This window comes from Sediminibacterium sp. FW305-C-61, assembly GCF_058231065.1.
On sequence record NZ_JBIQXR010000004.1, the window covers coordinates 403,700 to 461,370 of the forward strand.

45 protein-coding genes and 3 tRNA genes (2 of these 48 running past the window's edge) are annotated in these 57,671 nt (G+C 40.4%); 21 read left to right on the top strand and 27 right to left on the bottom strand.

Going from position 1 to position 57,671, the window contains the following annotated elements; genetic code table 11:
• The 4 genes from ACH30E_RS12900 to ACH30E_RS12915 all read right to left on the bottom strand — a co-directional run.
• Positions 1–446, bottom strand: partial view of a GNAT family N-acetyltransferase gene (locus tag ACH30E_RS12900; RefSeq protein ID WP_490825141.1) — the 5' portion only. Its footprint begins 58 nt before the window's first position; 446 of the gene's 504 nt are visible here — the first part of the coding sequence; its start codon is at positions 444–446; its stop codon lies off the left edge, out of view.
• A gap of 2 nt (positions 447–448) precedes the next feature.
• The gene (locus ACH30E_RS12905) at positions 449–1,069 is read right to left on the bottom strand and encodes a phosphatase PAP2 family protein (protein ID WP_294992162.1); all 621 of its coding nucleotides are present in this window, start codon (positions 1,067–1,069) and stop codon (positions 449–451) included.
• 142 nt (positions 1,070–1,211) lie between these two features.
• The gene (locus ACH30E_RS12910) at positions 1,212–3,827 is read right to left on the bottom strand and encodes a valine--tRNA ligase (RefSeq protein ID WP_490825142.1); all 2,616 of its coding nucleotides are present in this window, start codon (positions 3,825–3,827) and stop codon (positions 1,212–1,214) included.
• A gap of 139 nt (positions 3,828–3,966) precedes the next feature.
• A complete protein-coding gene (locus ACH30E_RS12915; RefSeq protein WP_294992156.1) occupies positions 3,967–4,215 on the bottom strand; it encodes a hypothetical protein in 249 nt (82 codons plus the stop codon).
• A 648-nt stretch (positions 4,216–4,863) separates the two neighbouring features.
• Here ACH30E_RS12915 and ACH30E_RS12920 point away from each other — a divergent pair.
• From ACH30E_RS12920 to ACH30E_RS12935, 4 genes are all read left to right on the top strand, one after another.
• A complete protein-coding gene (locus ACH30E_RS12920; protein ID WP_490825143.1) occupies positions 4,864–6,177 on the top strand; it encodes an exonuclease domain-containing protein in 1,314 nt (437 codons plus the stop codon).
• Positions 6,178–6,412: 235 nt separating this feature from the next.
• On the top strand, positions 6,413–8,662 hold the full coding sequence (locus ACH30E_RS12925) for a Tex family protein (RefSeq protein ID WP_490825144.1): 2,250 nt from the start codon (positions 6,413–6,415) through the stop codon (positions 8,660–8,662).
• An 81-nt stretch (positions 8,663–8,743) separates the two neighbouring features.
• Positions 8,744–9,280, top strand: coding sequence for a DsrE family protein (locus tag ACH30E_RS12930; RefSeq protein ID WP_294992149.1), 537 nt, complete (start codon positions 8,744–8,746; stop codon positions 9,278–9,280).
• A gap of 93 nt (positions 9,281–9,373) precedes the next feature.
• Entirely contained in the window at positions 9,374–12,982 is a 3,609-nt protein-coding gene (locus ACH30E_RS12935; protein ID WP_490825145.1) for an amidohydrolase family protein, read from the top strand.
• A 172-nt stretch (positions 12,983–13,154) separates the two neighbouring features.
• On the opposite strand, the gene ACH30E_RS12940 is transcribed toward ACH30E_RS12935, so the two are convergent.
• Together ACH30E_RS12940 and purB are read right to left on the bottom strand one after the other, a co-directional pair.
• Positions 13,155–14,150, bottom strand: a complete 996-nt coding sequence (locus ACH30E_RS12940) for a bestrophin family protein (RefSeq protein ID WP_490825146.1) — start codon at positions 14,148–14,150, stop codon at positions 13,155–13,157.
• A 108-nt stretch (positions 14,151–14,258) separates the two neighbouring features.
• On the bottom strand, positions 14,259–15,605 hold the full coding sequence (gene purB, locus ACH30E_RS12945; RefSeq protein WP_490825147.1) for an adenylosuccinate lyase: 1,347 nt from the start codon (positions 15,603–15,605) through the stop codon (positions 14,259–14,261).
• Positions 15,606–15,664: 59 nt separating this feature from the next.
• Here purB and ACH30E_RS12950 point away from each other — a divergent pair, with 59 nt between their 5' ends.
• Positions 15,665–16,408: a menaquinone biosynthetic enzyme MqnA/MqnD family protein gene (locus ACH30E_RS12950; protein ID WP_490825148.1), complete on the top strand. Its 744-nt coding sequence runs from the start codon at positions 15,665–15,667 to the stop codon at positions 16,406–16,408.
• A 7-nt stretch (positions 16,409–16,415) separates the two neighbouring features.
• Positions 16,416–17,198: a glycosyltransferase gene (locus tag ACH30E_RS12955; protein ID WP_490825149.1), complete on the top strand. Its 783-nt coding sequence runs from the start codon at positions 16,416–16,418 to the stop codon at positions 17,196–17,198.
• 2 nt (positions 17,199–17,200) lie between these two features.
• On the opposite strand, the gene ACH30E_RS12960 is transcribed toward ACH30E_RS12955, so the two are convergent.
• A complete protein-coding gene (locus tag ACH30E_RS12960; protein WP_490825150.1) occupies positions 17,201–18,328 on the bottom strand; it encodes a glycosyltransferase family 9 protein in 1,128 nt (375 codons plus the stop codon).
• A gap of 55 nt (positions 18,329–18,383) precedes the next feature.
• On the opposite strand from ACH30E_RS12960, the gene ACH30E_RS12965 reads away from it, so the two are divergent.
• Complete coding sequence (locus tag ACH30E_RS12965) at positions 18,384–19,292, top strand: hypothetical protein (RefSeq protein WP_490847348.1); 909 nt, start codon at positions 18,384–18,386, stop codon at positions 19,290–19,292.
• Positions 19,293–19,300: 8 nt separating this feature from the next.
• On the opposite strand, the gene ACH30E_RS12970 is transcribed toward ACH30E_RS12965, so the two are convergent.
• The 7 genes from ACH30E_RS12970 to ACH30E_RS13000 are packed head-to-tail and all read right to left on the bottom strand — an operon-like array spanning position 19,301 to position 27,089.
• Entirely contained in the window at positions 19,301–20,113 is an 813-nt protein-coding gene (locus ACH30E_RS12970) for a TylF/MycF/NovP-related O-methyltransferase (protein ID WP_294992130.1), read from the bottom strand.
• A gap of 11 nt (positions 20,114–20,124) precedes the next feature.
• A complete protein-coding gene (locus tag ACH30E_RS12975) occupies positions 20,125–21,033 on the bottom strand; it encodes an FkbM family methyltransferase (protein WP_490825152.1) in 909 nt (302 codons plus the stop codon).
• Positions 21,034–21,071: 38 nt separating this feature from the next.
• Positions 21,072–21,965, bottom strand: coding sequence for a hypothetical protein (locus ACH30E_RS12980; protein ID WP_490825153.1), 894 nt, complete (start codon positions 21,963–21,965; stop codon positions 21,072–21,074).
• Positions 21,965–22,564 carry a class I SAM-dependent methyltransferase gene (locus ACH30E_RS12985; RefSeq protein WP_490825154.1) on the bottom strand — a complete coding sequence of 200 codons (600 nt, stop codon included), beginning with the start codon at positions 22,562–22,564 and terminating at the stop codon, positions 21,965–21,967. The genes ACH30E_RS12980 and ACH30E_RS12985 overlap by 1 nt, the downstream gene beginning before the upstream one ends.
• Positions 22,565–22,573: 9 nt before the next feature.
• Positions 22,574–23,491, bottom strand: coding sequence for a glycosyltransferase family 2 protein (locus ACH30E_RS12990; RefSeq protein WP_490825155.1), 918 nt, complete (start codon positions 23,489–23,491; stop codon positions 22,574–22,576).
• Positions 23,488–24,612: a glycosyltransferase gene (locus ACH30E_RS12995; RefSeq protein ID WP_490825156.1), complete on the bottom strand. Its 1,125-nt coding sequence runs from the start codon at positions 24,610–24,612 to the stop codon at positions 23,488–23,490. The genes ACH30E_RS12990 and ACH30E_RS12995 overlap by 4 nt, the downstream gene beginning before the upstream one ends.
• Complete coding sequence (locus tag ACH30E_RS13000) at positions 24,612–27,089, bottom strand: YfhO family protein (protein WP_490825157.1); 2,478 nt, start codon at positions 27,087–27,089, stop codon at positions 24,612–24,614. Before ACH30E_RS13000 ends, ACH30E_RS12995 begins: the two co-directional genes overlap by 1 nt.
• A gap of 226 nt (positions 27,090–27,315) precedes the next feature.
• On the opposite strand from ACH30E_RS13000, the gene ACH30E_RS13005 reads away from it, so the two are divergent.
• Positions 27,316–27,612 (top strand): hypothetical protein, encoded by a 297-nt coding sequence (locus ACH30E_RS13005; RefSeq protein ID WP_294992110.1) that lies wholly within the window; start codon positions 27,316–27,318, stop codon positions 27,610–27,612.
• Positions 27,609–28,391 carry a queuosine precursor transporter gene (locus ACH30E_RS13010; protein WP_490825158.1) on the top strand — a complete coding sequence of 261 codons (783 nt, stop codon included), beginning with the start codon at positions 27,609–27,611 and terminating at the stop codon, positions 28,389–28,391. Before ACH30E_RS13005 ends, ACH30E_RS13010 begins: the two co-directional genes overlap by 4 nt.
• Before the next feature lie 165 nt (positions 28,392–28,556).
• Here the strand turns inward: ACH30E_RS13010 and ACH30E_RS13015 are convergent, their stop codons facing one another.
• The 4 genes from ACH30E_RS13015 to ACH30E_RS13030 all read right to left on the bottom strand — a co-directional run bounded on the left by ACH30E_RS13015 (position 28,557) and on the right by ACH30E_RS13030 (position 31,770).
• On the bottom strand, positions 28,557–29,021 hold the full coding sequence (locus ACH30E_RS13015; protein ID WP_294992104.1) for an NUDIX domain-containing protein: 465 nt from the start codon (positions 29,019–29,021) through the stop codon (positions 28,557–28,559).
• Position 29,022: 1 nt separating this feature from the next.
• Positions 29,023–29,964, bottom strand: coding sequence for a magnesium transporter CorA family protein (locus tag ACH30E_RS13020; protein WP_490825159.1), 942 nt, complete (start codon positions 29,962–29,964; stop codon positions 29,023–29,025).
• 144 nt (positions 29,965–30,108) lie between these two features.
• The gene (gene dapF, locus ACH30E_RS13025; protein WP_490825160.1) at positions 30,109–30,885 is read right to left on the bottom strand and encodes a diaminopimelate epimerase; all 777 of its coding nucleotides are present in this window, start codon (positions 30,883–30,885) and stop codon (positions 30,109–30,111) included.
• Between the two features lie 6 nt (positions 30,886–30,891).
• A complete protein-coding gene (locus tag ACH30E_RS13030) occupies positions 30,892–31,770 on the bottom strand; it encodes a nucleoside phosphorylase (protein WP_490825161.1) in 879 nt (292 codons plus the stop codon).
• A gap of 95 nt (positions 31,771–31,865) precedes the next feature.
• Here ACH30E_RS13030 and ACH30E_RS13035 point away from each other — a divergent pair.
• The 4 genes from ACH30E_RS13035 to ACH30E_RS13050 all read left to right on the top strand — a co-directional run bounded on the left by ACH30E_RS13035 (position 31,866) and on the right by ACH30E_RS13050 (position 43,429).
• Positions 31,866–31,936 (top strand) — tRNA-Cys (locus ACH30E_RS13035).
• Positions 31,937–32,560: 624 nt separating this feature from the next.
• A complete protein-coding gene (locus tag ACH30E_RS13040; RefSeq protein WP_490825162.1) occupies positions 32,561–39,781 on the top strand; it encodes a LamG-like jellyroll fold domain-containing protein in 7,221 nt (2,406 codons plus the stop codon).
• A 422-nt stretch (positions 39,782–40,203) separates the two neighbouring features.
• On the top strand, positions 40,204–42,759 hold the full coding sequence (locus ACH30E_RS13045) for an NHL repeat-containing protein (RefSeq protein ID WP_490825163.1): 2,556 nt from the start codon (positions 40,204–40,206) through the stop codon (positions 42,757–42,759).
• 268 nt (positions 42,760–43,027) lie between these two features.
• A complete protein-coding gene (locus tag ACH30E_RS13050) occupies positions 43,028–43,429 on the top strand; it encodes a hypothetical protein (RefSeq protein WP_294992089.1) in 402 nt (133 codons plus the stop codon).
• A gap of 108 nt (positions 43,430–43,537) precedes the next feature.
• Here the strand turns inward: ACH30E_RS13050 and rocD are convergent, their stop codons facing one another.
• Positions 43,538–44,764: an ornithine--oxo-acid transaminase gene (rocD, locus tag ACH30E_RS13055; RefSeq protein WP_490825164.1), complete on the bottom strand. Its 1,227-nt coding sequence runs from the start codon at positions 44,762–44,764 to the stop codon at positions 43,538–43,540.
• A 309-nt stretch (positions 44,765–45,073) separates the two neighbouring features.
• On the opposite strand from rocD, the gene ACH30E_RS13060 reads away from it, so the two are divergent.
• The 7 genes from ACH30E_RS13060 to tpiA all read left to right on the top strand — a co-directional run bounded on the left by ACH30E_RS13060 (position 45,074) and on the right by tpiA (position 49,388).
• On the top strand, positions 45,074–46,105 hold the full coding sequence (locus ACH30E_RS13060) for a glycosyltransferase family 2 protein (RefSeq protein WP_490825165.1): 1,032 nt from the start codon (positions 45,074–45,076) through the stop codon (positions 46,103–46,105).
• A 40-nt stretch (positions 46,106–46,145) separates the two neighbouring features.
• On the top strand, positions 46,146–46,349 hold the full coding sequence (locus tag ACH30E_RS13065) for a hypothetical protein (protein WP_294992082.1): 204 nt from the start codon (positions 46,146–46,148) through the stop codon (positions 46,347–46,349).
• Between the two features lie 74 nt (positions 46,350–46,423).
• Positions 46,424–46,496 (top strand) — tRNA-Gly (locus ACH30E_RS13070).
• 46 nt (positions 46,497–46,542) lie between these two features.
• Positions 46,543–46,629: transfer RNA gene (locus tag ACH30E_RS13075), tRNA-Leu, on the top strand.
• 115 nt (positions 46,630–46,744) lie between these two features.
• The gene (locus ACH30E_RS13080; protein ID WP_490825167.1) at positions 46,745–47,332 is read left to right on the top strand and encodes a DUF1287 domain-containing protein; all 588 of its coding nucleotides are present in this window, start codon (positions 46,745–46,747) and stop codon (positions 47,330–47,332) included.
• 31 nt (positions 47,333–47,363) lie between these two features.
• On the top strand, positions 47,364–48,521 hold the full coding sequence (locus ACH30E_RS13085) for a putative sugar nucleotidyl transferase (protein WP_490825168.1): 1,158 nt from the start codon (positions 47,364–47,366) through the stop codon (positions 48,519–48,521).
• A gap of 105 nt (positions 48,522–48,626) precedes the next feature.
• On the top strand, positions 48,627–49,388 hold the full coding sequence (gene tpiA / locus ACH30E_RS13090; protein WP_490825170.1) for a triose-phosphate isomerase: 762 nt from the start codon (positions 48,627–48,629) through the stop codon (positions 49,386–49,388).
• A gap of 72 nt (positions 49,389–49,460) precedes the next feature.
• On the opposite strand, the gene ACH30E_RS13095 is transcribed toward tpiA, so the two are convergent.
• The gene (locus tag ACH30E_RS13095) at positions 49,461–50,420 is read right to left on the bottom strand and encodes an ion channel (protein ID WP_294992071.1); all 960 of its coding nucleotides are present in this window, start codon (positions 50,418–50,420) and stop codon (positions 49,461–49,463) included.
• 166 nt (positions 50,421–50,586) lie between these two features.
• On the opposite strand from ACH30E_RS13095, the gene lepA reads away from it, so the two are divergent.
• Complete coding sequence (gene lepA / locus ACH30E_RS13100) at positions 50,587–52,371, top strand: translation elongation factor 4 (RefSeq protein ID WP_490825172.1); 1,785 nt, start codon at positions 50,587–50,589, stop codon at positions 52,369–52,371.
• Positions 52,372–52,447: 76 nt separating this feature from the next.
• Here lepA and ACH30E_RS13105 read toward each other — a convergent pair whose 3' ends face one another.
• The 7 genes in view from ACH30E_RS13105 to ACH30E_RS13135 are tightly spaced (at most 51 nt apart) and all read right to left on the bottom strand, a layout consistent with a single transcriptional unit that may run on beyond the window.
• Positions 52,448–53,338 (bottom strand): hypothetical protein, encoded by an 891-nt coding sequence (locus tag ACH30E_RS13105; RefSeq protein WP_490825173.1) that lies wholly within the window; start codon positions 53,336–53,338, stop codon positions 52,448–52,450.
• A gap of 51 nt (positions 53,339–53,389) precedes the next feature.
• Positions 53,390–53,947, bottom strand: a complete 558-nt coding sequence (locus ACH30E_RS13110; RefSeq protein ID WP_490825174.1) for a D-glycero-alpha-D-manno-heptose-1,7-bisphosphate 7-phosphatase — start codon at positions 53,945–53,947, stop codon at positions 53,390–53,392.
• A gap of 9 nt (positions 53,948–53,956) precedes the next feature.
• Positions 53,957–54,535 carry a D-sedoheptulose-7-phosphate isomerase gene (locus ACH30E_RS13115; protein WP_294992059.1) on the bottom strand — a complete coding sequence of 193 codons (579 nt, stop codon included), beginning with the start codon at positions 54,533–54,535 and terminating at the stop codon, positions 53,957–53,959.
• A gap of 13 nt (positions 54,536–54,548) precedes the next feature.
• Entirely contained in the window at positions 54,549–55,685 is a 1,137-nt protein-coding gene (locus ACH30E_RS13120; RefSeq protein WP_490825175.1) for a glycosyltransferase, read from the bottom strand.
• A gap of 11 nt (positions 55,686–55,696) precedes the next feature.
• Positions 55,697–56,641 carry a glycosyltransferase family 2 protein gene (locus tag ACH30E_RS13125; protein WP_490825177.1) on the bottom strand — a complete coding sequence of 315 codons (945 nt, stop codon included), beginning with the start codon at positions 56,639–56,641 and terminating at the stop codon, positions 55,697–55,699.
• Between the two features lie 7 nt (positions 56,642–56,648).
• Positions 56,649–57,191 (bottom strand): DUF4199 domain-containing protein, encoded by a 543-nt coding sequence (locus ACH30E_RS13130; RefSeq protein ID WP_294992052.1) that lies wholly within the window; start codon positions 57,189–57,191, stop codon positions 56,649–56,651.
• 12 nt (positions 57,192–57,203) lie between these two features.
• Positions 57,204–57,671, bottom strand: the final stretch of a protein-coding gene (locus ACH30E_RS13135) for a dihydroorotase (RefSeq protein ID WP_490825179.1). 795 nt of this gene lie beyond the right edge of the window; only the last 468 of its 1,263 coding nucleotides appear in the window; the start codon falls outside the window, past its right edge — the gene reads right to left on this strand; its stop codon occupies positions 57,204–57,206.

Genomic DNA, 57,671 nt, shown 5'->3' on the forward strand with positions numbered 1-57,671 from the left:
TCAAGTATATATTCCTTCTCTATCGTAAATCCCATTTTGGTATAAAAATCTTTTGCCTTGTTGGCTTTATTAACCTGCAGAAATAAGCGGTTATGTTTTTTTAACCTGGTATAGTTGATGGCTTGTTCAAGTAAGGCCTTACCTGCCCCCGTTTTTTGAATAGCAGGCAGTACATATAGTTTGTTGAGTTTACAGCCTTCACTGCCTTCCTCTGAAACAGAAGCGAAACCGACGGCTGTTCCATTAAACTCAGCAATGTAAAATGCATGTCCCTTTTCCATTTGATCCAGTAATGCCTCATCATTATAAATTAAGTTTAGCATATAGCTGATTTGCTCATTGGAAATTATTTCACCATAAGCTTCAGGCCAGGTTGCTTCGGCTAATTGTCTGATTAATCCAATATCAGCTATTGTAGCAGCTCTGATAAATAAGGGTTGAGACATGCTTATTTAGTTTGTTTTTTTCGGGGGAATATTTTTTTGTTGAGCCAATGGGCAAGGTAAGCACTCCCGATGCCTGTAGCCGCACCCATCAAAACATCAGTGGGATAGTGTTGACCGAGGTATAATCTCGAATAAGCAACACCAGTGCTCCATAAATAAGCAGGTACGGTAATATACCATTTTTTATATTGAATAGATAAAGAAGCGGCAGCCGCAAAACTCACTGAAACATGACCAGAAGGGAAGGAGTACCCCTGATCTGGTTTATCTGGGTAAATATCATTGTACTTAACAGCAGGTCGTTCTCTTTTTACCAGTTGTTTAAAGATAGTAGCAGAAGCCGCACTAATAAAAATACTTCCACCTATTTCAATGGCTTTTTGTTTAGTATCTGTATCCTTGTTTAAAAGTGCCGCTGTCATTAAACCAACAGGGATCGCCACACTCAAAGGTTTGGCGGTTGTAGAAAATGCTTTCCAGGTGCCACTATTGGGTTGTTGTGGGTTGATGTTCCGTAGCAGGTTTAATTCCCAACCTGATTGCGCAATGCAAAATTGAAATGGTATAACCATTATGCTTATCCAGCGTATTGTGCAAAAGATGGTTTTTGATCTACTTTTCATCAATTTTTCAATTTCATAAATTGAATATAGTGTAATGATGTAGCCACAGATTCACAGATTATTTGTTTAAAAAATCTGTGAATCTGTGGCTACATCACGTTGTTTGAAAGGTTCTGTCAATTGTTCAATATAACTAACTAGCTTAAAGCGTTTTCAAACTTTCTTCGATATTATTGATCCTTGCTTCCGCATCTGCGAGTTTTTTACGCTCCAATTCAACAACTTCAGTTTTTGCATTTTGTACAAAACGCTCATTGCTTAATTTTTTCAGCACACTATCACGGAAGTTTTTTTGGTAATCAAGGTCCTTTAATAATTCTGCTTTTAAAGCAGTTGTATCCAATTGCTTTTCTGTTTCGATAAAGAATTTGTCTTTTTCTACAGCTACCACAATCATATTTGAAGTGGCTGCTGTTTCGAAATCTATCAGCTCGGTATTGGCTTGCTTGGATAAAATGCTGATGATATTTCTATAAGGAACTTGATCCGCTGTTTCAATATGAAGCTTGATAGGATCCTTTGGTTTAATCTGGTTTTTGTTTCTGGCATCACGTAATGCGGAAATCACTTTTTTCAATAATTCACCAGCTTCAAGAATGTCGGAATTAATAGTGCCAACAGCAGACTGCTGTTTTACACAGAGGTTTATATCCTGTTCTTTTAAAAGCTGATAAATTTCTTCGCTTATGAACGGCATGAAAGGATGCAGTAATTGCATCATTTCTTCAAAATATGCAACGGTTTTCTTGTATACTGTGGCATCAACAGGCTGTTCAAAACCAGGTTTTGCCCATTCCAGGTACCAGCTACAGAAATCATCCCATATAAGAGAGTAAAGGGTTTTTAATGCCTCACTTAATCTGAACTGCTGCATTAGAACTTCTATTTCCTGCTTAGCCTGGTTCAGGCGCGACTCAAACCAACTCGTTGCAAATGTTTCCTGTGCTTCTTGCGAATCAGTAGCCACACGAGACTCCCAGCTTTTTACAAGCTTAAGTGCGTTCCAAAGTTTGTTATTGAAATTTCTTCCTTGTTCTAATGAGCTTTCATCAAAGAGAATATCGTTACCAGCGGGAGAGGAGATCATGATGCCAAAGCGAACAGCATCAGCGCCATACTGGTCAATCAGTGCAAGCAAATCTGGGGAGTTGCCCAGACTTTTGCTCATCTTTCTTCCCTGCTTATCCCTTACAATACCTGTAAAGTATACATTTTTGAAAGGAATATCTTTCATGTATTGCTCACCTGCCATAATCATTCGGGCAACCCAGAAAAAGATGATTTCCGGAGCAGTTACCAATGTGTTGGTAGGGTAATAATATTTCACTTCAACATTTCCCGGATCAGACAATCCTTTAAACACTTCAAAAGGCCATAACCAACTGGAGAACCAGGTATCCAGGCAATCATCATCCTGACGGAGATCGTCAATAGTGAGTTGTGGATGTTGAGTAGTGAGTTGAGCCAACGCTTCTTCCTTTGTAGCGGCAACGGCAAAACTTCCATCTGGTGCATACCAGGCTGGAATCCGATGTCCCCACCACAACTGACGACTTATGCACCAATCCTTGATATTCTCCATCCAGTGCCTGTAGAGGTTTTTGAACTTTGCAGGATGGAACTGAATATCATCATCCATAACCACTTTGAGGGCTGGTTCAGCAAGTTCTTTCATACTAACCCACCATTGAAGGCTTAACCTTGGTTCTACAACGGCATCTGTTCTTTCACTGAAACCTACCTGATTGGTATAGTCTTCTATTTTAACAATATGTCCTTTTGTTTCAAGTTCAGGAACTATTTTTTTACGAACCTCAAAGCGATCTTCTCCAATATATAATTGGGCGGCTTCACTTAATGTTCCGTCATCATTCATTGTGTCGATTACTTCAAGCTGGTATTTTTGTCCCAACTGGTAATCGTTCATATCATGCGCGGGGGTAACTTTTAATGCGCCCGTTCCAAAATCTGTAGTAACATAATCATCGGCGATAATTGGTATGCGACGACCTATTAAAGGAACAATGGCTTCTTTGCCATGTAAATGTTTATATCGCTCATCATCCGGATTTACACATATGGCAGTATCACCTAAAATAGTTTCCGGGCGAACAGTTGCGATAGTGATAAATTCATCTGTATCTGCAATTTGGTAGCGTATATAGTAAAGCTTGCTTTGTACTTCTTTATAAATTACCTCCTCATCACTCAAAGCTGTTTTGGCTTTTACATCCCAGTTAATCATGCGCTTACCGCGATAGATCAACCCTTTATTGTAGAGATCTATAAAAACGGAAATAACTGAGCGGTAATAGTCTTCATCCATGGTGAAGGAAGTACGGTTCCAATCAAGACTGCACCCCATTTTCTTCAATTGCTGTAAGATGATTCCACCATATTTTTCTTTCCATTCCCATGCGTAGGAAAGAAATTCATCTCTGCCTAATGAAGATTTAGCAATTCCTCTTTCACGGAGCATGGCTACCACTTTAGCTTCAGTTGCAATGGAAGCATGATCGGTTCCGGGAACCCAACATGCATTTTTACCTTGCATACGGGCACGGCGTACAAGAATATCCTGAATGGTATTGTTCAGGCAATGGCCCATGTGTAATACTCCGGTTACATTGGGAGGAGGTATCACAACAGTAAATGATTCGCGATGGTCGGGGGTACTGTTAAAATAACCTTTATCTAACCAATGCTGGTACCATTTGGCTTCAATATCACCTGGTGTATAGTTTTTGCTCAATTCCATTCCTGATCTTGTTTTAAAATCTGTTGCTTTTCGTTAGGGTTTTACGGGTTGCAAACTTACGAAAAACCGGGGGCAGATCGGATTGGATATAAAAAAACCACGTTATACGTGGTTGGAAATCATTTATATGAGTGCGGTTTTACCAAATATGCACTATTTCACTCCATTCAAGTAATGAAACAGCACTGGGTATTGAGGTATTCTTGTAGGCTTTTTCTTCCATATCTTCTTGCCCAACCACTAATGCAGTGGCCAATGCCTCTTTTTTCTGAATACTCATAGAAGTGCAACAACTGGCTATTTTTTTTGTCTTACTTAAAACACGGATCTGGTTACTTGTACAACTGGTAAAAGCAATTAGCAGGCAGATCAGCATAATGTTTTTCATATCAGTTATTTTCTGGTGCAAAACTAATCCCGGATTTAATAATGTCAGGTTAATCTCTGTTAATTATACCTAACGATCATTAAGGTTTTAGGTTACAACAATTCTCCTCTTTTTTTTATTAGTCATCTATAAATGTGAATTATTACACCGGAAAATGGAATATTTAGTTTTTTTCTATTCAGACAACATGATATACCCGGTTAAAACTTTTGGTAATTAATACGAATCAAGGGTTGAAGGGGCCTGGTATATGGCTTATAGCAATGTACTATTGACTATGGTCTATGGACTATACGCCAAATCCCTCAACCCTTGATTAATATTTATAACTAATTAATAGTCAGTTCTTTAAGTAATTGGGTAAAGGGGCCTTAGGATCTTCCTTTCCATTCCAGGTATGAAATAACGACTACAACAATAAGTACAAGTGCTACAATAGTAGCATTACGGGCGTTTTCACTCAGGTGAAAATGAGGTTTTGTGTTAGACATGGCAAGCAGTTTAGGTACGTAAAATGGTTTTACGGTCTTTCAACGGATATCTTACATCGGGAAAGCGAAACCTGTCTGACTTTTATTTCCGGGGCTGGGGGTAAAAATTCTTTGTTTGTAAGATATGCGATTATTCCCGAATTTACAAGCCTTATTTATGCAATTTGCGATAGTAGACATAGAAACTACGGGAGGGTTCCCGGAACAACATGGCATGACAGAAATTGCCATTGTATTGCATAATGGAACGGAGGTTGAGGGGCGATATGAGACGCTGGTTAACCCACATCAGCCTATTCCTCCTTATATAGCCAATATGACCGGTATTTCGGATAAAATGGTTGCTGCTGCACCATCTTTTGAAGAAGTGGCACCGCATATTTTTAACTTGCTTAAAGACAGGATATTTGTTGCACATAATGTCAATTTCGACTATTCTTTTGTTAAGTATCATTTGCAGAAAGCTGGTTATCAATTAAATACATCTAAGCTATGCACCATTCGGCTGGCCAGAAAGGTATTTCCAGGTTTTAGAAAATACGGACTTGGACATCTATGCCGTGAGTTGAATATTACCATTACCAACCGCCACCGAGCAGGTGGCGACGCAATTGCTACGGCTCAAATCCTGGATCTTGTTTTGCAGAATAATGGCTTGCGTTTGATTAAAGAGTTATTGAAAAGAGATAACCATAACCAAACCCTGCCTGCTCATTTACCAGAAACTCAGGTTAAGGATCTGCCACAGTTACCCGGCGTTTATTACTTCCACGACCAGAAAGACAAAGTGATTTATGTGGGGAAAGCAAAAAACCTTAAAAAAAGGGTACTGAGTCATTTTACAGGACTTGACACAAGCAAAAAAAGACAGGAATTATTACGTACGGTCTACCGGATCTCGCATGTGGAATGTCCAACGGAGTTCATTGCCTCACTCTTTGAAAGCGTGGAAATAAAAAGACTCTGGCCGGCACATAATAAAAGTCAAAAACGTTTTGAGCAGGTATGGGGAATTTATGTATTCGAAGATAACAGGGGATACCAGCGTTTGGCCATCGACAAAAAAAGAAAATACCTGAAGCCTATTTTATCATTTGCACTGTTGGCTGATGCTCATCGAATGTTATGGAAACTGGTTAAGACATTTGAATTGAATCCTGCGCTTTGTTTTCTTGACCTTACCCCACAAAATGAATGGCCTGAAGTAGCTGAATATAATGATAAAGTTGCTGAAGCAATTCAATGGACCACCGAACAAAAAGAAACTTTTATCATTCGCGATAAATCTGCCTGTGTACTGGTTGAAAATGGAGTATTCTATGGAATGGGTACCCCTGAAAGTGCTATTCAAATAGAAGCCATTGACTTATTAAAAGAACAGCTCACCACTTACCCTGAAAATGAAGCTATTCGTTCCATGATACGCAATTTTACAGAGAGGTATCCGGCGAAAGTGATTAGGATTGCGTAGGGAGACCGAAAGTCCGGAGTCGGAAAGTCCGGGAGTCCACAAGACTCATTTTTTACAAACAGAATACTATTTATCGCAAAACTCTCATTCTTCCGGACTTTCGGACTTCCGGACTTCGGACTCATCTCCCGGACTCATCTCTCGAACTTCAAGACTCTTATCCACATCTTTTTTTTAACCCCTTTTTTCCCCCTACATTCGCTCCCCTTTAAAACTTATAAAACGGTTATTGTTCATGTCGAATTTTGCACCATTGGTTGCTGCCAAATTAAACCTGAGGGTTGTACAGGTAGAGGCAGTATTGGAATTATTTAGTGAAGGCGCTACTATTCCTTTTATAGCGCGATATAGAAAAGATAAAACAGGCGGACTGGATGAAGTTCAGATTCAGCAAATACAGGATGAAGCAAAGTTTTTGAAAGAATTTACCGAGCGTAAAACTTTTATTGAAAAAACAATCAGCGAACAGGGTAAAATGACTGATGCATTGCAGCAGAAAATTGATGCAGCATCTACACTTGCCGCACTTGAAGATATTTACCTTCCCTATAAACCCAAACGTAAAACCAAAGCACAAACGGCAAGAGAAAATGGCTTGGAACCACTCGCAGAAACCATGCTGGCTCAACAACAGGATGATGTGAATGCCGTGGCTGAAAAATACATCAACGATAAAATAAGTTCGGTTGAAGAAGCATTGCAGGGAGCAAGGGATATCATCGCAGAAATGGTTAACGAAAATGCTGAAATGCGCGCTAAAATGCGTAAGCTTTTTGAAGACACTGCAACCATGCAAAGTAAAGTGCTGACCGATAAAGAAACGGAAGGTGTTAAGTACAAGGATTATTTTGATTTTTCAGAACCCATTCATAAAATACCCTCACATAGAATACTCGCCATTTTGCGAGGATTTCTGGAAGGCGTTTTACGTATGAACATTGCACCCGTAGAAGAGGATGCTTTGTACCTGCTTGAACAACAATATGTGAAAGGCATGAGTACATGGTCTGAACACCTTAAGAAAGCCATCAGAGACGCCTATCGGAGATTGATGCAGCCTAGCCTTGAATCAGAATTCAGAACAGCGCTAAAACAAAAAGCCGATGAGGAAGCTATAACAGTATTTGCGGAAAACCTCCGCCAATTATTGCTTAGTGCTCCACTTGGCAGAAAAAATATTCTTGCCATCGACCCTGGTTATCGTACAGGCTGTAAAGTTGTTTGTCTGGATAACAAAGGTGACCTGCAGACTACCGATTTGATTTATGTGCACGAGAACAACCGCATTTATGAGAGTGAGCACAAAATAAAAAAACTGGTAGAGCAATTCAAGGTAGAAGCAATAGCAATAGGTGATGGTACAGCAGGAAGAGAAACCGAACAGTTTATTAAAAAACTCAATCTTGGACTTCCTGTATTTCTGGTGAATGAAGATGGTGCTTCTGTTTATTCTGCCTCTGAAACAGCCCGTGAAGAATTTCCTGATTATGATGTTACTGTGCGCGGCTCAGTAAGTATCGGAAGAAGATTAATGGATCCATTAGCCGAACTGGTAAAGATCGATCCGAAAAGTATTGGAGTAGGACAGTACCAGCACGATGTAAACCAGTTTCGGTTAAAAGAAAGACTGGACCAGACGGTCATAAGTTGTGTGAATGCTGTTGGTGTAAACCTGAATACGGCAAGTAAACATTTGTTGGCTTATGTAAGTGGTATTGGGGGAAGTATGGCTGATAATATTGTCCGTTTCAGAACAGAATTGGGTGGTTTCAAAGACAGGAATGAGCTATTGAAAGTGCCGCGACTTGGGGCAAAAGCTTACGAACAATGTGCGGGATTCTTAAGAATTAAAGACGGTAAAAATCCGTTGGATGCAAGTGCAGTTCACCCGGAAGCTTACCCCTTAGTGGAAAAAATGGCGGCATCTTTAAATGTTGCTGTTGCCGAATTAATTGGAAACGAAAAACTGGTGACTGGTATTGATCCGAGGAAATTTGTATCAGAGCAGTTCGGTGAACTTACGATACGCGATATCCTTAATGAATTAAAAAAACCAGGACTTGACCCCAGAAATGAGTTGGAGCAATTTGAATTTGCACAGATATATAAAATAGAAGATGTGCAGGTAGGGGCAGTAGTTCCTGGGATGGTTACCAACCTTACCCGCTTTGGAGCTTTTATAGATATTGGCGTAAAACAGGATGGACTGGTGCATGTTAGTGAAATAGCAAATCGTTATATCAGCGATCCTGGAGAGGCCCTGAAATTGGGTCAAAAAGTACAGGTTAAAGTATTGGAAGTGGATATCGCCAGGAAACGTATTGCCCTTTCAATAAAACAAACAGAAGAAACAACCGGAACAAGGGTTCCTGCAAATAATGGCCCACGTCAAAATAGAAATGCTTCTCCAAAAAGAGAAGAAGATCTTTCAGCCATGAGTGTAAATGATGCCCTTAATGCGTTGAAGAAGAAATTCGGCAAGTAAGGAAAGTACCGCTGAATGAGTGGATAAATGGTGATGCGGTATAAGGAACTTGAATTATCTTGTATCCTTTAAACCTATATCATGAAAAAGACTGTTTTTGTATTATTTGGTGTTTTACTTTTTAACCTGTCTTATGCACAGGATCCCAGGGTAAATCCTATTATTAAAGATTTTGGTCCTGTTTATGAAATACCGGATGCAGTAGAAAAACCCGATCCCAAAATGACCTATAAACTGTTGGTCGACTTAGTAATGGCCAGCAGTAAACCCGATACCATAAACCTTGGTATTGAAGCCGCATGTACCTTATTAAACCTGCATGGTGTAGGTGGTGTACCCAAGGAAAAAATAAAAATGGTCATGGCTGTTCATAATGCTGCAGGATATACCGTATTAAATAATGAAGCTTATAGAGCCAGGTATAAAGTGGATAATCCTAATTTACCTATGATTAATGCCTTGCTTGAAGCTGGTGTTAAGATTGTAGTTTGCGGGCAAACGCTTAAAAAACGAGGTATAGATCCAGCTACACTGGCCCCGGGTATAGGCGTAGCTACATCTGCTTTAACAACCATTACTACTTATCAACTGAAAGGTTATGCGGTAATCAAATGGTAATTTTCCCAGTTTGATTCTTCAAATCAAAGATCAAAAAGTCAAAAAATCAAAGATTCAAGCATTCTTTATTATATTTTCTAAAATTCCTACTCGATGAGAAAACTCTTCTTCTCTGGGCTAGCTCTTGCAGCATCAGCCTTTGTTGCTACAGTTGTAACAACAAATGATCACAATAATAATTGGATTGCTGCTGTTTTACATTTAAAAGATTCCGTTAAAAAGGACACGAATGTTTATGCAAGTTTCAAAGACCTTCCTTTGAAACCTGAAAGAACTATTTCATTCAATACACAGGAAGGCACCTGGATAAGTGTGGATGTTAGTCCGGACGGAAATACTATCGCCTTTGACCTAATGGGAGATATTTACACAATGCCTATAACAGGTGGTAAAGCAACTCCCGTAACTAAAGGTTTTGCCTACGAAACACACCCGCGTTTTAGTCCGGATGGGAATAAATTATTGTTCACAAGCGATAGAAGTGGCGGCGATAACTTATGGGTAATAGATCGTGTAAAGCAAGATACACTTCAATTAACCAAAACAAGGGTAGATGATTATGTAAATGCTGTGTGGACACCTGATGGCAAATATGTTATTGCCAGCAGGGGCAGACGATTACCACGTTTATGGATGTTTCATGCCGACGGTGGTGGTGGCATTCAGTTAAATGATGCTCCAGGCAGTCTCAAAACCATTGATCCTTTCATCAGTAATGATGGAAAAATGATTTATTATAGCCAACGAAACGGATCATGGAACTATAATGCCCTTTTACCTCAGTACCAGATCGGTGTGTATGAAAGAGAAAAAGGACAAACACGAACCCTCACCTCACGCTATGGGTCAGCATTTACACCCACACTCAGCAAAGATGGTAAATGGATGGTTTATGGTTCGCGTTACCAGGATAAAACCGGATTGGTAATACGTAACCTTCTTACCGGTGATGAAAAATGGCTGGCATATCCGGTACAGAGAGATGAGCAGGAAAGCATTGCTCCACAAGGTGTATTGCCTGGTATGGCATTTACACCCGATAGCAAAAACCTGATTGCAAGTTATGGCGGTAAAATCTGGAAAATACCGGTAAGTGGTGAACCCGCTACCGAAATTCCTTTTGATGTTGATGTGAAGCTTGAATTAGGGCCAAGACTTTATTTTAACTACGATATAAAAGATACCAGTCATGCACTTGCCTCCCAGATACGTGATGCAGTGCCTAGTCCGGATGGTAAGCAATTGGCCTTTACTGTGCTTAACAGGTTATATGTAATGGATTACCCGAATGGAACGCCTAAAAGGTTAACCAGTCACAACTTTACAGAAGCCATGCCAGCATGGAGTCCTGATGGAAAACAACTAGTATTCGTAACATGGGAAGAGAAAGAAGGAGGTAGTGTATACAAGGCGAATATTGCAGACGGAAAAATCACCAAACTCACCAGTGAAGCCGCATTTTACATGCAGCCTGCATGGAGTTACAACCAGCGTATTGCGTTTTTCCGTGGACCAAATCGATTATTCAAAGATGCTGAAGATCCATTCATGAGCGGAGAAGAAGCCGAGATTGTTTGGATGAATGAAAATGGCGGAAATATTACCGTTATCGACAAAGCCAGGAACAGGGGTAATTTGCATTTTACCAAAGATGCGGACAGAATTTTTCTCAATACAGGTGGAGGTATGCTGATATCCATTCGTTGGGATGGCACCGATCCAAAAATGCATGTACGCGTCACTGGTATTACAACTTTCGGTACAGCATTAGATGGGCATGAAGAAACACATACACCAGAAGCACCAACCGGAAAAGAATATGTAATGGGAAGGTATATGTCTGTGTCTGATCCATTGAACAATTGTATGTTGCCAGAATCATACAGCAGCCGTGAGCCGCAAAATATGCCATCTTCAGCAGGAACTATTTTAATGGCGCCTACAGGCAATCTGGCCCTTGCACAGGTAAATAATAATATTTATGTTGTAACAATACCTGAAACCGGTAAAGTTCCTACAATATCTGTGGCCGATGCAGCTTCAAGTATATTTCCTTCACGTCAACTAACTGAAATAGGAGGCGAGTTTCCGGCATGGGAAGCAGATGGTAAAACCGTACACTGGAGCCTTGGTAACGGACATTGGGTTTATAATACAGACAGGGCAAAAGCAGTTGAAGATTCTGTGAAAGAAGCGAAAAAACTGGAAACCAAACGTGCGGCTGATAGTGTAAAAGCACTTACTGCTGCCGGACCAGAAGCAAAAAAATTAGCTGATTCTCTTGCAAAAAAGAAAGTGGCTGACCTGGCTGCAGCATTAAAGGCTGACCCTGCAAAAGCAAAACAAGACAGTCTAGATAAAGTAGCATTAAAGCAAAAAGAAAAATATAGTCCGGATGAAACGCAGGTGAAAGTTTACTATGCCAAAGACATGCCCAATGGTACCATTCTCCTAAAAAATGCAAGGATCATTACCATGAAAGGGGATGAAGTAATTGAAAAAGGAGATGTGCTGATCGTCAATAACCGGATTAAGCAGGTTGGCAAAAATATAGCCGCACCATCAGGAGCAAAAGTGATCGACTGTGCTGGTAAAACAATCACTCCAGGGTTTATTGACACGCACTCTCATATGTGGCCATATTGGGGTCTGCATAAGAATACTGTATGGATCTATGCCGCAAACCTTGCTTATGGTGTTACTACTACCCGTGACCCTCAAACTTCAACCACCGATGTACTTACCTACAGCGATATGGTAGAAGCAGGCTCAATACCTGGTCCAAGGGTGTATAGCACGGGCCCTGGTGTAGGGTTCTGGATGTATAATCTCCGAGACCTCGATCAAACAAGGAAGGTATTGGAACAATACAGTAAGTATTACAAAACTCAATACATAAAAATGTACCTGACAGGTGTCAGACAACAACGCCAATGGGTAATTATGGCAGCAAAAGAACAAAAGCTGATGCCAACTACTGAGGGTGGGTTGGATTATAAACTCAACATGACTCACCTTTTAGATGGATATCCTGGTGTAGAACATGCTATACCAATTCATCCATTGTATAAAGATGTAACCAAAACAATTGCGGAAAGTAAAATGGCGCATACCCCAACGCTATTGGTAGCTTATGGTGGACCATGGGCAGAAAACTATTACTATACAACAGAGAGCCCTGTTCATGATCCTAAATTAAACCGCTTTACGCCTTATGAAGAATTAAGTACCAAAGCAAGAAGAAGAACAGGGGCAAATGGTGGTTGGTTTACGCCGGAAGATCATGTGTTTAGTAAACATGCTAAAGGAACAAAGAGCATTGTTGAGCAGGGGGGATTAGCAGGTATTGGTAGTCATGGTCAATTACAGGGCCTCGGGTATCATTGGGAATTATGGAGCGTTGCAAGTGGGGGAATGAGTCCTTTGAATGCCTTAAAAACCGCTACTATTCTTGGTGCAACTGCATTAGGACTAGATAAAGACCTGGGAAGTATTGAATCAGGTAAACTGGCAGATATTGTGATCATGGATAATAATCCATTACAAAATATCCGTAATACCAATAGTATCAGGTATGTAATCAAGAATGGTAGAATGTATGATGGCAATACATTGGATGAAATTTATCCAAGCCAGAAAAAATTAGACATCAGCTCCTGGACAAAAGAAACCCCTAAAATTACTACAACAGTAAAGGAGTAGGGTATTTGAATTTTTGATCTTTTGATCTTTGATTTTTGATTTTTGCAGAAATGCCAATCAAAGATCAAAGATCAAAAGATCAAAATTGGGTGCCGGTAGGAAAACTGAATGTTAAGCAACAAAACAGTTTATTGAATGCATTGAATGACTGCAGACAATCCGCTGGCTTTCTCTACATCTGTATACTATTTACTGCTGCTAAAGGTTGGGGTATATCGGTTTCATCCAGCATTTCTCTCAGGTCAATTTCTATGGTTCTGCTTAGTGTAGAGATAGGAACATCATTTGCATTGCCTTCAAATGGGTTTTCAGTAGCTTCACCAATTTTTTCCATGGTATTAAAGACCCAGTTAACCAGCACACTAAATGGTATATTCAGCCATACCATATAAGCTCCCAGTTTATTGAATTCATGCAATAGGCCAAGCGGAACCATAAAGGTAAAAAGCCTTATAAAGAACAGGTTGATGCTTGCAAACTGCCTTGGATAAGGGAAGTTTTTTATTCTTTCACAACGACCTTGCAAATCATATAACTGAACAAGCTGGTTTTCCAGTTCTACATAGTTTAACGGGCCAATGAGTTCGGCATCTTTCAGTTTTTTAAGTTGAGCTGATTGTAAACTGATCAGTTGTGTGGCCCTGTTCTTTTTCCCCCATACATATTGAAAATCGACTTCACTCAAATAAGGTTTTAATGCTTCTTCAAAGGGAATTTGGCGTTCGGGGATACTATAAAATTTCTGGTATTCCAGGTTATATATCTTATTAATATTCTCCCATGGCCTTGTTTCCCTGAGTTGATACCTTAATGCGGTAAGCCATGCAATATGTCTGTAAATCAACTCCTGGTGCAAGGGTTTATGTTCTGCTGAACTTCCAACAAAATCTTTTACAAGGATTCCCCAAGACCTGCTGGTGTTAACTATACCACCCCATATTTGTCTTGCTTCCCACAAACGGTTATAGGTTTGTGTATTTTTAAAACCTATGATAAATGCAGCAGCTGTACCAATCATAGCAATAGGTACCCATGGAATGGCAAGCCATGTCCAACCAAAAAAATGGTATAAAATAGTAGGTATACTTGCAAGGATCAGGAGCCGGTAGATATCTCTTCTCGTCCAGAAAAGAAACTCGCTTAATTTGTAGTGGTTTCCAATATGCATGGACAAAAGTTAAGGAAAACTTCTTTGACCATGAATGGTTTTTGAGTGTTCATTGACATATTTTTTGAATATCTATGTCAATGAACACGCAGATAATACTGGTAAAACTCAAAAATCAGGATTTACTCCTGTATAATTCGAAGGGGTGATTGCTTTTAATTCTTTCTTTACCGCAGCACTTACTTTCAACGACTGAATAAAAGTCTGCATGGTTTTCTTATCGATTTTATGGTTACCTCGGGTAAGGTCTTTTAAAGCTTCATAAGGATTGGGATAATTTTCCCTTCTCAAAATGGTTTGAATAGCTTCTGCAACCACTGCCCAGTTATTTTCCAGGTCCTCTTTCAGTTTTGCTTCATTTAGGACTAGTTTGCCCAAACCTTTTTCAATAGACTTAAAAGCAATGGCAATATGCGCAACCGGTGAACCGATATTACGTAAAACAGTAGAATCGGTAAGGTCGCGTTGTAATCTGCTGATGGGAAGTTTGGCAGAAAGGTGTTCCAATAAGGCATTTGCCATACCAAGATTGCCTTCTGCATTTTCAAAATCAATCGGGTTTACTTTATGCGGCATGGCAGATGAACCTACTTCACCCTTTTTTGTTTTTTGCTTGAAATAATCCATACTGATATAGGTCCAGATATCACGGCATAGATCCATCAAAATATTATTGATTCTTTTCAATGAATCGAAATGAGCCGCAAGACTATCATAATGTTCAATCTGCGTTGTGAATTGCATTCTTTGCAGGCCGAGTGTGTTCTCTACAAAATCATTCCCCAGTAAAACCCAGTTCTTTTTAGGGAAAGCAATATGGTGGGCGTTAAAATTACCGGTAGCACCTCCGAACTTGGCGGCATAAGGAATACTGGCAAAAAGTTCAACCTGATTATTCAGTCGCTCAATAAACACCATGATTTCTTTTCCTAATTTTGTAGGAGAAGCTGGCTGTCCATGTGTACGTGCAAGCATGGGAATGTCTTTCCATTGCTGTGCCAACTGGCACAGGTTATTCTGCAGATTTATTAAGCTGGGTAGGTATTCATGTTCCATGCAATGCTTCCAGCTTAACGGAATGGAGGTATTATTAATATCCTGAGAAGTTAGTCCGAAATGTATCCATTCTTTGAGATTACTGATGCCTGCTTTATCTAATTGTTCCTTCAGAAAGTATTCCACCGCTTTAACATCGTGGTTGGTAACTGATTCAATCTGTTTAATTTGCTGGGCATCATCTATGCTGAAATCGTCTAATACTTTTTTTAACTGAACCCTTGCTTTTGGAGGGAGTTTAAAAAAGCGTTTATCTGCCAGGAAGAAGAAATACTCTATTTCTACCAGTACCCTGTATTTAATCAATGCATATTCAGAGAAATATTCATCTAAATGCTGTACCTGTTTGCGGTAACGGCCATCTATGGGTGTAACTGCGGTAAGAGAAGTGAGTTCCATCGGCGATTTTGAGGTTATTTATTGATTATTGGTTTTCTTTGCAGGCAAATTTAGCTGAATTGGACAAGAGATTAAGGATTGGAGCCGTTAGTTATTTGAATACCCGCCCACTAATGCACGGGGTTCAACGGTCTGGGTTGATGCAAAAAATGGATATTGTAGCCGATTTTCCGGCCAATATAGCCGCTATGTTATTAAACGATGAAATTGATGTCGGACTGGTGCCGGTTGCCATTATTCCACGCTTAAATAACCCGCAGATAATTACCCATTATTGCATCGGTGCCGTTGGAAGGGTGGCTTCTGTTGGAATTTTCAGCGAAGTTCCCATAAATCAGATTACTCAGTTGATCCTGGATTACCAAAGCAGAACTTCCGTTAATCTTGCTAAAATTCTTTTGAAAGAATACTGGCAGAAAGAAGTGGAACTTGTGCAGGCACAGGAAGATTACCGTCATCTCATTAAAGGCACTACCGCTGCAGTTGTTATTGGCGACAGGGCATTGTCACAACATAAAAAATCAGCTTATTATTACGATCTGAGTGAAGCATGGCTTCTGCATACAGGTTTGCCTTTTGTATTTGCGGCATGGGTTGCCAATAAACCTATTGATCCAGATTTTGAAGATGCTTTTAACCTGGCCAATGCCTACGGCATAAACCATATAGATGAAGTGGTGGAAACACTAGATTTTGCAGATTATGACCTGAAAGAGTATTATACAAAGAATATCAGTTATACATTAGATGAAGAAAAAAGAAAAGGACTGGAACTTTTTCTTCAGAAATTAACGCAATTATGATGCAGCCATGAATGGTATTTCAGTAATCACCATCGCTTTTAATAACCTGGCTGATGTACAGAAAACCTGTGCCTCGGTTGACGCGCAATCTATTTCTCCACAAGAGCATTGGATCATTAATGGATCTACACAAACTGATATCGCTAATTGGTTGGAAACCACTCCACAGCCCGCTTACAGAAAATGGGTCAATGAACGCGATAAAGGAATAGCAGATGCATTTAACAAAGGCATCCGACATGCAGCAGGCCCTGTTACTCATTTGCTGAACTCAGGCGATATATATGCTTCATCTGATATCATAAAAACGATTGCAGCTTTCTTTCAACAATACCCTGAAGTACAATGGATCAGTGGAAATATTGAATTGATCAGGGGAGGAGAAAAAGTAGTTGTGGGCAAACCTTTTGAACCTGCAAAATTGTACAGGGGTATGCGGAGCATTTCTCATCCTACCTGGTTTGTGAATAAAGCAGTTTATGATAGGGTTGGAGGCTATTTGGCAGACTATAAAATAGCCATGGATTATGATATGCTTTGTCGCCTTGGCAAAGAACCATACCAATACCTGCCGATAACCATTGCCATTTTTGATGATACCGGTGTTAGTTCAACCTCCTACATGAAATCACTGGATGAGAACAGAAAAGTTTTTGAATCACATTTTGGTCCATCTCTTAAACAACGCCTTTGGCAATTACGTTTGAAAGGGCTGCATTATTTATTGCAAAGCGGGTTAGGCCAGTGGATGTTTCGGTTGAAGAAAAAAATGGGGCTTGAAAACTGGTAGTATCAGGAAAATGTTTCAATTACCTGTTCCGGAGTTACAAGATCATAGGGGAGGTCAATAACAAACTCATATTTTTCCCTCACTATTTCTGCATTTTTTAAATCCTCCAGAATCTGCTTTGGATAAACAGCTGTAAAGTAACTGCACAATTCTTTGGGATAAGGTGCAAATCTATTGTATTGTGATCCGTTGAATATACCAGTAACCGGGCATCCTGCAGCTACTGCTAAATGAATGGAACCAGTATCTACAGATAATAACATAGATGCTTGTTTAAGTACTGTAAGCATTTCAGGTAAGCTGGTTTTACCAGTAAGGTCAACAATCGGATATTGATAGGCTGCACAAAAAGCATCTGTATAAATTTTATCTCCTGCCGCACCACACACAACTACTGTATAACCTTTTTGTTCATATAAATGAGCAGCAACTTTACAAAAATTTTGAGCCGACCAGATTCTTTTCTTACTTCTTGATCCAGGAAAAACAACTATATAATTGGCTGGTAAACCTGGATAAGCAGGTAACAATGAAGTTGGGACGGTTGTATCAACGACTGCAGAAGGAAGTCCGGTTAGGAATTCTGTAAACATCCTGTTCCGGTAGAATTCAAAGAGTGGTTTCTCCGAGTGGTTGAACAGTGCTGTATAAAGCCCTTTATCATAGCCCATTTCATACGACTGAACGCTTTCTGTATTGGCTACCATTCCGATGCGGTTTGTGGCCTTGGCAGCCCTGACAATACTGTCATCGTAACGTTTATCGCGAGAATAAACCGGGTTTATTACAGTGGTGTACCCTTGTTGGTAAATCATCCGGAGAAATCGAAAGCGATATTTTATTTCTTTTTTGAACCGAATCTTATCGATCCAGAACTGTTTATTGACCGATGTTGAATCAAATTGTTCAAAAATCGATTTCCAGCTTCGATTGCCACAAAAATGAATTTCGTGATCGCGGAACCTGGGAGAAGAAACTATTTCATTCAGGAAATTGCGCCACAGCATATAGTCGCCAATTTCATCCACACGAACGATCAGGAGCTTTTTATCAGACATTCTTTGCCTGAAACCCAATCGGGCCAGCCAAAGAATGAGGTCGTATATAATGCCTTTAATCTGGTTTAACATGAATCTTCCTAATGCTTACAAATGTACAATCTGAAAACAGATGAAGGTAGATTTTATGTCTTGGTCAGTGATGCTTATTTTTACCCAGATTAAATCAACAACAATGGGCTTTTTGGGGGATCTGAAAAATCGTTTTTATACAAAACTCCGTAGGACACTGAATCTCGAACAGATAGACAGCAAGTTGAACCGGATAAATATGCTGCAGGTAGAAGATTACCTGCAAACCCATTTATACAATAATCCCCGTTACAATCAACCCGATAAACTCAATAGGTTTGAATTTCAGGCATTTTCTCAGGTTGGAGATGATGGTATCATTGAAGAAATTTTCAAACGGATAGGAGTTACGAACCAGTACTTTATTGAATTTGGAGTTGAAGATGGTACAGAAACAAACAGTACCTATCTGTTATATAAAGGCTGGAAAGGTTTGTGGATGGATGGAAGCGAAGCCAATATCAAAGCCATACACCAGCATTGTTCAAAAGCCATAGCAAGGGGCGATTTAAAAGCCGTTCAGGCATTTATTACCGCTGAAAATATCGAATTCCTTTTTCAGCAGGCTGGTGTGCCAACAGAACCAGATTTATTATCGATTGATATCGACCGTAATGATTTATATGTTTGGAAAGCCATCAACCAATATAAACCAAGGGTTGTAATAGTTGAGTACAATGCTGTGTTTCGGCCAGGTTGTGAATTTGTGGTTGACTATGACGCTGCTGCAATGTGGGATGGGTCAAGCAATACGGGTGCAAGCCTGGATGCGTTTTGCAAATTAGGGGAATCAAAGGGGTATAAACTGGTTGGATGTTGTTTCGCTGGTGTAAACGCTTATTTCGTGCGGGAAGACCTGATAAGTTCACATTTTACCGGACCATTCACCGCTGAAAATCATTATGAACCTCCCCGCTATCATTTATACACCAAGCCGGGGCATCCAAGAAAGATAAGCCTCTAATGCTGTAATTATTTCGTTTTGCGCATAAATGCACTCCCGCTTTTGTCTGGGAGTAAAATCACGTGTTCGCCACTGCTTTTGCAAAATTCATCTATGGCTTTTTTAGAACCGTCCCAGTGAAGACTGGAATAATCATGCAATAAAAATAATCCGCCTTTAGGCATTCGTTCATAGAAGAATTCTAATCCGGCTTTGGTAGGAGCATATAAATCACAATCAAGGCTAACAATTGCATAGTTCCTGTTGGAGTGCTCATCGGTTATTGTATCGGGGAAAAAGCCTTTTACGAAAGCACACTGTGAAACTGCCGGGCCTATCACCTGTTTTACCAGTTCAATAGAAGTGTTATTGAAATCTGTATCTTTTGCAGCATCTATTCCTTCCAGGTCTTTTTTGCTGAATCCTTCATAAGTATCAAAAAGAAACACATTCCTGTTATGTTCCTTGGCATAATAGGCCAGGATAGAAGCAGTATTGCCTCTCCATACGCCTAATTCGGCAAAATCGCCTGATATACCTTCTGCTAAAACCTGTTTGCAATTAAGTATAAAACTCCATAGTCTGGCAGTATCGCCACCGTTGTTCCTGCCATTGTGTTTAGTAAATCTTTTTTGCAGTTCCCTGAATTCGGGATGGGCTTGAAATGCAGTATGTGAATCTGGTTGGTAGGCTGTATAAAAAGGCCCCCAGTAGGAAAAACCCAGGTGGAAAATATTACCCAATATCTCCTGGGTGTGGATGCGGTTTAACAAACGCTGGGTAGGCGTTCTTTTTTTGAAATAGCCCTTTATTTTAACCAGAAAGTTTTTCAGTTCACTCATATGGCTATTGCTTAAGGTTGTAAACTGTTTTCTGAGTCAATGAATTGCTGCGCCAGATCTGTATCATCTTCATGAAACAAACAGATGTCATAATAGGCGATACAACTGTTGTCGGCTTGTGCATATCGATGCAGATCGGTGATAATGCCTTCCTGATCAATAGGCGCATTCATGATGAAACGGCCTTTGTTATCAAAGAAGATTACATTACGATAACCTACGGCACTTAAGGTGAGTAGGGTAGATAACCCATCTTCCCCAATAGCATCCATATTGGTGCGATTGTATTCAAAATAGATAACAGGTCTTTTTTCCCGGATCAGTTTAGCAGACCCCCTTAAAATAATAGTATCAAAACCCTCACAGTCTATTTTAAGTAATTTCAGTGTTCGGTTTTGCAGATGTTCTTCTGCCAGTACTTCATCCAGTGTTTTCAGGTGTATTGTTTCGCCATTGTCTTCATTGGGGATGAGGGTGGTGTTCCATCCCGATTTTTCCATCGATACTTTTTTGCTTTCTATTTTTTCGCCAAGGAACGTTTTAATAAGGGTTATATTCTTTAGCGACATGGTATTTCTTTTGAGGAACTCAAAAGCAAAATCGTCGCCTTCAATACCAATTACCGGGAGTTCTATGGCCGATTTAATGATGGCAATGGTATCACCAACATTGGCACCTATATCTAATACCGAAAGGGTGGGGTATTTGCCGGCTACACATACAGATAAGCGGCCTAACTGGCTATTGGCCCCCGGATCGTATTTATAAGTACTAATCTGGGGGTTATTGCCCGGCATTTCCAGCAGGTAATTGCCAACGGTAACTTTTTTGATCCTGTTCACTTTCTTATCGGAATGAACATTCACTTTTACGATATCATACCCTATACTGTTCAGCAGGGATCTTATCAGTTTGCGCATACAAAAACTTTAAAGGGCCATGTTGTCTGGCAATATTACTATCTGTTGAGGATATCTGACACAATCTTTTCAAATTGGGGCTGATAACAGAAATCATACGCACCTGGTCCTTCTGGTACTACATTTGGACATTGATGGTATACTTCAAGTATTCTGGTAACTTTCAGGGCTTCAGCAAGGGCAAATGGGAAGGATTGGTTACCTATAAAAAGTTTGGCACCAGCAATTGCTTCAGCAAGGGCTGCAAAATCGCTTACCGGGTGATAAATCAAACCAGGAATTTCCTTTTTTATAGCCTCATATTCTTCCGGAACTCCTACAAATACAAGGTTATTGTATTGTTGTAAAAAAGCGTAGGAAATGCCGGGTGTATGGTATCGACTGCTTCTAGCCAATACAATTTTATCAGAAAAACTTGTATCGGGCTTTATGTTTAACCAGGGTTTGCCAAGGTCTGCATTTACCCCAAATGTTAAAAAATACCAGCGTGTTATACTATACATCCTGTAATCGAAAGGGAATGCCCGAAAAGCGGTAAGGTCGTAATGAATCACTTCTCCATTCCATGCACCGAAACATACGATTTCAGGTTGCGCTTGCATCAGAGGCGCAAACATGGCAACGCTTTTTTCGTTCAGCATTACATTTCCATTGGGATGGCGCATTTGTTTGGTAAAATCTCTATTGGGCTGGTGTAATTCAAAATATAGATGGATTTTTTTTCCTTTGGCAAGGGCTTTCATTGCAGGTATTGCATAAATCACATCGCCTGCATGCCCTGTATGTTTAAAATGAACCGAATCGCCGGTGATAGGAGACAGGGGTTCAAGTACCTGTGGAACATTCGCTATTCCCCGGGTGAACTGCTGTTCTTTGTTCCGATGGTTATAGCTCAATTTCCAATCGGTCCATATTTTTTTCAGGAATGACATCAGGCCTGGTTGAGTTTGGTTACTTTCAAAACGATCACCACATTGTAATCTATTTCACAATTGCTGCTAAAAAGTACTTCATAACTAATGCCTGGCACTTCATTCATTCTTTGGAGCATTAGGTCATAACCCATATTCGCATGAATATGGTAGGGGTTCATTGGAATACCCATTTCACGGCAATAGACTTCATACTTTGGTTGATCCGGAAATACCAATATGAGGTTGCCTCCAGATTTTAGAATTCGTATAAATTTGCGCAAAGCATCGCCGGTATCAGTAAAGTCTTCTATGAGATGACTGGTATACACATAATCATACGTATTATCAGGCACTGGTATTTCATTGTTGATTACATCAACGCCAATATCAACCTTATCTTTTCCGGTATGTGTATAGGGCTGAGGAAAATCAATGCCATCGCAGTTTGTCTTCATTACTTTATCACCACCGAATCCTATATCACATCCTTTACCCATACAATAGGGGAATACCCAGTGCCTCACTTTAGATGTTTCGGAGGGCGATACAAATTGAATGCCGAACCAACGGCTCAATGTTCCTTTAATTTTTCTTTCAAGTGTCAATCCCAGACTCATGCGATCAATTTATAAATTGAATAAACCTTTTAATGCGTCGATCCTGAAACGTATTACGGGCCATGATTTTGCAGGTTCACCACGTAACAGGTATATTAAACCTAAAATACAAGCTGCTCCTAGTTTAAAGCAGTATTCAACCATTTTCAACAGATAAGCGAACTTGTTTTTCTGTAATGTTCTTACCCTTTCACCCCTGCCATAGCCACTGGCAACCCGGTAAAGATAAGCAGGTGTAAGTTTAGAAACTTCTACCACATGCTGTACCACAATATTGGGGTCATAGTAAATTGCATGTCCTAATGCCTGTAACCGAAAGAAAAAATCCTTTCCTTCACCACCAATACGTAATTCCCCTTTTACGCCAGGCAAAGCGGTGTTAAAGCCATTGATTGCATCAAAAAGCTTTTTAGGAACAACCATATTCGATTCAAGAGGGTACTTGCCCGGTTTAAATGCAACTACTTGTGGGGCATAGTCGAAATGCCCTACCATAGACGCAACATACCGGCTCATCCATTTAGGTTCTGCAGGAATATATTTAGGAATAATTCTGCCACCTAATCCACCCACCCCCTGGTGAATATCAAAGAACTGAACGATCCTGCTTAAGTAATCGCTGTTGGCGATAGCATCATCATCCATAAAACAAAGAAGGGGGGAAGCTGCTTTTGCGGCCCCTGTATTCCGGGCATACGAAGCACCTTGTTCTTTTTCATTGAGGTAAATAACCTTAAAATCAGGGTGAGAAAGTATATAATCCCTGCAAATTGTTTCGGTATTGTCGGTTGAATTATTATTAACGATGATTACTTCAAACAGATCCTTTGACAGGGTTTGTTGATATAAGCTGTTGAGGGCATCAGTTAAGTAGGCAGCCCGGTTATAGGTGCAAATAACAACGGATATCTGTATGGGCATGCTCATAAGCGGCTCAAAGATACGAGTGCTTTGTCTACAATAGAAGGCCAGTAGTAATGTTTGAAAAATAGTTCAGGCGTATTTTCCTGTCTGTAAGGATTAAAGGCATTCATCGCTTTGGCAAACAGTTCCCAATCATAATCGGGAATTATTTTCATTTTCGATCCGGTAAGTTGTAATGAAATTCCTTTAGCGCTTGTTTGTGTGGTGATCACAGTTTGGTGATAAGCCAGTGCTTCCACCAGTTTTGTTTTTATGCCACCACCAAGGGTTACGGGATTGATAGAACAATCTGTTCCTGCCATTATAATGGATATATCATCTACAAAACCCGTAACAATCAGTTCAGGTTGTTTTTTTAATATCTCTTCCCATTGGCTACTTAAATTTTTACCACAGATAAAAATCCGGAACGATAAACGATGGTTTCTGAGTCGGGGCAGAAGTTCGTGTACAATAACCTGAACCGCATCGATATTGGGTGCGTAATCAAGCGTTCCATTAAACAGAAAAAGCACAGCATTGGATGGGATATTGAAATACTCCATCAGTCTTTTTCTGATAGTCGGCTTAAGACTTATAACTGCAGTATCAAGCGATACACCGTATGTTACCACACTTGTTTTTTCTGGGTCTAAATGCCAGTTGGTTAGGGTATAATAAAGATCTTCATCTGTGATAAAAAAACTATGGTCAGCTTTTCGATGAACAAATCTTTCATACCGGTAATAATATTTCCAGAAGGGTCTTTGAATATCCCTGAAACGATATGCTTCAATATTATGTGAACGAATAACCAGTTTTCTTCCCGTAAAAAAACGCAGCATTAAACCAAGCCATCCAAAATAGGAATGTTCTATGATGATGATGTCTGCCCGATGTTTTTTAATCATTCTTATCAACCTGAAAAGATAAATCAGGTTTAAAAACCCTTTCCAGTGATTAAACAAAAATGGCTCTATATGGGCATTGGGAATAGTATTGATACTGTTGTGTTTTTCAACAGCCAATACCAGCTTTGTCCGGTTTGCTAAAGCTTTATAAAATCCCTCTACACATTTCTGTCCCCCCATTTGTGCCGGAAATACGGGGTAAGAAATAATGCCAAGCACAACTGGTTGCTTCATCAGGCTTGATCTTCCCTTTTTTCCCGGAGTGAAAAGAATGCAGCCAATATCAGTAATATCCAGATTGGGGCCGATGTGATCACCGCAATTTTTGCACTGTTGTAATAAGATGCAGGTTTAAACTCAAATACAATTTCATGGTTGCCTGCAGGAATTGCTAGTCCTCTTAAAACATAGTTCACTTTTACAATCGGTGTTTCTTTCCCATCAATAGTAGCTTTCCATCCTCTGTCGTAAAAAATCTCGCTGAATACAGCAAACTGGTTCTTGGTGCTGTTGGAGCGGTAACGTATCAGGTCATTATCATTCAATACCTGCGCAATATTTGCAGTTGAATCGAATTCAGGTGCAAATGGGATAGCCGCTTTATATTGCTCTTCAACAATTGCGGTGTCAGCAGGAGAAAATTGGTTCATGGCTTTCATAACCGCACCAGGATCTTTTTCATACTGAATACCTTTAACAAACCAAACATGCCCCAAAGCAGCAGGATTAACCTGTAGACCAGGCTGACCATTTTGCGGATTAGGAACAATGAAATAGCGCGTATTAAGCATATTTAATACGCCGATATTCATGGGTTGTTTGTTCAGTTGAAATTGAATAAGGTCATTATAAATACTCAGTTTGGCCGGATGATAACCTCCCACAGAACGATGATGGTAGGCTGTTATAGCATCTGTATAAGGATCGGTCGTAAGATTTAAGACCCTGGGTTTGGTAGTGTCACTTAAAATTTGCTGATCGATAGGAGTCGGAGCAAACTGACTTTCATTAACTACTTCTGCATCCTGGAAATTCTTTTCACTCAGGTATCTTTTCCCGACAGTAAACAAATCGGCAGAACTTAATACAAGTATGGCAACCAGCGCATACATTGTTTTAAGTTTTTGCTGAATAGCAAACCAAAGCAATGCAACTGCTCCGGCGATAAAAATAATGCTTCTGATAAGATCGCTGCCGAACATTGAACGGCGATCTTCTTTCAAAACGTTATAAAAACTGTTGGCCTCTTCCTGGTTACCTCCAAGCATTTGGGTCAACATGTTTTTTATTTGATCATCCTTGCCTATATAATCAAAGGAGAAATACAACAATACTGCACCAAGTATAAATGCGCCAGTGATATACACAGCTTTCTTTAAACTGGCCAATGCAATGGCTTTGTTTTTTTCCTCAAACAATAATTGTTGTAAAGCCATTATACCCAATAACGGGAATAATAATTGAGGCAATATTAAGATGATGCTTGGCGCGCGAAATTTATTGTACAAAGGAAGGTTGTTAAACAGAAAACTGTTGAAGCCCATAAAATTACTTCCCCAACTCATCATCACTGCCAATATGCAAACAGCCAGTATCCACCAGCGATGCCATGTTTTCAGGTAAACCATACCCAGGATAAAGAGAAAACAAATAATGGCGCCAAAATATACCGGACCTGAAGTCATAGGTTGTGGCCCCCAATAAGTTGGCATATAGCCCGCGATCTGCGCTGCCTGTTCTTCAGGAATACCTCTTTCTAGTGCTTTTTTAGCAAAATTGGAATTGATGTCCAGCTCTCCGCCACTACTTCCTCCATAAATACCCGGAACAAGGAAAGTATAGGTTTCAGCAAGACCATAACTGCCATAATAAAAAGCATAATCAATTTCAAGGCCCTTGCTTTTTGTAGCTGTGCCAGTCGAATCCAGCATTATTGAACCACCACGCATTGTAGCTTTGGCATAGTCGCTGGTAGTGGCGAGAGAAACGATATTTGGTCCTACACCCAGTGCGCCCATCGACAAAGCAATTGCCAGTGAAATACCCAGGTGTTTATAGTCTTTTTGTTTGATCCATTGAATCATGAAAGCAATGGTCATAATACCAGCCATGATCAGGAAATAGTAAGTAACCTGCAAATGGTTCATGGCGATTAACAGGAAGCTGAACAGGGCAGTTAACGCAGCACCCCACCAGTATTCTTTTTTATAAATAAGCCACAATGCCCCCAGTAAAGCAGGCATATATGCCATTGCCTGCATTTTTGTATCGTGTCCTACAGCGATAATAACCGGATCGTAGGTTGCATAGGCATAAGCAATACTTCCCAAAATACCGATCCATGGTTTTGTGCCGATTACCTGCGACAGAAAATAAAACCCTATACAAAGCAGGAAGAAAAAGCCAATCGGCTTTCCTAAGAATAACATGAAAAGCTGATGGAAATAAATAGGAGTGATTGGATTAGCAGCTTCCATGGCAATCTGGTAGGCTGGCATACCACCAAACAGGTTATTGTTCCACAAGGGGTAATGACCATGGGTGGCTTTGTAATTAAACAGATCCTGGGCCATTCCTTTCCAGTGCGAAACGTCGCTCTGGTTTAATACCTGGCCTTCCAGGGCAGGTTTACAAAAAATTACGGCAACCACTAAAAAAATACCGACTGCAATTGCATGCGGTAGGAGCGACTTCCATTGAAACTGCTTCATGCTTTTATTGTATAGTTCTGGCAAACCTACAGGAAAAAATCTTTCATTTTTACCTATAGCGCTCCATTTAGATAGATTGATTGTATTTTGTGTAAAAATGCGAATCAAGGGTTGAGCAGGTGAAGTGGCTATGGTCTATGGTCCATGGTCCATAGTCCATAGTCAGTTGTGCTTCCTGTAACTCTTGTCGCATCAAAAACTAACCATTAACCTAGTATAAGATTCTATGGCAGGATTTTCTTTTTTGTCGCGATTTGCTTTTATATGTAACCTGTTTTTTATCGGCGCAATGTTGGCCAGGATGTTCCTGCATCTGGATGAATCGCAGGAACTGGGCGCAGTTGGCAATATAGCCGTGGTAATGGGTATGGTATTGTCGCCAATTATTAATATGAGTTTGCACCTATGGTACATGATCATTTTAATATCAAAAAAACAAGTAACCGTTCCTGTTTGGGTTAGAATCTTTAACTTGATAGTGCTTCTGGCACAACTCTTTTTTTACATCATATTACCCGCATGATACATTCCATACTTAAGGACAAACCCACCAAGCTTTTTATCAGCATAGCCGCTTTTTTTGTTGCCAATGCGCTTATTGCTGAATGTATAGGAGGGAAAATATTCTCATTGGAAAAAATATTTGGATGGAATCCGGCAAACATGACTTTATTCGGAGAAACCGGGCTTTCATTCAATCTTACTTGTGGTGTATTATTATGGCCGTTGGAATTTGTGATAACAGATATTGTGAATGAATATTATGGCCCTAAAGCTGTAAAACGAATCAGTTATACAGCAGTTGTGTTGATTACTTATGCGTTTATCATGTTTTATGCGGCAATGAAGATACCACCCGCAGATTTTTGGATTGGCTCTAAAACAGCCGATGGTGTTCCCAATATGCAGGATGCTTTTGGTGGAATATTTGGTCAGGGTATGTGGATCATTCTGGGGAGTCTAACAGCCTTTTTAGTTAGCCAGATAGTTGACGTAACCGTTTTTCACCAGATTAAAAAAAGAACCGGTCAAAAATGGGTATGGTTAAGGGCAACAGGCTCAACAGTTGTGTCGCAATTGGTAGATAGTTTTATCGTCTTGTTTATTGCCTTTAAAATTGGTAATGGTTGGAGTTGGAAATTAGTGCTTGCTATCTGTGTGGTAAATTATCTATATAAATTTACCATGGCCATTATACTTACCCCAGTAATTTATGCAGCAGAAAAAAGGATCGATCAATACCTCGGAGCAGAAACGGCCAAGAAGATGAAAGATGCAGCAATGGGGAGGGAAGCTGAATAGCTTTTAGCAATTAGCTGTTAGCCATAGGCTTTTTTTTGCTGTTAATGCACCGTCTTTTTCTAATCTTCTAACTTTCAAGATCTATCATGATAGATCTTGAAAATCATGATAATCTGTGTTCCATCATACGCGCGACCTAAAGCCAATTTGTCCGGAAAAAAATGGCTAAAAATTATTTGCTTTTTTCAACAACTCAATCACCACTTTATCAATCGGTAATGTTACACTTTCAGCATTGAGTTCATTCCATTCAATCCATCGGAACACTTCTGATTCGCCATTTGGATCGCTGGTTTGTTCAGGTGCGAAATCGAAAGGGGTTGATTTTGTTTGAAGTGAAAATGGGGTGGAGGGGTGCACAAAATAGTAAATGGAAATGATTTGGTCTTTTTGATTAAATGCAGAGATCTGGAAAAAATCGGTTGTGTAAATATGATCACCCACTGTTACATCAAGTCCGGTTTCTTCCATAAATTCACGCTTCAAACATTCGCGTGTTCCTTCTCCAAATTCTAACCCACCACCAGGTAATTTAGTTATATAAGCTCCTCGAATAAATTCATCGCTTACTAATAATTTTTTTTCTTCATCGAGTAATATTCCATACACGCGTACATTAAACAGGGGCATATTAAAACCATTTCTTTTTCATGAAATACCAACTGATTACCACTGCAATTGCAATCGATAATCCGATGGGAACATAGAAGGCATAGGATGAGTGTGCCCAGGGGATATTATCAACATTCATGCCATACAAACTTGCCACCATTACCGGAAGCGAAAGAATGATGGTGATGGAAGTAAGACGCTTCATTACATTATTCAGGTTATTGCTGATGATGCTTGCAAATGCGTCTAAAGTACTCGTTAGAATATTGGTATAAATATTGGCCATTTCGAGGGCCTGACTGGTATCTACAATTAAATCGTTTAGAAACTCACGCTCTTCTTCATTCAGACTTAGGAAATTTGTTCTTTCAAGTTTCATCATCAGCATTTCGTTACTTCTTAAGGCAGTAACAAAATACACCAGGCTTTTTTGTATACGCATGAGGTTTAATAAATCAACATTGCTATTGCTCTGGTATAAACTTGTTTCATATTGATTTCGGCGCTGGTTTATTTCTTTCAGAAATTCCATGAAATTCTGTACCACTTTTTCAAACACTTTCAGGATCATCATATTCTTTTTATCCGGATGTCTTTTCTGAAAGGAATTCAGGAATTTTTTTATGGCTCCGTTATCGAAGGAGTTAACGGTAATAATTTGTGTATGGGTGAGTATGATACAGATCGGTATGGTTATATAAAATGCATCGCTATCGTTGAATGAATTATTTTCTGTAGGTGTTTTAATAACCACAAATTTCACATTGTCTTCAATTTCATAACGGGGTCTTTCATCGATATCAAGTGAGTCGCGTAAAAATTCGATGGGTATTTCAAGGTCGTCTGCAAGCTGAATAAATTCTTCTTCCTTAAATGGGGGGACAAGATTTACCCATACACCCATTTCGGCCCTGTCTATCTCAGCGGTTTGACCATTGATATTTTTGAAATATTGAATCATAGTGTGATTGTAGATGGCAGATCTCAGATGGCAGATTTTTATCGCTGATGTCTGATGGCTGATGTCGGATTTGGTGGGAAAAAATATTTCAAATCCGACATCAGCGATCAGATATCCGCCATTCAAATCTATTATCTGCGGTTATTAAATATTTATTTCTCCTTTAAATACAAATTCTGCCGGGCCGCAGAGCCAGACATTGGTAAAATCCTGGTCGCTATGTTTTTCAAATTCTACAGCGAGGTTTCCACCTTTTGTTTTTACGTCAACCCGGTTAAATCCTTTTTCATTGTGCGCAAACACAATGGCAGCAGCTGTTACACCAGTTCCGCAACTAAAAGTTTCATCTTCAACACCTCGTTCATAGGTGCGAACTATGATGTGTTTGTTTTCTGGTTCTACAAAGTTTACATTGATACCTTCTGCTGCAAAATCTTTGCTATTTCGAATATGTCTGCCTTCATGGAAAACATCGAGATCCATTATGTTTTGAACTGTTTTTACATAGTGTGGAGAGCCGGTATTTAATACAGCATCACCATGTGTTTCTTTTACTTCATGAACATCCTGCATTTTTAAACGGATCCATCCATGGTCTGTAATTTCTGCTTCATGGTCACCATCGATGGCTAAGAAACGGTAGGTAGTTTTATGTATACCCATGTCGTAAGCAAACCGGGTAAGACATCTGCCTCCATTACCACACATACTACTTTCTCTGCCGTCGGCATTATAGTATTTCATCTCAAAATCATATCCACTTAAAGTGTTTAACAGCATGAGTCCGTCTGCGCCAATACCAAATCTGCGATCGCATAGATGATTTATCTGAGCTGTGCTAAGTTGAATTGCGCCATTTCTATTATCGATGATAACAAAATCGTTGCCTGTTCCCTGGTATTTATAAAATTGAATTGTCATAATGTGCTATTTCAGTTGCCCGATATTTTCCAAGGTTAGTTGGATGAGTTTTTCCATGGTGGCTGCACTGTCTTTACTGAATTCTTTACTAATGCGGTTGGCAACAATGGCACTGAGGCTCAAGCAATGATGTCCGAGCAGTTTGCCTAAGCCATATATTCCACTGGTTTCCATTTCAAAGTTAGTGATAAGGTGATTGCCAAATGAGAAGGTTGTTAAACGGTCAATCAATTCTGTATTAACCAAACCTAATCGAAGTATACGGCCTTGTGGACCATAAAACCCAGGACATGTAACAGTTATGCCATGATGAAAACCTGTAACAAAATGTTTAAGCAGGGAAGCGCTGGCTGCAGCTATATAAGGTGCTGCGAAACTTGCTCCGATTTGCACCTGGTTGGCAAATGCCCCTAAAATTGCGTCTTCCTCCGTATTGGTTTGTTGCTGGTAGAAATTCAACAGGTTATCGATACCTAAACCATGCGTACTTGCTACAAAACTATCAACCGGAATATCTTTTTGCAGAGATCCTGAAGTGCCCACTCTTATAATGTTAAGTTGGGATAGGGTAGGTTTAATGGTTCTGGTTTCGAAATCGATGTTTACCAGTGCATCCAGTTCGTTTAATACGATATCGATATTATCGGTTCCAATGCCGGTGGAAACCACCGAGATACGTTTATTGCCAACCCAGCCCGTATGCGTAACAAATTCACGGTGTTGGTATTTACCATCGATTTTATCAAAATATTTACTCACTTCCATAACCCGATCAGGGTCCCCAACAGTAATTACATTTTGAGCAAGTTCTTCCGGCCTGAGGTTCAAATGGTATACGGCCCCTCTGTTATTGATAATCAGTTCACTTTCTGCAATACGGTTCATAAATTAGACTTAATGGCGACAAATTTCGGGTTTTCGCATTTAGAATTTTGAAATTCCTTTGATTGCTTTATTTTCGCAGCCTGCTACAGAAAAATGGTCCTGTGGCCGAGTGGCTAGGCAGAGCTCTGCAAAAGCTTCTACAGCGGTTCGAATCCGCTCGGGACCTCAAAGGATCGCAATTGCGATCCTTTTTTTTATGCTTCATAAAATGTTGTAAATCAATTGTAGTGTTTCTCCGCTTTTTTGTAGATGTTTTCCACGTTAGGTGGTGGGGAAAACACCGAATCATCCACACATTTTTTAGTCTTTGTTCTAAAATATTTCTGATTTAATCAAATTTTAATCGAATTATAATCCGCCAACAGGGGCAAATTTTCTCTCAAAAAAATGGTTGCCAAATTCCCATTAAAATGTATTTAAAATATTGATAAGCAATATTATAAGAATAGTAAAAATATATTTGTTAATAACTCTACACAATTGACTCGACCTATTTTCGAAAACCTTTGCGGGTAATATTCTATTAATTTATATATGTTTTAGAAAAAAATCGTTTTGGGTTTGTGTTTATCGATCTTATAATTTAATTTTGGAATTCATTAACAGAAGTCATTGATTTTTTCCGTGTTTGTGTTTTGAAGAAACAATGCAGTTAAAGTTCAAAAATCCTCCGATAAACCGTCTTTAGAATTCCTTATCCGCCATCAGTTCAACTGATTATTCTTTTATCCTGTGTAGCCTCAATAGGAAATACCTGTTGACTTATACAATCAGAGCCAATTCGAACATTATGCGCGTTTTTACAAGAAAGAGAATTCTTACTGCTTTATTTACCGCCTTATCGTTAATGGTTACCAGTGCTGCATTTAGTCAGCTTACTGCTGGTGGATTGAGTTTCGACGGTGTAAACGATAAAGTGAGAATCGTTAGAAGTACAACCCCGCCTCCAAGTAATATTGCAATCGGAGATACTTCCTTCAATATCAGCGATGTAATTACGATTGAATCTTGGATTTATCCTGAAAGCGGTGCAAACTTTAACGTTCAGTCTGTATTGGCTAAGTCTCAGCGTTCTCCTACCTCTGCACAAACAGGATATATCTTCCCTCGTACAAACGATAACTGGAACAATATTGCTTTTCTGATCAATTTCAACGGACTTGGATGGAGACAATTAACCGCTCCTTATCCTGGTAAAGATAGCTGGCACCATGTAGCTGCTACTTATGATGGATCTTACATGCGCATTTTCATTGATGGTTTATTGGTAAACCAAATGGCTATCACCGGTACAATCACAGTAAATACTAACCCGGTTACTATTGGCTACCAAAACGGATATACAAACGAGTATTATAAAGGCAAACTGGATGAACTCCGTGTTTGGCATCGTGCATTAAGTCCTTGTGAAATCGCCGCCAACCGTAATTGTGAATTAGCCGAGCAACAAAACCTTGTTGCTTATTATAAATTTAACCAGGGTCTGTTAGGAGGAGTTTCCAACTTATTAGAAAACAAATTAAAAGATTCAGGTCCAAACGCCAATGATGGCGACCTTGTTGATTTTGGACTTTTAGGAAATATTTCCAACTGGACAGACGGTGCTATCACTAACGGAACCACTTGTGTTCCTTTTGTTGCTCCTACTGTAAATATTGCCAGCAATGCACCATCTATTGCTGTAGGTGGTCAGCTTGAACTGGCGGCTTCAGGTGGCGTGAGTTATTCTTGGACAGGTCCTAATGGTTTTACTTCTACAGAACAAAATCCTGTTATTGCTAATGTATCTCCATCAGCTGCAGGTCTTTATACTGTAACTGTTATAACTGCATCTGGTTGTTCAGTACCTGCAAGTATTACCATTCAGGTATCTACTCCGGCTCGTGCTATAAATTTTGATGGAGACAACGATTATATTTCTATACCTCATAATAACAATCTTAACCCCGCAACTGGTATTACGGTTGAAACCTGGGTTTACCCAACGGATGGTGTTACTCCATCTCAAAGTGTTATTGGTAAGTCAACACAACAGGTTAAAGGATATATTTTCCCTCGTACTGATGATGGCTGGAAATCATTCTCCTTCTATGTACACCTTGAGGGCCAGGGTTGGAATATCATTTCAGCTACTTATCCGAGCATAAACGAATGGCATCATGTTGCAGCTACTTATGATGGCTTCGTAATGAAAATTTACCTTGATGGTGAATTAAAAGCTACCAAAGAAGTTACTGGTACTATTTCTACCAATACAAACCCTATAACCATTGGTACACAACCTGGATTTAGCGGAGAGTTTTTTGAAGGTAATGTTGATGAAGTGCGTATTTGGAATCGTGCATTAGATGAGTGTGAGATTGATAATAATATGACTTGCCAGCTTAACCCCGCTATTCAAAATGGTTTGGCTGCTTACTACCGCTTCAATAAAGGGCTGGTAGGAGTTAATAATACTCATTTAACTACAGTAAATGATGAAAGTGGTAACAATAATACTGGTACCCTGAATAACTTTGCATTAACTGGTGTATTATCTAACTGGGCTTCCGGTAATGTTGGTGATGGTATCTGTGCTCAGTTTACACCAATTTCAGCAAATGCATCCGTAAACGGTCCGTTGCTGGAAGTTGGAAATACCATTCAATTAACTTCATCTGGTGGAACCAGCTACTCCTGGACTGGCCCGAACAGCTTTACATCTACACAGCAGAATCCGGTAATTCCGAATGCTCAAACCAATAATTCTGGTATATATACTGTTACTGTAGCAAATGGAAGTTGTACTACAACAGCCAGTGCCAATATCACTGTTGCATACAAAGCAGGTTCATTGACTTTCGATGGTGTGAATGATAATGTGGTTGTGCCTCATAATAATACTTTAAATATCTCTGAAAATATTACCATGGAAGCCTGGATCTATCCAACAGATGGAACCAAAGCTATCCAGAATGTAATGGGTAAATCTACCGCTGCCAATAATAACGGTTATATTTTCCCTCGTACAGATGATGGCTGGAAAACAATTTCTTTCTTCCTGCACCTGGATGGTCAGTGGAAAGTATTGACAGCAAATTATCCTGGCATCAATCAGTGGACCCATGTATCGGCTACTTATGATGGTTATTTCATGCGTATCTACATTAACGGACTGTTAGCCGCTACTACTGAAGCATCCGGACAAATAACCACTAATACCAATAACTTGGTGTTTGGTCAGCAACCAGGATTCGTAGAATATTATTCTGGTAAAGTAGAAGAGGCTAAACTCTGGAATCGTGCGCTGAACCAGTGTGAGATTATCAATAACATGAATTGTGAGTTGCAGCCTACACAAACTGGACTGGTTGCATATTACAAGTTTAACCAGGGGTATGTTAATGCACCTAATACCACTGAAACAACTTTAACTGATAATAGTACCAATGGCAATAATGGATCTCTGGTTGATTTTGCACTTACCGGTGCAAATTCAAACTGGTCTGAGTTTAAAGTAAACGGTACATGTTCAACTTACGCTGAACCTCCGGTAACTGCTCAGGCAAATGCTGCCGTATTTGGAATTGGTAGTACCATCCGTTTATTCGCCAATGGCGGTACAGCTTATGAGTGGTCTGGTCCGAATAGCTTTACCGCTTCAGTTCCTGATCCATTTATTACAAATGCTCAGGCGGTTAATACAGGTACTTATACCGTTGCAGTACCATTTATTAAATGTACGATCTACAGAAGTGTACGATTAACAGTAACTCCTTTACCTGCTATTCAGGCAAACGGACCTACTACCATTTGTCCTTCTTCAAATGTGGCACTGTCTATTTCAACTGTAGGAACTGCTTATCAGTGGTACCTGAATGAAGTAGCAATACCAAATTCAAATAATGCGACTTACCATGCTACTCAAACAGGTAGTTATACAGTAGGTGTTACAGTAAATGGTAACCTACAGATTTCAGCACCTATTTCTGTAACTGTGGTTGATAACCTTGCGCCTACACCTGATGTGGCATCACTTCCGATGCTGTCTACCAATACTGGCGCACCAATTACCTTCCGCCCAACTGCTACAGACAATTGTGTTGGATTGGTAACAGCAACAACAACAAGCCCATTAACTTATACAACTGCGGGTACATATACTATTACCTGGACTTATAATGATGGAAACGGTAATACCTCATCTCAAACACAACAGGTACAAGTCATTAAGTCGGATGTAACTCCGCCTGCTATGACTGCGCCTGCTAATGTTACTGTTACTTGTGGTACTATTCCGGCTCCTGCTAATGTAACAGCGATAGATGAAACAGATGGAGCTGTTGCTGTAAGCTTCAATGAAGTAAGTACGAAAGATGCTAACCTGAATAATGTAGGACACTATAATTATACCATTACAAGAACCTGGACCGCTTCTGATGCGAGCCTGAACACTGCTACAGTTACTCAGATAATCACTGTGGTAGACAATGTAGCACCAGTATTCGGTACCATGAATAATATTGTGGTAAATGCGGTAACCAATGGTGCTAATGTAAACTACAATGTTACTGCGGTAGATGCTTGTGGAAGCCCTGTAACGTACACTTACAGCCTGCCATCAGGTTCATTCTTCCTGATTGGTACAACAACTGTAAACGTTACCGCTAAAGATGTGGTTGGTAACACAGTTTCAGGAAGCTTTAATGTAGTGGTTGTAGATAATCAGCCACCATCTATTACTGCACCTGCAAATGTTACGACCAATACAAATGCTGGTGTTGCTTATGCAACAGGCGTAACGCTGGGCAACGCTACTGTTTCCGATAACAGTAGTTCAGGAGTGGTAGTTACCAATAACGCACCAACTCAGTTCCCATTAGGAGAAACAACTGTTATCTGGACAGCAACCGATGCTGCCGGCAACTCTTCAACTGCTACACAAAAAGTTACTGTTGTAGATAATGAAGCACCAGTAATAGCTGCTCCTCCAACTGTAACAACAGTAACAAACAATAACCAGTCTTATGCATCAGGTGTTGTATTAGGTAATGCAACTGCAACTGATAATAGTGGATCTGTAACCATTACCAATAACGCGCCTGTTCAGTATCCGATGGGTACAACGACAGTTACCTGGACTGCTACTGACGCTGCTGGCAATACGGCATCTGCAACACAACTGGTAATTGTTGAAGACAAACAGGCTCCGGTACTTAGCGGACCTGCCAATAAAGTAGTAAATACCAATACCGGTGTTAACTATGCTAGCGGTGTAAACATTGGATCGGCTAGTGCAACTGATAATAGTGGTGCACCTGTAACTATTACCAATAACGCACCAGCTCAGTTCCCGATGGGTAATACATCAGTTATCTGGACGGCAACTGATGCTGCAGGAAATATTTCAACAGCCACTCAAACCATTACTGTAATCGATGCTGAAGCACCAGTAATTACAGGCGTTACCAATGTAGTGGTGAATGCTGATCCAGGAACTAATACTGCAACTGTAAACTCACTGGGTAACCCGGTTGCAACCGATAACGTTCAACTGGTATCATTAACAAATAATGCAACTGGTAATGTTTACAGTATAGGTACAACAAGTGTTATCTGGACAGCAACTGATGCCTCAGGTAATTCAACTACTGGTGTTCAACTAGTAATTGTGAAAGACATCACAGCCCCTGTATTAGCTGGCGTACCTGCAAATACAAGCGCAAGCTGCGGTACAATACCAACACCTGCTACAGTTACAGCATCTGATAATTACGATGCACAGGTAACCGTACAATTAACTCAAAGTAGTACCAAAGGCACTAATCCTGCTCAGGCTAACTATTATAACTATACTATTACAAGAACCTGGACAGCTACCGATGTTGCCGGAAATACTACCAGTGCGTCACAAACAATTACAGTAACCGATAATCAGGCACCTGTAATGACTCAGCCGGTAAATATTGCAACGAATAATACAAATGGTATTTGTGGAGCAACAGTAAACTATACAGTAAGCGCAACCGATGCTTGTGGAAGCCCAATCACTTATACTTATAGCCAGGCTTCAGGTACTGTATTCCCTGTAGGTGTTACTACAGTTAATGTAACAGCTACCGACGCAAGCGGTAATAGCACATCTCGCAGCTTTACTGTAACTGTAACAGATAATCAGGCTCCGTCAATTACAGCTCCGGCAAATATTACGGTAACTTCTGGTACAGCAGTTAACCTGGGTAATGCAACAGCAACTGATAATTGTGGAACTCCTGTTATCACTAACAATGCTCCAACAACTTATCCGCTGGGTGTAACTGTGGTTACTTGGACAGCAACCGATGCTGCCGGCAATACTGCAAGCGCATCTCAAACTGTTACTGTAACTGCACCAACAACATGTAGCAGCTCTATAACAGTTGTTCCGGAGAATACTGTTTTCACAGGCGGTATACCAACCAATATCTATATCGGTTACGGTCCACAAAGAGTTACCCTGAAAGTAAATGCAAGTGGTGCTAGTTCTTATACCTATAGCTGGAGAGCAGTTGCCGGCAATGGCTCATTAAGCAGCAACAGCAGTTCACAGCCAGTATTTGCGCCAAGTGCAGCAGGTAACTATACATTCGAAGTAACCGTTAGAACGCAGTCTGGTTGTGTGTCTACAAGCACGGTAACAATATGTGTGAAAGATATCCGTGTAAGAGATGAAGATGATGATAAATGTGATCACAAATCGCACAGTTCAAAAGACTGTAAACATGGTAAACACAACCATGGCAAATGTGACCACAAATCACACAACAAAGACAAGTGTAAAGACAAATATGACGATGGCGATGATGATAATGATGAGTGTGACCACAAGGGCCATGACTATAAGTCTTGCAAACACAAAGGACACAGACATAGCAATTGCGATCATAAATCACACTATTCATGGAGTTGTAAAAACAAATACAATGATCATGATGATGATGACCATGATGATGATGACTATGGCGATAACTATAAAGTATATCTCTGTCATGTACCTCCGGGTAACTCAGGTAATCCACAAACCCTCAAAATCAGTATCAATGCTGTTGAGGCTCACCTGACCAACCATCCTGGCGACAGACTCGGTTCATGTGCAACACAAGGTTGTGCTGTAACACCGCCACCTGCACCAGTATGTAGCAGCACTATCACAGTGGTTCCTGAAAACAATACCTATACAGGTGGTGTTCCAAGCAATATCTATCTTGGTTATGGTCCACAGAAAGTAACCTTACAGGTAAATGCAACTGGTAGTAGTAACTACAGCTATAGCTGGAAAGCACTCTCTGGTGGTGGCACCTTAAGTAATACATCAAGTGCACAGCCAGTATTTACACCATCACAACAAGGTTACTATACCTTCGAAGTGAAAGTAACTGCTCAGTCTGGTTGCACAAGCACCAGCCAGGTAAGCATATGTGTGAAAGATATCCGCGTGGAAGAAGATTGTAATAGCTGGGGTTGGTACTCATGGTTGTACAGTTACTTCTATGGAAATTCAACACAGAAAGTATATGTATCTAAGCGTAAAGGCAATAGCAACAATTTCAGTGTAGAAGAAATGAAAGTAACAGATGTTGCGGCCCATTTAGAAAGATATCCTAATGATGTACTCGGAATTGGTTTAGGCGGTTGTGTATCAAGCGCAGTAGCAAATACCGGAGCAATTGGTAATAGCACAACAGTAACAGCAGAAACTGCAGCGGTTCAAAATAACCTGAAGCAAATACCTGCTGAAACCAAAGACGACCTCAAAATCACTGTAATGGGTAACCCAAGCAGAACACAGTTTACCGTGAAAATTGAGAGCAAGTTTAACCAGGCAGTTCAGTTACGCGTATTTGATATGTATGGCAGAACAGTAGAAGCGAAAGCGAACCAAATGCCAAATAGTACCGTACAATTCGGTCAACAACTTGGTGCAGGAACATATTATGCAGAATTTACGCAGGGAAGCCGCAGAAAAGTGGTTCAACTGTTGAAAGTAAAATAATGCTGAAAACGAGTTGATGTAACCCCATCACCCAAAAATCGATCCTGAAAAGCCCAAAGGAAAAGAGCAGTTCCACCGGAACGGCTCTTTTTTCTTTTATGGCTAACCCGGTTACATGGTAGCAACTACACTACAAATTACTTTAACCCCATTTGACAATTTTGTAGGGTAATCTGTACGTTCCATTTTGTAGGGGTAGGCAAAATGCCCATCAAATAAGACCTGATTACTACACGGCATTAATATAATTTCTTGAATTGCCTAAATCACTTGTTATTTATTTAATAAGTGTTTTTTTATAATGTAGTAGCGTCGCTACTTTTTCTGAAACAGGTACTACCTTATTTTCATAAATGCTGTTATTTTCTTAGGGGCTGGTTTGATTTCACTTTGCATTATCGATTCAATTGTGAAATCATCCAATGAAAAAGAACCCATCATACCAACAGAACAGCTATCCGGTTTCCCGGCTGGTTATGCTTGTAAGTATGACTTTATTGGTTCTTTTTGTAAATGCAGCAACAGACAGCAGTCTAAACTCTCCCAATAAACCAACCATAATTGCCAATTCAAAATGTGTTAATACAGAATTGGAGATTCAGGATATTAGTCCAAAAGTTGATTATATAAGCTGGAAGCTAAACCATCAACAGATATCCGTATCCAAATTACCTGCATTGATTCGTACTGTGGCAGGAACCAATGAGGGTACATCTGATAATGCATTTCGTTTTCCGGCAGGGGTTACTGTTGATGCAACGGGTAATATTTATGTGGCAGATCAGTTTAATCACAGGGTTCAAAAATGGGTGCCGGGTGCATCATTTGGTATTACAGTAGCTGGTATCGGTGGACAGGGAGATAGAGCCGATCAGTTAAATTATCCCATGTCGGTGGTGGTTGATAAACAGGGAAATATTTATGTAAGTGATGCTGCGAATAGCCGTATCCAACGCTTTGCCCCAGGCTCAACAACTGGTGTTACTGTTGCAGGAGGCAATGGACGCGGGGCTGCCGCCAATCAGTTAAATATGCCGCAAGGAATTTGCCTGGATAATGCAGGTAATATCTATATCGCCGATAATTATAACCACAGAATACAGGTTTGGTCACCAGGTGCAAAAACAGGCATCACTGTAGCTGGAGGAAACGGCAAAGGCAATAAATTAAATCAGTTACAGTATCCAAGCAGTGTACAGGTGACTCATGATGGTACAATATACATCGCCGATGCAGCAAATGACCGCATTGTTGCATGGTCAAAAGAGCATAATAAAGGAGTAATTGTTGCAGGACAGGAAGGGAGAGGAAAGGGGCCTGGACAACTTTATTTTCCAACGGATATTGCACTTCATTCAAATGGTGATTTGTTTATAGTAGATCAAACCAATCACCGGATACTTCGCTGGAAGCCCGGCGCTAAAACAGGGTTATTGGTGGCAGGGGGAAATGGTATGGGTAGTGCAGATAATCAGTTGGATTATCCTTATGGACTATTTGTGGATCAGGATGATAACCTGTATGTGGCCGATCAATTCAACCATCGTATCCAATATTACCAAAATCCTGAATCGCCTGTCAGGTACAGCTTTAACTTTAAAGCTGTCAGACCAGGAAAATACCAAACTGAACTTGTTTACCGTGATGGAAGTATTGTTGAATCAGAAATAATGGAAATTCATGATGCACCAGATATGCCAAAAATAACCGTAGATGAAAAAATTTGTAGCGGAACAGCTTACCCACTGAAACTGGAAAATACTGCAGAGAATGGCTATTGGAAATCGAATAATACGGCCATTGCAGAAATTAATAATAGTGGCATCTTAATGGGTAAACAAGAGGGCATTGTTGATATTACTTATATAGCAAGAAATGAATTTGGTTGTGAAAGTCAAACCCATAAAACTATTACGGTAAAAGCAACTCCTATACTTCCTCCAGTAAGCATTACTCAGGAAGTAGTTTCAAATGCAGGTGGTTCCATGATTCAATCAAACGAGGTTTGCGCTGGTGCTAAAATTCCTCTGACCAATATGCTCCTGTCAGGTGAATGGAAAACAAGTGATTCTTCTATCGCAAAAATAGAAGCTGGGTTTCTTCATGGCACTGCGGCAGGTAAAGTAATAGTTTCCTATACAGCCCAAATAGATGGTTGTGTAGCCGAAACGAATAATATATTTACTGTTTTACCCGTTCCTGTTGCGCCGGTAATCAATGGGTACACAAAACTGGTAACGGGCAATAGGGGGCAGCTAAGTGTTGGAGTTCAAACAGGTCAGTGGTATTCAAAAGATGAGTCAATTGCAGCAATAGATCAGCATGGTATTATAAAGGGAATTAATCCCGGTCAAACAGCAATTCAATTTAAGACAATAAGCGATTATGGATGTGCAATTCATGCAACTGTTCCATTAACAGTTCAACCTGAATCGCCGCTTGTAAGGGATGAAATATATAATGATTCTCGTGAGTTTATCCGAATCGATCAACAGGTTACTGCTAAACCAGGCACTGTTTTACAATTTTATAAAACCGGCGATCCGAATGCCCAGCCAGTTGATCCACTCATAAAAAATGAATCTGGAACCCACAGAATTTGGGTGGCTGCAATTCAAAACGGTGTGGCCAGTCAAAAAGTTTCCTTTCAGGTGAAAATCGAAAAAGGCAAAAAAATTGGTCAGCTTAACCCGGTTATATTAGGCAATCCCGCTACTGCATTTTTTACCGTTCAACTAAAGAGTACGCAAACAGCGCTTCCTATTTCAATGCGCGTGGTCGATTTAAGCGGAAGGGTAATTGAACAACGCCAATCAATCGCAGCAAATAGCACTATTCAATTTGGGCAGCAATATGCTGGCGGACAATACGCAGTTGAATGGGTACAAGGCCAGGAACGTAAAGTATATACGCTCATTAAATTGGGTAGTGAGCGTCAGATGAGCAATAATGCTATACAAAAAATTGCAGTACGGTGAGAAGGCAGCTTCTAGCCACTGGCTGCTAGCAGCTAGCTTTTTTTTCCTATTAATTTAGCCATCCATAAGCGCAAATAGGTAATTAAATTTTTATTTTAAGAAGGATTTTTACAAAACAAATTCGCAAGCCCTGTCATTTATACACATAATAGCAGAAAACCTAAATCAAGCACCAATCAAAGCTAGCAGCTCGCAGCCTATTTTCCCCGGATCGCAATGGTTTAAAACTTCTCTAAAAACCTTTAGCTTCGCAGTCTAATTTTTATGTATGAAATATTCTCAGCAGATTGGTATTGTAGCGGCCATTACATTGATTGTCCTTTGTTTTTTCCCCTGGAGTATTGTAACCAGTAAGCAGTTGGTGATTAGTGGGTTTGCCGCTGAAGGTACAAGCTTTGGCAGACCGGGTTTATTTCATGCAATTTTTTGTTCAGCGAGTATTTTATTTTTTGCCATACCTCGTATCTGGGCAAAACGAACCAACGTATTTATAGGCGCCATTAATCTGGCCTGGGCCATTCGTAACTATATCCTTGTATCAAGCTGTATGTTGGGTGAATGCCCCGAAAAGCAGCCTGCATTATACGCTATACTTGCATTGGCTATACTCATACAACTAATGGTACTGTTCCCGAAGATACCGGTGGGGGGAAAAGAAACAGAGAAATAAGGAATAAGAAATAAGGAATGTCCAAAGTGAGAAGACAGGCACAATCTCTGGTCTTCACTTTCTCATTCCTTATTTCTTATTCCTTATTCTTTATTTCTCTGTTTTCTCTCACTTCATTGTTTGCAGCGATTTGCCAATTATCGCAACTGCTTCTTTCACTTGTGCTTCATTAATCACCAATGGAGGAGCAAATCGAATTTTGTCGCCATGCGTGGGCTTGGCGAGCAAGCCATTTTCTTTTAGTGATAGGCAAATATCCCAGGCGGCATCAGGATTAGGATGATTGATTACGATAGCATTGAGCAATCCTTTACCCCTGATGGTTTTAATTAAAGGAGATTGAAGCGCTGCTAATTCCTCTCTTAATAATGCACCCATTTTTTCGGCATTCTCAGCCATATTTTCCTCTTTTAATACGGTAAGTGCAGTCATAGCAACAGCACAGGCAAGCGGGTTGCCACCGTAGGTAGATCCATGTTCTCCCGGTTTAATATTCAACATAATCGGATCATCAGCCAGTACTGCTGAAACTGGTAATACACCGCCACTGAGTGCCTTCCCGAGGATTAGTATATCTGGTCGAACCTGTTCATGATCACAAGCCAGCATTTTACCCGTGCGTGCCAGTCCGGTTTGAATTTCATCTGCAATCAATAAAACATTGTATTGGGTACAAAGCGCCCGAACCTTGCTCAGGTAACCATCATCGGGCAGAACTACACCAGCTTCACCCTGAATAGGTTCAACCATGAATGCTGCTACATTGTTATCTTGTAATGCTTTTTCGAGTGCAATGGTATCGTTATATGGAACCAGGTCGAAACCGGGCATATAAGGACCAAAACCTTTATAACTGCTGGGATCATTGGATGATGAAATAGCAGCCAGGGTTCTTCCCCAGAAATTGCCTTCTGCAAATATTATTTTGGCCTTGTTCTCGGGAACTCCTTTTTGTGTATAAGCCCATCTGCGTGCCAGTTTGATGGCTGTTTCGCCACCTTCAACGCCCGTGTTCATGGGCAACACTTTATCATACCCAAAATAGCTGGTGATAAAACGGGCATATTCACCCAATAGATTGTTGTGGAAAGCCCTGGAAGTAAGGGTTAGTTTCTGTGCCTGTTCAACCAGGGAAGCAATTATTTTGGGGTGACAATGCCCTTGGTTTACTGCGGAATAGCCACTTAAGAAATCGTAGTATCGATTGCCATCCACATCCCATAAAAAAACACCTGATCCTTTTTCAAGAACAACAGGAATGGGATGATAATTGTGTGCGCCATATTGATCCTCCAACTGCAAATAAGCAGCAGTCTGAGCTGAAATTGTAGACATGGTAAAATGCTTTAAATAATAAAAGAAACCAACAATGTGGGAATAACAGAAAAATCCTTAGCAACAAGGATGGTCGAGGAAATCAAGATTTAGGCGTAAAAAGCGCATAGACTGTTATATATATGCAAGATACGAAAAATTGCGATGATAAAAAACCACTGATTCACAGATTAACCATCGCTAATCTGTGAATCAGTGGCAAAAAATGCGTACAATAATTTAAATATTTGTATCGAGGTATCTTAGTTCAATAATTTCACCTTTTTTACCACATGCAAATCCTTATTTTCGTAACAAAATAAACCGTACTTGTCTTTTCCGTCTGTCGCTATTGTTATCCTTAATTATAATGGAAGGAATCACCTCGAAACTTTTCTTCCTTCAGTTATTGCATCTACCTATCCGAATAAGCGGATTGTAGTGGCTGATAATGCATCTACAGATGATTCAATGGAATTTGTAAGAAGCAGGTATCCGGATATTGAATGCCATTATAACCTCAATAACGAAGGTTTTGCAGGAGGGTATAATTGGGCTTTGTCGTTAGTGCAGGCCGATTACTATGTATTACTTAACTCGGATGTTGCGGTAACACCGAATTGGATTGAACCGGTTATAACCCTGATGGAATCGGATACACGTATTGCTGCTTGTCAGCCAAAGTTATTATCCTATCATCAACCCACATTGTTTGAATATGCTGGAGCAGCAGGAGGGTGGATCGATAGTTTAGGTTACCCTTTTTCACGTGGGAGAGTTTTTGATGTTTGTGAAAAGGATGAGGGACAATATGAAAACAATGAACCTGTATTCTGGGCCTCGGGAGCAGCGATGTTTGTAAGGGCATCTGTTTACCACGAAATGGGAGGCTTGGATCATCACTTTTTTGCACACCAGGAAGAAATTGATTTATGTTGGCGCATGCAATTGGCTGGATACCGAATCATGAGTTGTCCAAAATCAGTTGTATACCATGTAGGTGGTGGCACATTACCAAGAGGAGGGAGAAAAGTGTTCCTGAATTTCCGGAATAATTTATTGATGTTGGGAAAGAACCTTCGTTGGTCAGAAAAAATATGGAAAATACCATTGAGGTTTACCCTGGATGGTGTTTCGGCGTGGAAGGGATTATTGGCAGGAGATAAAGACTTTTTTAAGGCTATTGTAAAGGCGCATTGGGCGGTTGTTGGCATTTGGATGAGGGGCGGGGATAAAAAATACAGACAAAAGCCAAAATCGATGAAATCGTTGGAGGGCGTGTATACAGGCACGGTTGTGTGGAACTATTTTATAAAGAAACAAACCCGTTTCAGGGAAATTATTGGCAGAAAGATTTTATAATCAAAACTGCTGCCTTATTTTTGCACTGCAATTCAAAACTATGTCGAACGAACAACAAGCAACACAGGAAAAAGATTTTACCAGGAACTGGGTAAATTCATCACGTTTCCTTTTTTATCTGCAGGTGTTTTGCATCCTTGCATTTGTATTAGGAGGTTGTTACCGTCTTTATAACCAGCGTTATAAAGGAAAGCCTGATGTAGAGGTGCAGGGTAGCAGTAAATACACGCCTGAGTACAAATAAAAAATCATAAAAAAATTTTGTCAGGAACAGCAGAATCCTATTTTTGCACTCCCGATTAAGTTCTTATATCGATTGCGGAAGTAGCTCATTTGGTAGAGCACGACCTTGCCAAGGTCGGGGTGGCCGGTTCGAGCCCGGTCTTCCGCTCAGGAATCCCGTCCGTCATGCGTGACGGGATTTTTTTTAACCACCTGCCCTGGTGGTGGAACTGGTAGACACGCAGGACTTAAAATCCTGTTCGCCGAAAAAGCGAGTGCGGGTTCGATTCCCGCCTGGGGCACAAAAAGTCGTTCAAATTTTGAACGACTTTTTTGTTTACAAGGGTAACCAAATTAACAAAGTTTTTTATGTAAAAAGTTAACTGCAGCATTTCAACAGAACAAAATGATTTGCTTATGCGGTTCAATACAATTACTACAATTTTTATATCCCTTTTTTTTACCACCATATCTAAATCTCAGCCCGGCTTTTACCAACGGCTGGCAGATTCGGCAGCAACGCTTACTAAACAAAAGGTTGTTTACGATTTATCTTATTATTCAATCGCCTATCCAAAAGGTGATGTACCACCAGATAAAGGAGTATGTACAGATGTGATTATACGAACGTACCGAAAACTACAGATCGATTTACAACAACTCGTACATGAAGATATGGTTCGAAATTTTTCAGCCTATCCCACCTATTGGGGATTACGTAGTACAGATAAAAATATTGACCATAGACGAGTGCCTAATCTTATAACCTTTTTTAAAAGGAAGGGAGCTGCTGTTCCAATTACCAATAATCCGGTTGATTACCAACCGGGCGATATTGTTTGCTGGTTACTTCCTCGTGGTATGAAACATATTGGGTTGCTGGTAAAACAGCGATCATTAGATCATAAGCGATACCTTATTATGCATAATATTGGCAATGGACAGGTGATAGAAGACTGCCTTTTCAGTTACCAAATCATCGGTCATTTCAGGTATATGAGATAAGTTTTTCACCATTTTCCTGTAGGTTTGAATCATGGCAATCATATTGTTCGATCCACTGCACAGGAAAAACTTATTCCCCTTTACCAAAACCAAGGCGATAGCAAACTTGCGTATGGGAATCTATACCATTGCAGAACGCTGGCAACAACTGACTGGTATGGAAATTTTTGTGCATACGGAACAATACCTGCAAGATGAATTCCCTATACCACCTCAAGAGTTACATACCTGGATCGATGCTTCTCTAATACCTACACCTGCATTGATCGATAAAATTGCCGGTCTTTCAAACGGCTCCTGCTGGGCAGACGAAACCGGACTAATCCTGGGTAAAACCAATATCGATTTTGCAGCATTTAATACAAGTGAAAGTTTACGTCCATTCACCGATATCCATGATCACCCACTTGCAGATAGAATAGTTTACCCCTGGCATATGATGCAATGGAACGACTACTTCTTGCGCTTCGATTTTGATTGGGTTTCAAAACATAAAACTTCTATTGGCATTCCGAATACCAACCATGTCATTGGGCAAGGACAAATCTTTATTGAACCAGGTGCAAGCGTAGAACATTGTATACTAAACTCAACCACGGGCCCTATTTATATTGGAAAGAATGCGGTTGTAATGGAAGGGACCGCAATACGTGGACCTTTTGCGATGGGTGAGCAATCGGTACTTAAAATGAATAGCCGCATATACGGCGCCACTAGCTTAGGGCCGTATTGCATGGGCGGAGGTGAAATTAAGAACAGCATCATGATGGGTTATTCCAATAAAGCACATGATGGTTATATGGGCGATTCAGTAATAGGTGAGTGGTGTAACTGGGGGGCAGGCACCAGTAATAGTAACCTGAAAAATAATGCCGGCATTATTAAAGTTTGGGTTGAAGCAGCCAATGATTACCTCGAAGCAGGTAACAAATGCGGGGTTATGATGGGCGATTACTCCCGCACAGCCATCAATTCTGCGATCAATACAGGATCAGTAATTGGTGTGAGTGCAAATGTATTCGGAGAAGGATTGCTACCCAATATCATCCCCGATTTCAGTTGGGGATGCAAAGGTGTGAAATACAATATGGATAAAGCTTTTACTGATATTGATAACTGGAAGCAGCTTAAGCAGAAAGAAATCACAGAGATCGAAAAGAAAATCCTCCTCTATCTCTCTCAACAATAATTTCAGTGGCCTTCTGTGAACTCTGTGGCAATTAAATGCCACTGAATACACTGAAATACACTGAAGAAAAAGGCCTATTTTCGCGGTCTTAAAATAAAATATGTCATGAGGAAACAAATAGCCGCCGCCAACTGGAAAATGAACCTATCCATCACAGAAGGAGAACAATTGCTTAATCAATTATTGGCGAATACCTACGAATTGAATGCAAACAGACAGGTGGTATTTGCAGTTCCTTCACCATACCTGGCCATGGCACAGGCAAAAGTGGCAGGTCATGCCAACATCGCCATCGCTGCACAAAACTGTTATAGTAAAAAGTCTGGTGCTTATACAGGTGAGGTTTCTGTGCTCATGTTACAATCACTCGGTATAACCCATGTTGTATTAGGACATTCAGAACGCAGAGAATATTTTAATGAGAGCAACCAGTTCCTCGCTGAGAAAGTAAATATTGCCCTTGAGCATAAGATCACTCCAATATTTTGTTGTGGTGAACCACTGAGTATCCGTGAAGCTGGTACGCAAAATGAATATGTGGCAAAGCAGCTCGAAGAATCATTGTATCACTTAACGGCAGAACAACTGCAACAAGTGGTAATCGCCTACGAACCAATCTGGGCAATAGGAACAGGGAAAACGGCCACCAGTGAGCAGGCTCAGGAAATGCATGCTTATATCCGTGCTGAACTCAGCAAAAAATACGGTGCTGCAGTGGCCAATGAAATCACCATTCTTTATGGTGGAAGTGTAAAAGCATCCAATGCAAAAGAACTCTTCACCCAGCCAGATGTTGATGGTGGTTTGGTCGGAGGTGCCTCACTTTTAGCAGATGAGTTTAAAGTAATTATCGATTCGCTTAAATAGAAGAATTGATGCGAAGTAAAGATCGAACGCAGATCAGCATGAAAATCTGCGTTCGATCCTTCTCTCAAAAAACTATTTTACCGGTAACAAAATTTCTTCGTAAGCATCCAACTGATCAAGGTGCAAAACTGTTTTCATTCCGTCCTCACTCGGATGATACATGGGTAAAAACTTAGCACCAAAAACAAACTCCTCATAAGTATAAGAAGTACGTGAAATAACCGTATTAGAGAAACTCTCATCAAACCCCTGCACAAATACAAGCATCTCAGCACGTGCATTAGATAGGTCTTCCTTGGTAAAACCATACATGGGACTCTCCTCATTAATAATATGTACCAACGTCCAGTTGGCAGTCATGGTATTCGCTTTGGCAATATCAAGCGGCATGTTAAAGAAGCGGTTTTTCAGTTGACCGTCCTCGGTAACCTGCATCGCCAGTGTAACTTTTACTTCCACATTCACGAGATAGTTTTTTGTAAAAGGTACCATCCTGAACATAAGTGCAATACCGTCTTTGAAGGGGGCCACTATTGCATTTTTACTGTATCGTATATAAGCTTTTGGTCTTGAAAAGCGCCCCCACATAATACCAGTGGCTATCGCAAAAGTCATAAGTCCGGTAAGCGCCTCCATCGATGCCGTAAAACTTGCGGCAAAACCCATCGGATTAATACGTCCATAACCAACCGTTGTAAAGGTCTGGGCACTGAAGAAAAACACTTCACCAAAAAGTTCCAGTCCTTTCACCTGCATTAACCCACCGAGGTGTTCAATGCCAATGAGGTAATAAATACCGGAAAAAATCAGGTTAGTGCCGAGAAAATAAATCACCACAACCAACAAAAACTTCCACATCGACATGGTGAGCAGAGAATGGTAGATATTCAGTCTTTCCCACAACATCATCCCTCTTACTTCCATGTTTGGATTACCATCCCGGTTAAAAAAACGACCTCTGCCACTGAGGGTGGTATTGGTTCCCAGGCCGGTTTCGTTGTTAACCTGGGCATTTTTATTCAGTTTTCTCATAAGTATCACATACCTGCTTTAACCCCTAATTTAGGGTAAAAGCAGGTTTCCTGTGCCTGCAAGGGCGAAATAGGTGGCCGGAAAGCCGAAAACAGACTGGAAATCTGTATAACCTTATGGGCAGGCACTTCATCCATGACCCTTTTCAACCTATCTTTGCGCACTTATGAAGAAGATCAGGAACTTTTGCATTATTGCGCATATTGACCATGGGAAAAGTACGCTCGCAGACCGTTTATTGGAGCATACCAAAACCATTACGGAGCGTCAGATGATGGACCAGGTATTGGATGACATGGACCTGGAACGTGAGAAAGGTATTACGATTAAGAGTCATGCCATACAGATCAATTACAACTATAAAGGCGAGCAATATGTGCTGAACCTGATTGATACACCCGGCCACGTAGATTTCAGCTATGAAGTAAGCCGGGCACTTGCGGCCTGCGAAGGGGCATTGTTGCTTGTAGATGCTTCACAGGGCATTCAGGCACAAACCATCAGTAACCTATACCTGGCCATTGAGAACGACCTGGAAATTATTCCGGTGATCAATAAAATTGATATGGATGGGGCCAAAATACCGGAAGTAACCGACCAGATTGTTGATCTGATTGGTTGTAAACAGGAAGATATCCTGCTGGCCAGCGGTAAATCGGGTATCGGTATCGAAGAAATACTTGAAGCCATTGTTGAACGTATACCCGCGCCGGAAGGCAATCCTGACGCACCTTTACAGGCATTGATCTTTGATAGTGTATTCAATAGTTTCAGAGGAATTATTGTTTATTATCGTATTCTCAATGGCGTATTGAAGAAAGGAGACAAAATTCGTTTTGTTGCATCAGGGAATGATTACTTCGCAGATGAAGTAGGGGTGTTAAAGCTTACCATGACTCCAAAAGATGAAGTTCGTGCCGGTGATGTAGGTTATATTATTACAGGTATCAAAAATGCCAAAGAAGTAAAAGTAGGTGATACCATTACCCTTGCTGCAAATCCAGGTGAGATGATCAACGGATTTGAAGAAGTTAAGCCAATGGTATTTGCTGGTATCTTCCCCGTTAATACAGATGAGTTTGAAGAGCTGCGCGACTGTATGGATAAATTGCAGTTGAACGATGCATCCCTCACTTTTGAATTGGAAACATCACAGGCACTTGGCTTTGGTTTCCGTTGCGGATTCCTTGGGTTATTACACATGGAAATTATCCAGGAAAGACTGGAACGTGAGTTTAACCAGACCGTGATTACGACTGTTCCGAACGTAAGTTTCAATGCATATACAACCAGGGGAGAAAAGATCATCGTAAATAATCCGGCTGAAATGCCTGATGTGGTAAAAATCGATCGCATCGAAGAACCATTCATTAAGGCGCAGATTATTACACTGCCAGACTATATTGGTAATATCATGACCCTTTGTTTGGGCAAGCGTGGTATCCTTATCAACCAGAGTTATCTTACACCTACACGTGTTGAATTGATCTTTGAAATGCCGCTTACTGAAATCGTATTCGATTTCTATGATAAATTAAAAAGCTCTACGCGTGGATATGCATCTTTCGATTATAATCCGATCGGATATCGTGAAGCAGATATCGTTAAAATGGATATCCTGTTGAATAATGATAAAGTAGATGCTTTAAGTGCCCTTATTCACCGTAGCCGCGCACAAGACTTCGGCCGCAGATTATGTGAGAAGTTGAAAGAATTGTTACCAAAGCAACAATTCCAGATCGCTATACAGGCTGCCATCGGTGCAAAAATAATCGCCCGTGAGAACATCAGCGCCATGCGTAAAGACGTAACCGCAAAATGTTATGGTGGTGATATCAGCCGTAAACGTAAACTCCTCGAGAAACAAAAAGAAGGTAAAAAACGCATGCGCCAAATAGGAAACGTAGAAGTACCGCAGGAAGCGTTTCTAGCCGTGCTGAAACTAGATTAACAGAAGAACAGAAGAATGTCCAATATCCAATTTCCAAGTATTTACTTCGATGTTCGATATTGGACATTCTTCTGTTCTACTGTTTTTTCTTCCTCGTCTGATCCGGATTCACTCTGGCATCCGGGTTGGCTTCTTTGATATCTGCCTGGTGTACCCATTTCCCTCCAAGCCATTTAAAGCCTTCAAAAGTGCCGTAGGGTACAAGGGTGTGTTTCTTTTTGTTATCGCCTTCTTCACTGGTAAGATGTGCAAGTACAATCATGTCTAATTCAGGATCATAATTCAGTTTAGCGTTAGCTTCTTTTTTAAACTCGAGGCAAAACCGGAAAGCGGGTTGTTTAGGTTTCAGGTCGTCTTCCCGGTAGTTAAAATACCTGCCGCCAAAAAGCGGGGCTCCATTAACATCAAACGTCAGTACTTCGATCCATTTTTTAGTACTGCGTGAATCGTTTTCATCATAACCAAAAAGTGTATAGTAATTACGGTTATTGTATTTAGTTTGAATGATATTGTAATAAACTGCACCAATCCAGTTTTGGGCATTTCTTACAGAGTCAACAGGGGCTTCTGTATATTTCGAAGCATCAAATAAAGGGAATAGTTTTAATGACCCATCTGCGGTTCGCATTTGTATCGCACCTTTCTGGCGAAAATGATTCAAGTCTTCCATCTGAAGCTGCCAGGTAAAAATGCGGAAACTACTGTCGGGCGCATACAGTTGTGATATCGTAATCAATGAATCAAAACGATAGCGAAAAGAATGGGGTGTGCGTAAAGCTTTAACCAACCCTCTGATGAATGCACTGTCGGAGCGAAACCGGGTAACAAAATCATCGTCATTCATGATGGAGTAGGCCAGGGGTTTGAGTTCATCTTCCATCTGCTGTAACTGCATAATCCGGTCATCCTGCGCAAAAGCTTTTACAAGACCAAATGAAAACAGTAGAACATATACCAGGGACTTCATAACTGTAAAATTAAATGAATCCGAATGATGTGATACAGTTTTAGGGTTTTCTTATACTGAAGCAATTGCTTGCGCAAATTCGAATAAACTATTGAAGCGAAGGTCTATATCTGGGTGTGGAAATGCTGTTTCAGGGTGGGTGGTAGCCAGGTAAACGGTGTGTAAGCCCGCATTTCTGCCAAACCGCATATCGCTCGGGCGATTACCAACCATGATACTCTTATTGAAATCAATATCCGGTAAATCTTGTTTGGCCTGAAATGCCATGCCTGGTTGTGGTTTACGGTTTGGGGAGTCATCGGCCAAATCGGAACAAAAATAAATACGGTCAATTCTGCCACCTGATGCTTCAATGGCATTGAGCATATTGGTATGAATCTGGTTAAGGTCTTCCAAACTCATCACTCCTTTACCAACACCTTTTTGATTGGTAACAAGAACGATATGTTTAAAATATTTATTGAGGGAAGCCAGAGCCTGCAATGTATCGTCATAAAACCTGAACTCATCCCAATTCAGTACATAATCATTGTTTTTTTCATGATTCAGCACTCCGTCGCGATCGAGAAATAAAGTCCAGTCATTGGTAACCTGATCTAATGCTAGCATAATAAACGCTTATCCTTTAAATATTGCAGCTTCTGTTAATTCGCAAATTATATGTCCCAGTAGTATATGGCTTTCCTGAATCCGAGGGGTAATGGTAGAAGGTATATTCAGCAGGTAATCGGAAAGATCTTTCATTTTACCACCTGTTGCTCCGGTAAAGCCAACTGTGGTAATTCCTTTACTGCGTGCGGTTTCGAAAGCTTTGACAATATTGGGTGAATTGCCCGAAGTGCTGATGCCAATTAATACATCGCCTTTCTCCATTGTGCCATCAACCAGTCTGCTATAAATATCATCATAGCTATAGTCATTGGCTACAGCAGTAAGGTAAGAGCTATTACAATGCAGCGCATCTGAAGGTAGTGCTCTTCTGTTTTTATAAAAACGACCGGAGAATTCAGCCGCCAGGTGTTGGGCATCCGCGGCACTGCCACCATTTCCACAGAACATTACTTTATGTCCTGCTTCAAATGCAGCAACAACGGCATCTGTTATTTGTTGCACGGTATTTTGCAGTGCGTCATCATTTAATATTTGTTGCTTTACTGCAATAGATTCAGCGATGATAGTATAAATATTGTTTGCCATGGGTACTAAGACTTTATTTTTTAGCTGCCAGTTGCCAGATACTATCTGTTAATACCTGCCAGTCGTACTTCTTTTTCTCACTGCGAAGATGAAACAAAAAATGCGCTTCTCCTAACCTGTACAAATCTGAAATACCTTTAGCGATGGCATTGGCATCAGGTTCTGTAACGATGCCTACCTGCTCATGTGGAACCATGGCAGGCAGTGCGCCAACATTGGTTACCATCATTGGCTTCTCAAAATGATAGGCAAGGGGAGTAATACCCGATTGCGTAGCGTGCCGATAGGGTTGAATCACAAAATCTGCCGCACATAAATAGTTGCTTACTTCATTATCGGGTATAAAATCGGTTTTCAAATAAAGCATATCCCGGATACCTAGTTCATCGATCAACTGTTCATATGACTGTTGGTCCTCATAAAACTCACCTGCAATCAGCAGGGCAGGAGGGTTGGTCATGGTAGATTTCACAATGGCCATGGCCCTGAGTAATAAATCGAGCCCTTTGTATTTTCTGATAAAGCCAAAGAAAAGAATAATGGGTTGATCAGTAGGTAATCCAAGTTTTTCCCGGGCAGTTGCTTTTGGTATTGGCGGACCAAAATTATCGTACAAAGGATGTACGGTTGCTAGTGCGGGCTTATTGGTAAACTGTTTTAGGTCTTGCAAAACTTTTTCACTCATGGTTATAAAACCATCTATTGGTTTGATGAAATAACGGGTGAAAAGTTTATCGCCGATTCTTTTTTCGTGCGGGATCACATTATCGGCTATGCAAATTATTTTGGAGTATTTATTCTTGCGGATGATGCGTAAGATTGTTCCGAGACATGGGCCCATAAATGGCAACCAGTATCTCACAACAACCAGGTCTGCATTTTCTTTTTTAATCTTATTTCCAACACTAAACCAGTTAAATGGATTAATGGAATTGATGCAGCTATGAATTACCAGGTCTTTTGGTTTGGGTTCATTACCAAACTGCGATTTGCCTGGGAAAAGAAATGAAGGGTATTGCAAAGAGAAGCTATATATCTGTACATCATAACCATCCTGCATGAATTCGCGGGCCAGCCTTTCATTAAAAGTAGCAATGCCGCCACCTCTCAATGGCCAGGCAGATCCGATGATGATTACTTTTTTATTCATGCATTATTCTGTCAGTCCAGTCCTGATTTTTCTTCAATCAGGTAAACATTTCTTTCAGAAGCATTTCGGGCCACCAGTTCTGCAATAAATCCGGTCAGGAAAAGCTGCATACCAATGATCATAGTGGTTAGGGCAATATAAAAACTTGGCCTGTTGGTTAAGGAAAAATCGGAAGAGATGAATTTTGATATGATGAGTGAAATACTGGCACCAAAACCGATAAGAAAGGATAGCGTTCCCAGTAGTCCAAAAAACTGCATGGGTCTTTTGCCAAATTTACCTAGGAACATGATGGTTGCCAGATCTAAAAAACCATTTACAAAACGTTGCCAGCCAAATTTGGTGACACCATATTTACGTGGGCGATGTTCAACTACTTTTTCGCCAATTTTTCTGAACCCGCTCCATTTTGCCAGTATTGGTATATACCGGTGCATTTCACCATATACTTCAATACTCTTCACTACTTTTTTTCTGTAAGCTTTCAGACCGCAGTTAAAATCATGTAAGCGAATTCCGGAACTCTTTCTGGCTACAGCATTGAAAAGTTTGGAAGGGATGTTTTTTGTGAGTGTGTTATCGTATCTTTTTTTCTTCCAGCCGCTCACCATATCATAACCTTCTTCCAGAATCATGCGACGGAGTTCAGGAACTTCGTCTGGTGAATCCTGCATATCAGCATCCATGGTAATAATTACATCACCGCTTGCTGCTTTAAAGCCTTCATTTAATGCTGCAGACTTTCCGTAATTGCGTTGAAATTTGATACCCTTGAAGTTGCCATTCTTTTTGCCGATGGTCTGAATAACTTCCCAGCTTGCATCGGTACTGCCATCATCTACCAGGATTACTTCATAAGAATAGCCGTTCTGCTGCATAACAGATTCAATCCACCCGCATAATTCGGGGAGTGACTCATCTTCATTAAACAGCGGAACGACTATTGATAAATCCATAAATATTTTATAATTGATCCTCGAATTTAGGTTCTCTTCTGATAACAAGGCTAATCAGTAAAGATTTAACAAAGTTCCAGATTAATCCAATACCAAGTCCCAGGAAAACCTGTTTGAAAGAAGTATGTGGAGGTTCTTTTTGGGCTCTGGCCATTGCCTCTTCCATTTGTTGTTCTGAGGCGCCAAAGGCTTCCATCATTTTCTGTGTTTTTGCAAGACTAATTTCCATCACTTTGGCGGTGAGGTCCTTGTCTACAATGGCATATAAAACATAGTTGCCAACTGCTTCAATCAGTGCATAGATTACGTATGCAAGAAAAGTGAACTTCAATGCTTCAGCAAAAGTGAGCAAATTGTCGTTTTGCTTACGAAGTTTAATGCCCGCAATAATCAACGTAACAATTACATAAGGCACAAAAGTGGTTATGCCAATGATTGATACGTATGTATCAGTGCTGGCCATTGCCCATCCGCCGAAATTGAGTGCAAGAAAAATAAGTCCGGTAATAACGCCATAAGTAATGGCAGATTGGTTTAAGTTGGGTTTCATGTATCCGTTAGTTTATGGTTGATGAATTTGACCTTTATACAAAGTAGCCACCACTGCGCCTTTCAGGGTCATGTTCAAAAAGGCTGAATTGGCAGATTTACTCTTCAAAGTAGCTTTGGTAAGCGTACTGTTCTTTGTTCTTGAAAACAGTGTCAATTCTGCCTGAGCTCCTTCCTGTATATTAGTCTTGGCTAAACCAAAAATATTACGTGCGTTATGAGAAAATAATGCCGCTATTTCTTCGTCACTTAATCCCGGAACAGCCTCATTAACTGCAGCATAAGCGGTTTGAAGTCCGAGCATACCCGGAGCTGCATATTCAAATTCACAGGTTTTGTGATCCCAGTCTTGCGGAATATGATGCGAAGCAATACAATCAATAATACCATCCTTTACTGCCTTACGTAGCGCCATCATATCGGCTTTTGAGCGGAGTGGGGGATTTACCTTCAGGTTTGTATCATATTGCTGAAGGTCTTC

Excerpts from the sequence above, each read along its gene's own strand:
- ACH30E_RS12905 (WP_294992162.1), bottom strand. The coding sequence starts at position 1,069 with ATGAAAAGTAGATCAAAAACCATCTTTTGCACAATACGCTGGATAAGC.
- ACH30E_RS12910 (WP_490825142.1), bottom strand. The coding sequence starts at position 3,827 with ATGGAATTGAGCAAAAACTATACACCAGGTGATATTGAAGCCAAATGG.
- ACH30E_RS12915 (WP_294992156.1), bottom strand. The coding sequence starts at position 4,215 with ATGAAAAACATTATGCTGATCTGCCTGCTAATTGCTTTTACCAGTTGT.
- ACH30E_RS12920 (WP_490825143.1), top strand. The coding sequence starts at position 4,864 with ATGCAATTTGCGATAGTAGACATAGAAACTACGGGAGGGTTCCCGGAA.
- ACH30E_RS12925 (WP_490825144.1), top strand. The coding sequence starts at position 6,413 with ATGTCGAATTTTGCACCATTGGTTGCTGCCAAATTAAACCTGAGGGTT.
- ACH30E_RS12930 (WP_294992149.1), top strand. The coding sequence starts at position 8,744 with ATGAAAAAGACTGTTTTTGTATTATTTGGTGTTTTACTTTTTAACCTG.
- ACH30E_RS12935 (WP_490825145.1), top strand. The coding sequence starts at position 9,374 with ATGAGAAAACTCTTCTTCTCTGGGCTAGCTCTTGCAGCATCAGCCTTT.
- ACH30E_RS12940 (WP_490825146.1), bottom strand. The coding sequence starts at position 14,150 with ATGCATATTGGAAACCACTACAAATTAAGCGAGTTTCTTTTCTGGACG.
- purB (WP_490825147.1), bottom strand. The coding sequence starts at position 15,605 with ATGGAACTCACTTCTCTTACCGCAGTTACACCCATAGATGGCCGTTAC.
- ACH30E_RS12955 (WP_490825149.1), top strand. The coding sequence starts at position 16,416 with ATGAATGGTATTTCAGTAATCACCATCGCTTTTAATAACCTGGCTGAT.
- ACH30E_RS12960 (WP_490825150.1), bottom strand. The coding sequence starts at position 18,328 with ATGTTAAACCAGATTAAAGGCATTATATACGACCTCATTCTTTGGCTG.
- ACH30E_RS12965 (WP_490847348.1), top strand. The coding sequence starts at position 18,384 with ATGTCTTGGTCAGTGATGCTTATTTTTACCCAGATTAAATCAACAACA.
- ACH30E_RS12970 (WP_294992130.1), bottom strand. The coding sequence starts at position 20,113 with ATGAGTGAACTGAAAAACTTTCTGGTTAAAATAAAGGGCTATTTCAAA.
- ACH30E_RS12975 (WP_490825152.1), bottom strand. The coding sequence starts at position 21,033 with ATGCGCAAACTGATAAGATCCCTGCTGAACAGTATAGGGTATGATATC.
- ACH30E_RS12980 (WP_490825153.1), bottom strand. The coding sequence starts at position 21,965 with ATGTCATTCCTGAAAAAAATATGGACCGATTGGAAATTGAGCTATAAC.
- ACH30E_RS12985 (WP_490825154.1), bottom strand. The coding sequence starts at position 22,564 with ATGAGTCTGGGATTGACACTTGAAAGAAAAATTAAAGGAACATTGAGC.
- ACH30E_RS12990 (WP_490825155.1), bottom strand. The coding sequence starts at position 23,491 with ATGAGCATGCCCATACAGATATCCGTTGTTATTTGCACCTATAACCGG.
- ACH30E_RS12995 (WP_490825156.1), bottom strand. The coding sequence starts at position 24,612 with ATGAAGCAACCAGTTGTGCTTGGCATTATTTCTTACCCCGTATTTCCG.
- ACH30E_RS13000 (WP_490825157.1), bottom strand. The coding sequence starts at position 27,089 with ATGAAGCAGTTTCAATGGAAGTCGCTCCTACCGCATGCAATTGCAGTC.
- ACH30E_RS13005 (WP_294992110.1), top strand. The coding sequence starts at position 27,316 with ATGGCAGGATTTTCTTTTTTGTCGCGATTTGCTTTTATATGTAACCTG.
- ACH30E_RS13010 (WP_490825158.1), top strand. The coding sequence starts at position 27,609 with ATGATACATTCCATACTTAAGGACAAACCCACCAAGCTTTTTATCAGC.
- ACH30E_RS13015 (WP_294992104.1), bottom strand. The coding sequence starts at position 29,021 with ATGCCCCTGTTTAATGTACGCGTGTATGGAATATTACTCGATGAAGAA.
- ACH30E_RS13020 (WP_490825159.1), bottom strand. The coding sequence starts at position 29,964 with ATGATTCAATATTTCAAAAATATCAATGGTCAAACCGCTGAGATAGAC.
- dapF (WP_490825160.1), bottom strand. The coding sequence starts at position 30,885 with ATGACAATTCAATTTTATAAATACCAGGGAACAGGCAACGATTTTGTT.
- ACH30E_RS13030 (WP_490825161.1), bottom strand. The coding sequence starts at position 31,770 with ATGAACCGTATTGCAGAAAGTGAACTGATTATCAATAACAGAGGGGCC.
- ACH30E_RS13040 (WP_490825162.1), top strand. The coding sequence starts at position 32,561 with ATGCGCGTTTTTACAAGAAAGAGAATTCTTACTGCTTTATTTACCGCC.
- ACH30E_RS13045 (WP_490825163.1), top strand. The coding sequence starts at position 40,204 with ATGAAAAAGAACCCATCATACCAACAGAACAGCTATCCGGTTTCCCGG.
- ACH30E_RS13050 (WP_294992089.1), top strand. The coding sequence starts at position 43,028 with ATGAAATATTCTCAGCAGATTGGTATTGTAGCGGCCATTACATTGATT.
- rocD (WP_490825164.1), bottom strand. The coding sequence starts at position 44,764 with ATGTCTACAATTTCAGCTCAGACTGCTGCTTATTTGCAGTTGGAGGAT.
- ACH30E_RS13065 (WP_294992082.1), top strand. The coding sequence starts at position 46,146 with ATGTCGAACGAACAACAAGCAACACAGGAAAAAGATTTTACCAGGAAC.
- ACH30E_RS13080 (WP_490825167.1), top strand. The coding sequence starts at position 46,745 with ATGCGGTTCAATACAATTACTACAATTTTTATATCCCTTTTTTTTACC.
- ACH30E_RS13085 (WP_490825168.1), top strand. The coding sequence starts at position 47,364 with ATGGCAATCATATTGTTCGATCCACTGCACAGGAAAAACTTATTCCCC.
- tpiA (WP_490825170.1), top strand. The coding sequence starts at position 48,627 with ATGAGGAAACAAATAGCCGCCGCCAACTGGAAAATGAACCTATCCATC.
- ACH30E_RS13095 (WP_294992071.1), bottom strand. The coding sequence starts at position 50,420 with ATGAGAAAACTGAATAAAAATGCCCAGGTTAACAACGAAACCGGCCTG.
- lepA (WP_490825172.1), top strand. The coding sequence starts at position 50,587 with ATGAAGAAGATCAGGAACTTTTGCATTATTGCGCATATTGACCATGGG.
- ACH30E_RS13105 (WP_490825173.1), bottom strand. The coding sequence starts at position 53,338 with ATGAAGTCCCTGGTATATGTTCTACTGTTTTCATTTGGTCTTGTAAAA.
- ACH30E_RS13110 (WP_490825174.1), bottom strand. The coding sequence starts at position 53,947 with ATGCTAGCATTAGATCAGGTTACCAATGACTGGACTTTATTTCTCGAT.
- ACH30E_RS13115 (WP_294992059.1), bottom strand. The coding sequence starts at position 54,535 with ATGGCAAACAATATTTATACTATCATCGCTGAATCTATTGCAGTAAAG.
- ACH30E_RS13120 (WP_490825175.1), bottom strand. The coding sequence starts at position 55,685 with ATGAATAAAAAAGTAATCATCATCGGATCTGCCTGGCCATTGAGAGGT.
- ACH30E_RS13125 (WP_490825177.1), bottom strand. The coding sequence starts at position 56,641 with ATGGATTTATCAATAGTCGTTCCGCTGTTTAATGAAGATGAGTCACTC.
- ACH30E_RS13130 (WP_294992052.1), bottom strand. The coding sequence starts at position 57,191 with ATGAAACCCAACTTAAACCAATCTGCCATTACTTATGGCGTTATTACC.